The organism is Microcoleus sp. S13_C5 (genome assembly GCF_036700845.1).
In the GTDB taxonomy this organism is placed as follows: domain Bacteria; phylum Cyanobacteriota; class Cyanobacteriia; order Cyanobacteriales; family Microcoleaceae; genus Microcoleus.
On the sequence record NZ_JAUBPR010000001.1, the window covers coordinates 57672 to 115342 of the forward strand.

General features: G+C 45.7%; 47 protein-coding genes and 1 pseudogene (2 of these 48 cut by a window edge). 28 read left to right on the forward strand and 20 right to left on the reverse strand.

The window, feature by feature from the left end; translation table 11 throughout:
- The 3 genes from rppB to rpmB form a co-directional block, all read left to right on the forward strand.
- Positions 1-450 carry the 3' portion of a two-component system sensor histidine kinase RppB gene (rppB, locus tag QUA04_RS00265; protein WP_333252665.1) on the forward strand. It extends 882 nt beyond the left edge of the window, so the window shows 450 of its 1332 coding nt (coding positions 883-1332); its start codon lies off the left edge, out of view; its stop codon occupies positions 448-450.
- Between the two features lie 266 nt (positions 451-716).
- On the forward strand, positions 717-2705 hold the full coding sequence (gene htpG, locus QUA04_RS00270; RefSeq protein ID WP_333252667.1) for a molecular chaperone HtpG: 1989 nt from the start codon (positions 717-719) through the stop codon (positions 2703-2705).
- A gap of 172 nt (positions 2706-2877) precedes the next feature.
- Complete coding sequence (rpmB, locus tag QUA04_RS00275; RefSeq protein WP_015177569.1) at positions 2878-3114, forward strand: 50S ribosomal protein L28; 237 nt, start codon at positions 2878-2880, stop codon at positions 3112-3114.
- A gap of 78 nt (positions 3115-3192) precedes the next feature.
- On the opposite strand, the gene QUA04_RS00280 is transcribed toward rpmB, so the two are convergent.
- The 3 genes from QUA04_RS00280 to proS form a co-directional block, all read right to left on the reverse strand.
- Positions 3193-5259, reverse strand: a complete 2067-nt coding sequence (locus tag QUA04_RS00280) for an adenylate/guanylate cyclase domain-containing protein (RefSeq protein ID WP_333252670.1) — start codon at positions 5257-5259, stop codon at positions 3193-3195.
- A gap of 113 nt (positions 5260-5372) precedes the next feature.
- Entirely contained in the window at positions 5373-8351 is a 2979-nt protein-coding gene (locus QUA04_RS00285; RefSeq protein WP_333252673.1) for an adenylate/guanylate cyclase domain-containing protein, read from the reverse strand.
- Between the two features lie 205 nt (positions 8352-8556).
- Positions 8557-10362 (reverse strand): proline--tRNA ligase, encoded by a 1806-nt coding sequence (gene proS, locus QUA04_RS00290; RefSeq protein WP_333252675.1) that lies wholly within the window; start codon positions 10360-10362, stop codon positions 8557-8559.
- Between proS and QUA04_RS00295 the strand changes: the two genes are divergently transcribed.
- Both QUA04_RS00295 and QUA04_RS00300 read left to right on the forward strand, forming a co-directional pair.
- On the forward strand, positions 10361-10753 hold the full coding sequence (locus tag QUA04_RS00295) for a hypothetical protein (protein ID WP_333252677.1): 393 nt from the start codon (positions 10361-10363) through the stop codon (positions 10751-10753). The two genes, proS and QUA04_RS00295, sit on opposite strands and share 2 nt — an antisense overlap.
- A gap of 518 nt (positions 10754-11271) precedes the next feature.
- A complete protein-coding gene (locus tag QUA04_RS00300; RefSeq protein ID WP_333252679.1) occupies positions 11272-14418 on the forward strand; it encodes an MFS transporter in 3147 nt (1048 codons plus the stop codon).
- Between the two features lie 277 nt (positions 14419-14695).
- Here the strand turns inward: QUA04_RS00300 and QUA04_RS00305 are convergent, their stop codons facing one another.
- Positions 14696-15286 carry a Uma2 family endonuclease gene (locus tag QUA04_RS00305; protein ID WP_333252681.1) on the reverse strand — a complete coding sequence of 197 codons (591 nt, stop codon included), beginning with the start codon at positions 15284-15286 and terminating at the stop codon, positions 14696-14698.
- A 288-nt stretch (positions 15287-15574) separates the two neighbouring features.
- Here QUA04_RS00305 and QUA04_RS00310 point away from each other — a divergent pair, with 288 nt between their 5' ends.
- Positions 15575-16054 (forward strand): orange carotenoid protein N-terminal domain-containing protein, encoded by a 480-nt coding sequence (locus QUA04_RS00310; RefSeq protein WP_333252682.1) that lies wholly within the window; start codon positions 15575-15577, stop codon positions 16052-16054.
- 225 nt (positions 16055-16279) lie between these two features.
- Here the strand turns inward: QUA04_RS00310 and QUA04_RS00315 are convergent, their stop codons facing one another.
- The 4 genes from QUA04_RS00315 to QUA04_RS00330 form a co-directional block, all read right to left on the reverse strand.
- Positions 16280-16954 (reverse strand): acetoacetate decarboxylase family protein, encoded by a 675-nt coding sequence (locus QUA04_RS00315; protein ID WP_333252684.1) that lies wholly within the window; start codon positions 16952-16954, stop codon positions 16280-16282.
- Between the two features lie 279 nt (positions 16955-17233).
- Positions 17234-18715: an S-layer homology domain-containing protein gene (locus tag QUA04_RS00320; protein ID WP_333252686.1), complete on the reverse strand. Its 1482-nt coding sequence runs from the start codon at positions 18713-18715 to the stop codon at positions 17234-17236.
- 185 nt (positions 18716-18900) lie between these two features.
- Complete coding sequence (locus QUA04_RS00325; protein WP_333252688.1) at positions 18901-21006, reverse strand: M10 family metallopeptidase C-terminal domain-containing protein; 2106 nt, start codon at positions 21004-21006, stop codon at positions 18901-18903.
- Between the two features lie 133 nt (positions 21007-21139).
- Positions 21140-21814, reverse strand: coding sequence for a polysaccharide deacetylase family protein (locus QUA04_RS00330; RefSeq protein ID WP_333252690.1), 675 nt, complete (start codon positions 21812-21814; stop codon positions 21140-21142).
- Between the two features lie 589 nt (positions 21815-22403).
- Between QUA04_RS00330 and QUA04_RS00335 the strand changes: the two genes are divergently transcribed.
- The 5 genes from QUA04_RS00335 (at position 22404) to QUA04_RS00355 (ending at position 26624) form a co-directional block, all read left to right on the forward strand.
- Entirely contained in the window at positions 22404-23171 is a 768-nt protein-coding gene (locus QUA04_RS00335) for a ChaB family protein (protein WP_333252692.1), read from the forward strand.
- Positions 23172-23437: 266 nt separating this feature from the next.
- The gene (gene rd / locus QUA04_RS00340; protein ID WP_333252694.1) at positions 23438-23596 is read left to right on the forward strand and encodes a rubredoxin; all 159 of its coding nucleotides are present in this window, start codon (positions 23438-23440) and stop codon (positions 23594-23596) included.
- A 24-nt stretch (positions 23597-23620) separates the two neighbouring features.
- Positions 23621-24886 carry an NAD(P)/FAD-dependent oxidoreductase gene (locus QUA04_RS00345; protein ID WP_333252696.1) on the forward strand — a complete coding sequence of 422 codons (1266 nt, stop codon included), beginning with the start codon at positions 23621-23623 and terminating at the stop codon, positions 24884-24886.
- Positions 24887-25065: 179 nt separating this feature from the next.
- Complete coding sequence (locus QUA04_RS00350; RefSeq protein ID WP_333252698.1) at positions 25066-25734, forward strand: hypothetical protein; 669 nt, start codon at positions 25066-25068, stop codon at positions 25732-25734.
- Positions 25735-25850: 116 nt separating this feature from the next.
- The gene (locus tag QUA04_RS00355) at positions 25851-26624 is read left to right on the forward strand and encodes a class II aldolase/adducin family protein (RefSeq protein ID WP_333252700.1); all 774 of its coding nucleotides are present in this window, start codon (positions 25851-25853) and stop codon (positions 26622-26624) included.
- Positions 26625-26735: 111 nt separating this feature from the next.
- On the opposite strand, the gene QUA04_RS00360 is transcribed toward QUA04_RS00355, so the two are convergent.
- From QUA04_RS00360 to QUA04_RS00375, 4 genes are all read right to left on the reverse strand, one after another.
- Positions 26736-27638 carry an Rpn family recombination-promoting nuclease/putative transposase gene (locus QUA04_RS00360; protein WP_445242270.1) on the reverse strand — a complete coding sequence of 301 codons (903 nt, stop codon included), beginning with the start codon at positions 27636-27638 and terminating at the stop codon, positions 26736-26738.
- A gap of 37 nt (positions 27639-27675) precedes the next feature.
- A complete protein-coding gene (locus QUA04_RS00365; RefSeq protein WP_333252704.1) occupies positions 27676-28422 on the reverse strand; it encodes a HEAT repeat domain-containing protein in 747 nt (248 codons plus the stop codon).
- 454 nt (positions 28423-28876) lie between these two features.
- Positions 28877-29413 (reverse strand): GNAT family N-acetyltransferase, encoded by a 537-nt coding sequence (locus QUA04_RS00370; protein ID WP_333252706.1) that lies wholly within the window; start codon positions 29411-29413, stop codon positions 28877-28879.
- 4 nt (positions 29414-29417) lie between these two features.
- Positions 29418-29621 (reverse strand): hypothetical protein, encoded by a 204-nt coding sequence (locus QUA04_RS00375; RefSeq protein WP_333252709.1) that lies wholly within the window; start codon positions 29619-29621, stop codon positions 29418-29420.
- Between the two features lie 133 nt (positions 29622-29754).
- On the opposite strand from QUA04_RS00375, the gene QUA04_RS00380 reads away from it, so the two are divergent.
- Together QUA04_RS00380 and QUA04_RS00385 are read left to right on the forward strand one after the other, a co-directional pair.
- Complete coding sequence (locus QUA04_RS00380; RefSeq protein WP_333252711.1) at positions 29755-31116, forward strand: calcium-binding protein; 1362 nt, start codon at positions 29755-29757, stop codon at positions 31114-31116.
- A gap of 216 nt (positions 31117-31332) precedes the next feature.
- Positions 31333-32691 carry a calcium-binding protein gene (locus QUA04_RS00385; RefSeq protein ID WP_333252713.1) on the forward strand — a complete coding sequence of 453 codons (1359 nt, stop codon included), beginning with the start codon at positions 31333-31335 and terminating at the stop codon, positions 32689-32691.
- Positions 32692-33034: 343 nt separating this feature from the next.
- On the opposite strand, the gene QUA04_RS00390 is transcribed toward QUA04_RS00385, so the two are convergent.
- The gene (locus tag QUA04_RS00390) at positions 33035-34399 is read right to left on the reverse strand and encodes an MFS transporter (RefSeq protein WP_333252716.1); all 1365 of its coding nucleotides are present in this window, start codon (positions 34397-34399) and stop codon (positions 33035-33037) included.
- A 128-nt stretch (positions 34400-34527) separates the two neighbouring features.
- Positions 34528-36597, reverse strand: a complete 2070-nt coding sequence (locus tag QUA04_RS00395; protein WP_333252718.1) for an Eco57I restriction-modification methylase domain-containing protein — start codon at positions 36595-36597, stop codon at positions 34528-34530.
- A gap of 128 nt (positions 36598-36725) precedes the next feature.
- Between QUA04_RS00395 and QUA04_RS00400 the strand changes: the two genes are divergently transcribed.
- From QUA04_RS00400 to QUA04_RS00430, 7 genes and pseudogenes are all read left to right on the forward strand, one after another.
- On the forward strand, positions 36726-36968 hold the full coding sequence (locus QUA04_RS00400; RefSeq protein WP_333102366.1) for a CopG family transcriptional regulator: 243 nt from the start codon (positions 36726-36728) through the stop codon (positions 36966-36968).
- The gene (locus QUA04_RS00405) at positions 36958-37239 is read left to right on the forward strand and encodes a type II toxin-antitoxin system RelE/ParE family toxin (protein WP_333252720.1); all 282 of its coding nucleotides are present in this window, start codon (positions 36958-36960) and stop codon (positions 37237-37239) included. Before QUA04_RS00400 ends, QUA04_RS00405 begins: the two co-directional genes overlap by 11 nt.
- 340 nt (positions 37240-37579) lie before the next feature.
- Positions 37580-38944, forward strand: a complete 1365-nt coding sequence (locus QUA04_RS00410; protein WP_333252722.1) for an AAA family ATPase — start codon at positions 37580-37582, stop codon at positions 38942-38944.
- Positions 38941-39741 carry a hypothetical protein gene (locus QUA04_RS00415; RefSeq protein WP_333252724.1) on the forward strand — a complete coding sequence of 267 codons (801 nt, stop codon included), beginning with the start codon at positions 38941-38943 and terminating at the stop codon, positions 39739-39741. Before QUA04_RS00410 ends, QUA04_RS00415 begins: the two co-directional genes overlap by 4 nt.
- Before the next feature lie 4 nt (positions 39742-39745).
- A pseudogene (locus QUA04_RS00420) lies at positions 39746-39886 on the forward strand (alpha-E domain-containing protein); the annotation flags it as partial.
- Between the two features lie 92 nt (positions 39887-39978).
- Complete coding sequence (locus QUA04_RS00425) at positions 39979-41592, forward strand: family 10 glycosylhydrolase (RefSeq protein WP_333252726.1); 1614 nt, start codon at positions 39979-39981, stop codon at positions 41590-41592.
- 185 nt (positions 41593-41777) lie between these two features.
- On the forward strand, positions 41778-42362 hold the full coding sequence (locus QUA04_RS00430; RefSeq protein ID WP_333252729.1) for a Uma2 family endonuclease: 585 nt from the start codon (positions 41778-41780) through the stop codon (positions 42360-42362).
- Positions 42363-42486: 124 nt separating this feature from the next.
- On the opposite strand, the gene argF is transcribed toward QUA04_RS00430, so the two are convergent.
- Together argF and dusB are read right to left on the reverse strand one after the other, a co-directional pair.
- Positions 42487-43407, reverse strand: a complete 921-nt coding sequence (argF, locus tag QUA04_RS00435; RefSeq protein ID WP_333252731.1) for an ornithine carbamoyltransferase — start codon at positions 43405-43407, stop codon at positions 42487-42489.
- A gap of 99 nt (positions 43408-43506) precedes the next feature.
- Positions 43507-44517, reverse strand: coding sequence for a tRNA dihydrouridine synthase DusB (gene dusB, locus QUA04_RS00440; RefSeq protein ID WP_333252733.1), 1011 nt, complete (start codon positions 44515-44517; stop codon positions 43507-43509).
- Between the two features lie 463 nt (positions 44518-44980).
- On the opposite strand from dusB, the gene QUA04_RS00445 reads away from it, so the two are divergent.
- From QUA04_RS00445 to QUA04_RS00455, 3 genes are all read left to right on the forward strand, one after another.
- Positions 44981-46573 carry a glucose-6-phosphate isomerase gene (locus tag QUA04_RS00445; protein ID WP_333252735.1) on the forward strand — a complete coding sequence of 531 codons (1593 nt, stop codon included), beginning with the start codon at positions 44981-44983 and terminating at the stop codon, positions 46571-46573.
- A gap of 63 nt (positions 46574-46636) precedes the next feature.
- Positions 46637-47371 (forward strand): response regulator transcription factor, encoded by a 735-nt coding sequence (locus QUA04_RS00450; protein WP_333252737.1) that lies wholly within the window; start codon positions 46637-46639, stop codon positions 47369-47371.
- A 58-nt stretch (positions 47372-47429) separates the two neighbouring features.
- Positions 47430-48830, forward strand: coding sequence for a hypothetical protein (locus QUA04_RS00455; protein ID WP_333252739.1), 1401 nt, complete (start codon positions 47430-47432; stop codon positions 48828-48830).
- Position 48831: 1 nt separating this feature from the next.
- Here the strand turns inward: QUA04_RS00455 and QUA04_RS00460 are convergent, their stop codons facing one another.
- From QUA04_RS00460 to murC, 4 genes are all read right to left on the reverse strand, one after another.
- Positions 48832-49332 (reverse strand): low molecular weight protein-tyrosine-phosphatase, encoded by a 501-nt coding sequence (locus QUA04_RS00460; RefSeq protein ID WP_333252741.1) that lies wholly within the window; start codon positions 49330-49332, stop codon positions 48832-48834.
- Between the two features lie 200 nt (positions 49333-49532).
- The gene (locus QUA04_RS00465) at positions 49533-49883 is read right to left on the reverse strand and encodes a YbaB/EbfC family nucleoid-associated protein (protein ID WP_006634273.1); all 351 of its coding nucleotides are present in this window, start codon (positions 49881-49883) and stop codon (positions 49533-49535) included.
- A gap of 62 nt (positions 49884-49945) precedes the next feature.
- Positions 49946-50902 carry a UDP-N-acetylmuramate dehydrogenase gene (gene murB / locus QUA04_RS00470; RefSeq protein ID WP_333252743.1) on the reverse strand — a complete coding sequence of 319 codons (957 nt, stop codon included), beginning with the start codon at positions 50900-50902 and terminating at the stop codon, positions 49946-49948.
- Between the two features lie 152 nt (positions 50903-51054).
- Positions 51055-52611, reverse strand: a complete 1557-nt coding sequence (gene murC / locus QUA04_RS00475) for a UDP-N-acetylmuramate--L-alanine ligase (RefSeq protein WP_333252745.1) — start codon at positions 52609-52611, stop codon at positions 51055-51057.
- Between the two features lie 963 nt (positions 52612-53574).
- Between murC and nadD the strand changes: the two genes are divergently transcribed.
- The 5 genes from nadD to QUA04_RS00500 all read left to right on the forward strand — a co-directional run.
- Positions 53575-54291 carry a nicotinate (nicotinamide) nucleotide adenylyltransferase gene (gene nadD, locus QUA04_RS00480; protein WP_333252747.1) on the forward strand — a complete coding sequence of 239 codons (717 nt, stop codon included), beginning with the start codon at positions 53575-53577 and terminating at the stop codon, positions 54289-54291.
- Between the two features lie 191 nt (positions 54292-54482).
- A complete protein-coding gene (locus tag QUA04_RS00485; protein ID WP_333102385.1) occupies positions 54483-55502 on the forward strand; it encodes a type I glyceraldehyde-3-phosphate dehydrogenase in 1020 nt (339 codons plus the stop codon).
- A gap of 422 nt (positions 55503-55924) precedes the next feature.
- On the forward strand, positions 55925-56878 hold the full coding sequence (locus tag QUA04_RS00490) for a GDP-mannose 4,6-dehydratase (RefSeq protein WP_333252749.1): 954 nt from the start codon (positions 55925-55927) through the stop codon (positions 56876-56878).
- Between the two features lie 22 nt (positions 56879-56900).
- Positions 56901-57140, forward strand: a complete 240-nt coding sequence (locus tag QUA04_RS00495) for a DUF5678 domain-containing protein (RefSeq protein ID WP_333252751.1) — start codon at positions 56901-56903, stop codon at positions 57138-57140.
- 58 nt (positions 57141-57198) lie between these two features.
- Positions 57199-57671, forward strand: the start of a protein-coding gene (locus tag QUA04_RS00500) for an FkbM family methyltransferase (RefSeq protein WP_333252753.1). Its footprint extends 5404 nt past the window's final position; only the first 473 of its 5877 coding nucleotides appear in the window; it begins with the start codon at positions 57199-57201; its stop codon lies off the right edge, out of view.

Here is a 57671-nt window from a genome sequence, read left to right on the forward strand (position 1 = left end):
TGTTGTTTGAATGACCTTGTTAGCGATTTAGTCGAGGAATTGGCAGCTTTGGCGATCGCTTCTAATGTAGCCCTAACCTCGTCCGTGCGGGTGCAACAGCAATTAAATGTTGTCGGCAATTCTGACCAACTTTATCGCTTAGTTGCTAATTTAATTGTTAATGCCATTCAATACACTCCGGCGGGCGGGAAAGTAACAGTTATTTTAGATTGCAATCACATCGAGGCGATCGTTCAGGTTCAAGATACCGGTATTGGGATCGTCGCGGCAGATTTAGAGCGAATATTCGATCGATTTTACCGAGTCAACAGCGATCGATCCCGCCATACTGGCGGTTCTGGACTGGGATTGGCGATCGCCCAAACCATCGCCCGGGCACACCGCGGCAGCCTCAGCGCCCGCAGCGAATTGGGTTCCGGCAGCACCTTTCTCCTGCAGTTGCCTTTGTGAGCTACTATGTGAGGGAAACTGACATCTTGCACCATGTTCGCTTAACAGGCCCGAAAGGCCTGTTCCACAAAAAGTGAATTATCTTGTGGGGAGTAGGAGTTGGCATTTTCTAGCCTGCCGGTGAAAGGCTGATTGAGAATTATCCAAGATGTGGGGAAAACCGAATCATCTTTTTGTGGTAATCCCTTTTGCAGAAGAGAACACGATCGCCGAAAATCATTAAATAGCTATTTCTCAGCAATTAGCAGTCATCACAGAGAAAAATTATGACAGTTTTAGAACAGGGAACAATCTCAATCCATACCGAAAATATTTTCCCGATTATCAAGAAGTCGCTATACACTGACCACGAAGTCTTCTTGCGGGAACTAATTTCTAACGCCGTCGATGCCATTGCTAAACTCAAAATGGTTTCCCGTTCCGGCGAATACAGCGGCGACATTGGCGAAGCGCAAATCAACATAGCCATAGACAAAGAAAACAAAACCCTCTCAATTTCCGATAACGGGATCGGCATGACCGCCGACGAGGTAAAAAAATACATCAACCAAGTCGCTTTCTCCAGCGCTGAAGAATTTATTGAAAAATACCAAGGCAGCGGCGAAGACGCAATTATTGGTCACTTCGGCCTCGGTTTCTACTCTTCTTTCATGGTCGCTCAGAAAGTAGATATTGATACTCTTTCTTACCAAGAAGGCTCCCAAGCGGTACACTGGTCTTGCGACGGTTCTCCCGCTTTTGAACTATCAGAATCTTCCCGCACGGAACGCGGCACTACTATTACTCTTACCCTCCAAGACGAAGAACAAGAATATGTAGAACCCAGTCGCATTAAGCAGTTAATCAAAACTTACTGCGATTTCATGCCAGTTCCAATCAAATTTGAGGGAGAGGAACTCAACAAGCACAAAGCAATTTGGCGGGACTCCGCCAGCAATTTGCAAAAAGAAGATTACTTGGAACTCTACCGCTACCTTTACCCGTTCCAAGACGAGCCGCTGCTGTGGGTACACCTGAATACAGATTATCCTTTCATTGTCAACGGAATTCTTTACTTTCCCAAACTGCGCCCGGATGTCGATGTTACCCAAGGCAATATTAAGCTATTCTGCAACCAGGTTTTTGTCAGCGACCACTGCGAAGAAATTATCCCGAAATTCTTGATGCCGCTGCGGGGCGTTATTGACAGTACCGACATTCCGCTGAACGTTTCTCGCAGTTCTTTGCAAAGCAATCGCACTGTGCGGAGAATTGCTGATTATATTGCGAAAAAAGTGGGCGATCGCCTGAAAGAACTCTACCGCGACGACCGTGACGAATACATCCGCTGCTGGCAAGATATCGGCACTTTTGTCAAGTTTGGAACTCTCAACGATGACAAGTTCAAAAAGCAAGTCGAAGATATCTTAATCTACCGCAGCACCTACGAACCAACAGCCGAGAAGCCAGAAACTGTAACGCCAGAAGTTCAGGTGCAAACTGAGGAAGGAGATTTGTGGCAAGATGTAACTCCGAAGTCTGAAACTTCTACTTCGACGCAACCTTACACGACGCTGAAAGAGTATTTGGAACGCAATCAAAAACGCCACGAAAATCGCGTGTTTTATTGTACCGATCCCGCCTCTCAAGCAACTTACGTGGCAATGCATAAAAGCCAAGGTTTAGAAGTGCTGTTTATGGATTCTTTCATCGACACGCACTTTATCAGCTTCTTGGAAAGAGAATACTCAGATGTTAAATTCTCCCGGGTTGATTCCGACATCGACGAAACGCTAATTGACAAAGAGAAAGAAGCGGAAATTGTCGATCCGGCGACGAATAAGACTCGCAGCGAACAAGTTAAAGAAATGTTCCAAAAAGCTCTCAATAAGCCGAAAGTGAACATTCGCACAGAAGCTTTGAAGTCTGACTCTGCGGAGGCGACGCCACCTGCGATCGTACTTTTGCCGGAAGCTTTGCGCCGGATGCGCGACATGACGGCGCTTTTGCAGCAGCAAGCCGCCGAATTCCCCGAAGAACACGTTTTGCTGGTGAATACCTCTCACCCGCTGATTCAAAATCTGGCGAGTTTGAGTCAAGGTGCGATTATTCAAGGCGGCGGGGAGTCTCCGTCAAGTCAGTTGGCGAGTATGATTTGTCACCACGTTTATGACTTGGCTTTGATGGCCCAGAAGGGTTTCGATGCTGAAGGGATGAAGGATTTTGTCGAGCGATCGAATCAAGTGTTGACAAAATTGACTGAACGTGCAATGTAATTACCCCCCCCAACCCCCCCTTGCTAAGGGGGGGAGCAAGAGTTTATTTCTATTGCTGAGCGGGCGATCGGGTGTTTTTTGCCCCCCCTTTAACAAGGGGGGCTAGGGGGGTTCTGCGCTGTTGCTATATAATAAAAGGCTGCACGCAAAAAACGGTAATCTGGAGCGCAATATGTCACGGAAATGTCAGCTAACGGGGAAGAAGGCGAATAACGGTTTTGCAGTTTCTCACTCGCACCACCGCACTCACAAATTGCAAGACGCCAATTTGCAGTGGAAGCGGGTTTGGTGGCCGCAGGAGAAGCGCTGGGTAAGATTGCACCTTTCTACAAAGGCAATTAAAACCTTGCAAAACAAGGGTTTGGAAATCATGGCGAAGGAAGCTGGAATTAACCTGTACAAGCTTTAAAAAACTTGGCTAAATTAAAATGAGGGCGATCGCACACTTAAGAGTGTGATCGCCCTTACTTTTAGAGAAAAACCTTTACTAGAGCAATTTTCGGCATTGCAGTAAATAAGTAGTCATCTGGCCTTTGCCTTTAACTTCGATCGCCCCGCGGTTTTCAAAGAAATACTTTTCTCGCAATTGCTGATAAGTTGTTTCTGTTACCTGAATACTCCCTGGCTTGCCGTGAGATTCCATGCGGGAAGCAGTGTTAACGGTGTCTCCCCACAAATCGTAAATAAATTTTTTAATACCGATGACTCCGGCGACAACTGGGCCGCTGTTGATGCCGATTCTGATGCTGAAAGCTTGGCTGTGGGTATTGCTAAAGTCAGTAATTGCCTGCTGCATATCGATCGCCATTTCTGCGATCGCTTCTGCGTGATCCGGGCGAGGAATTGGCAGCCCTCCAACTACCATGTAAGCGTCGCCAATCGTCTTAATTTTTTCCAAACCGTGCCTTTCTGCTAGGTTGTCAAATGTCGAAAAGATGTCATTCAGCAAGCCTACTAATTGCGTTGGAGAAACTCGCGAACTCAATTGAGTAAACCCTACTATGTCTGCAAATAAGACAGTAACGTCAGCAAAAGTATCTGCGATCGTACTGTCTCCCCGCTTCAACCGATTTGCTATTTGTTCAGGCAAAATATTCAACAACAAGCGTTCTGATTGTTCCTGTTGAACTCGCAGTGCACTTAAAGTATCATTCAGAGCATTAGTTCGTTCTTTCACTCTAAATTCTAGCTCTTCATTCAGCTTGTAAAGCGCCATTTCAGCCCGCCTGCGGTCTGTGATATCCGTACCGATTGCCAGCATTCCCACGAACTTTCCTACCGTGTCAAACAGGGGTTTATTTGCCCATGATACCCAAACCCGATCGCCACTACGCCGTATACTTTCATTTTCATTTCGCGTGTATTTTTCTGGGTTTTGCAAAATATCTCTCAATTTTACGGCCAGGTCATTTCCTGTCGTATCTGTCTGGGGAATAATTGTTCCCACTGCGTTTTTGCCAATTATCTCTTTTTCATCGTAACCAAAAAAATTCTGGGCAAATTCGTTAAAGAAAGTAATAATTCCTTCCGTATCTAGTTTTAAAATAATGCTGTTAGCATTTTCCACTAATTCCCGATACTTAATTTCGCTTTGCCGCAGCGAATCTTCTGCTGAGGCGCGTTCGGCTACTGTCGCCGCCAACAGCAGCGATGTAACTACAATTACGCTCATAAAAGCCTGCAAAAATAAGATTGCCTGATTGATATTTTCCGCTTTGGCAATAAAAGGACCACCTCCCTGAGAACCGCCCCAAATGGCGATACTGGATACAATTAAAGATGCTAAAACCGCCCCTACTTGACCGAATTGAATGGTTGCCCAAATTACTAAGGGAAATGGCAAGTATTCAAGGGGATAACCCGAGAGATGACCTTCACTTTTTGAGTTGTAGACTAGCCAACTGACTGTTACTAATAAGAGCAGGCATATTCCGACACTTATGCGATTTACAATTGTTTTATAAGCTGTATTTTTTGCAGGGTTGGGCGCTGGTTTATGGTTGTATATAATCAACAGCAGGGGAGTAAAAATTAAAACTCCTAATGTATCTCCGAGATACCAATTCCATCTAACGTTCCAATATTCGCTCCAGTCCACTAAACCAGTTACACAGAGGCGAAGTGTGCCGAGAGTGCAGTTGATTTGAGTGGCAACTACAGCCCCGCAGAAAATTAAATTGACTACATCGATCAGCCGATCTAGTGAGGGGCGAAACTTGAGTTTCTGCAACAAAGTAAATACGCACAAAGCTTGCAAACAAGCGCAAAAGGCACTAATCGTTGCAAGTGTTAAAGATACCTTAAGGTTAATAGTCTCGTAAAAAAATACGCCTAAAGCTATTCCAGGCCAAATGCGCCGACCCAATAATAACATTGCAGCTTGTGCAATTCCTGCGGGTGGCCAGACGCAGGTAGCTAATTTATTTACCCCTGGGATTGAAACTGCTATTTTTGCTGCTAAAGCGTAAGCAAAAGCCAGGGCAGCTACTCGTGCTAAGTATTGCCAATTTCTAGATTGAGCAAATCGCAGAAACGGATTTTTTTTAGGGTTCATACTGAGTGTTATATTTTTAACTAACTATAGCAACCGCGCCCGAAAGTTAGGAAATTATTAATTCGGAAACATGACTTCTTATATTGCTTCTTCCTTCTTCATTCTTCCTGATGCTATAACTTGATGCCTGTAAGAAAATAAGTGTTCATCTCGCCTTTGCCTTTAACTTCGATCGCGCCGCGACTTTCAAATACATACTTGTCCTGCAATATATCATAAATTGCAGATGTGACTTGAATACACCCCGGCTTGCCGTGAGATTCCATGCGGGAAGCGGTATTAACGGTGTCTCCCCATAAATCGTAAATAAATTTTTTAATACCGATTACTCCGGCGACAACTGGGCCGCTGTTTATGCCGATTCTGATGCTAAAATCTTGATTCTGGATATTGCTGAAGTCAGTAATTGCCTGCTGCATATCGATCGCCATTTGGGCGATCGCCTCTGCATGATCGCTGCGGGGCATCGGCAGCCCTCCTACTACCATGTAAGCGTCGCCAATCGTCTTAATTTTTTCCAATCCGTGCTTTTCTGCTAGGCGATCGAATGTGGAAAAAATGTCGTTTAGCAAGGAAACTAATTCCTGCGGAGAAATTTGGGAACTAATTTGGGTAAAACCGACTATATCTGCAAACAATACGGTTACTTCGGCAAAAGTATCGGCAATGATGCTTTGGTCTTGTTTTAATCTGTCGGCGATCGGTTGCGGTAAAACGTTGAGTAGGAGACGGTCAGATTTTTCTTGTTCTAAGCGCAAAGCTGCCTCAGCTTGTTTACGAGTTGTGATATCTTGAACAGTACCTTCGTAATAAAGCAAATTTCCGTAGGAATCGCGCACGGTATAAGTATTTTCTGAAATCCAAATTATGCTGCCATCTCGGCGGTAAACTTGAGATTCAAAATCCGATACTTTGCCTTGTTCTTCTATTAAGCGGACAACTTCGGCGCGGCGATGGGGGTCAACATAAAGTTGTTGGCTAATATCAGTTAATGTGCCGACCAATTCCTCGCGCGAACTGTAACCGTAAATGCGAAGCAAAGCAGGATTGGCGCTGAGATATTGCCCATCTGGGGTAGTTTGAAAAATGCCGACTATTGCATTTTCAAAGATGCTGCGGTATTTTTCTTCAGCTTGCCGCAGTGCTTCTTCAGCCCGCTGACGTTCTCGCGCTTCCATTGCGAAAGTTACAGAGTCTGCTAGAGAAACAGCAAAACTTTGTTCTTCAATCGTCCAATAGCGGAGCCTTCCTACGTGTTCTAAACAGAGAACTCCTGCTGTTTCTCCGCCTATTTGAATCGGCGTATCTAGCATAGAAGTGATGCCCAACGGAATTAGGTAAGATTCCGCAAATTCTCTAGTTCTAAAATCTTTTTGTGCGTCAAAGGCAGCAATTGCGCGTTCTTCTCGCAGTGCTTGAAAATAGGCAGGATAGTCTGCTGCTGCTAATTCCAAGCCGTGTGAGTGCTGGTTGAGAGTGCGATCGAACAAATCTAGACACTCGATCTTGGATTTAGTGCGATCGTACAGCCAGACGCTCGATCGGGCAACTTCCAGAGTACGGCTAGCAGTTTGAGTTATTTCTTGAAGCGCTTTTGTTAAGTCGCCTTGATTCAGCGCTTTATTTTTGGCTAAATCAATTAATGCCGATTTCTGTTTCTGTAGCTGAAGTTCGCTTTGTTTCAGGGCATTTGTCCGCTCTTCAACTCTGATTTCCAGCTTTTCATTCAGCTTTTGCAGCGCTATTTCAGCTTTTCGGCGATCGGTGATATCTGTTCCGATGCAAAGGATGCCCAAAAGTTTGCCCGCTGAATCAACCAGCGGTTTATTTGCCCAAGATACCCAAACGCGATCGCCACTGCGCCGGATATTTTCATTTTCATAGCTGGTAAAGCGATCGGGATTTTGTAAAATTTGACTATAAACCAACTCTAAGTTATTTCCTTCAATATCCGTCGGTGGAATAATGGTTCCCAAGGCATTTTTTCCCAGAATTTGTTCCTCCTTGTAACCAAAGAAATTTTCTGCAAATTCGTTAAAAAAAGTAATATGGCCGTCTCCGTCCAATTTCAGAATAATGCTGTTAGCATTTTCCACCAATTCTCGATATTTAATTTCGCTCTCTCGTAAAGAATACTCCGCTGATGTCCGTTCAGCTACTGTCGCGGCTAATAACAGCGAGGTAATTGTAACTACAGCCAAAAAAGCTTGTAAAAATAAGATAGCCTGATTGATATTTTCGGCTTTGGCTATGAAAGGCCCCCCTCCATGAGAACTGCCGAAAATTGCGATGATTGAGACAACAAACGATGCCAGGACAGCGGCTCGCTGACCTAATTCGAGCGCCGCCCAAATTATCAAAGGAAATGGCAAATATTCCAGGGGATAACGAGCAATATAAGCTTCATGTTTCGACTCAAAGACCAGCCAGCTCACCCCAATTAATAATATTAACCATACTCCCCGCGCCATTAAATATTTTTTTTGGTTTGGGATCTCTGTTGGTATTTTTAAACGCTGGACGGTTACTTTAGGGCGCATAAATATTAGGATTAAGGGAGTAAAAATTAAAACTCCCATTGTGTCTCCCAAGCACCAATTCCACCGAAGCGACCAATATTCTGCCCAATCTACTCTTCCGGCTAAATATATAGAAAACGCGCCAATAGTGCAACTGATTTGAGTAGAAATTAGACCCCCAAACAATATTAAATTAACTACATCTTTCAAGCGAGCCAGAGACGGACGAAACCGGAACCAGCTCAGGGCAGTTACTGCAAAAACCGCTTGCAGAATTGCCCCGGCGTTTCCTCCCAGCCAAAGTGCAAATATCTGTTCACTTGGGTTAACCAAATTGAGGAAAAATGTGCCCAAAACTATGGCAGGCCAGACTTTACTTCCAAACAATAAAAGCCCGGCTTGTGCAATTCCTGCGGGTGGCCACACCGAGGCAGCAAAGGGACTAACACCTTGGATTGAAATTGCTAGCCTCCCGCCCACGGCGTAAGCGACAGCAACGACAGTTACTTGAACTAAGTACCGCCCAATTCGGGATTGAGGGAATCGAAGAAACTGATTTAGGTTCAGATTCATACCGAGTTTTAAGTTTTAGGGAATTTCACATCTCAAGGAAGAGGGAAGTTAGGCAACGAGCAGTGTACGGGATGTAACGGATGTAACGGATGTCAGGAAGAGAGAAGAGGGAAGAGAAAGAGGGGAGCTAATGTAGGTGTACACCGCGCACATTGCGAGCCTAAATGTAGGTGCGCGGTGCGCGCACCTTACCAATTATAAAGGCTTAGTTGATGGCGGCTTCAATCCACTGTTTTAAAGTAGAATTTACTTCATCAATGAGAATTTCCTGTGATTTGTGAGTTGCTCTTTCCACAACTTCAACTTTGCCGGCTTTCAGCGAACGACCCGGAACAATGCGATAGGGAATGCCGATTAAATCAGCATCTTTGAATTTAACTCCGGCTCGTTCGTCGCGGTCATCTAGTAGGGTTTCAATGCCAGATTGGTTGAGTTCTGCATAGAGTTTTTCGGCGACTTCTACTTGTTGGGCGTCGGAAATATTGGGGATGCTAATTATGGCGTGATACGGGGCGATCGCCACTGGCCAAATTATCCCGTCTTTGTCGTAGGATTGTTCTACAGCCGATTGAGCTAGCCGCGACACGCCGACGCCGTAGCAGCCCATCACAAAGGGCATTTCTTCGCCTTGTTCGCTGGTGTAGGTGGCGCCCATTGCTTGGGAGTATTTTGTGCCTAATTGGAAGATGTGGCCGACTTCGATGCCTCTGGCGCTTTGCAAGGTTTGTTCGGGGTTGTGCACTGCCCGATCGCCCTTTTTGGCTGTTCTGACACCCACAACCATTGCTGGTAGCGGAAATTCTTTGTTCCAATTAGCCCCGACAACGTGGTATCCTGATTCGTTTGAACCAGTGACAAAGTTTGTCAGGTCAACTGCGGTGCGATCGACTAAACGCAAAAACTTAGAGTTTACCTCCTTGCTCCCAGCGATATAATCATCAGCAAGATCGGGAGCCATATAACCGAGAGGTAAAGATTTAGCCGCCCATTTCCGCTGAGCTTCCGCATCGGGAACAGTCAAAAATAAAACAGTTTTAGCTTGATAATTGCCCGCTAACTTCGTCAACTCATTCAGCAACTTTACCTGATTTACATCTTGGTCGCCGCGAATGCTTACCAATACCAAGACTGTGATGCCATTATCGTAAACAGCCTGGTAAAGCACATTTTTCACAACTTGCGTCGGAGAACATTTCAAAAACTTGCAAAGTTTATCAATTGTTTCAGTTCCCGGCGTTTCCCGCTTTTCACAAGTTGCAAAGGGCGACGGTTCGGCATCAGCAGGCATCGATACAGCCTTTTCCACATTAGCGGCATACTGACCGTCTTCAGTATAAAGAACTTCATCCTCGCCCGCTTCCGCCAGCACCATAAACTCTTGAGAACCAGAGCCGCCAATTGCTCCCGAATCGGCATCTACTGCTCGGAATTGCAAGCCCGATCGGCGCAGCATATTGCTATAAGCTTGAGCCATATCCTGATAAGTTTTTTTCAGACTTTCTTCGTTTGTATGGAAAGAATAGCCATCTTTCATAATGAATTCGCGACCGCGCATCAACCCAAAACGCGGGCGAATTTCATCGCGAAACTTAGTTTGAATTTGATAAAAATGTAAAGGCAATTGCCGATAGGAACGAATCATATCTTTAGCAATTGTAGTAATTACTTCTTCGTGCGTTGGGCCCAGTCCCAATTCTCGCTGCTGCCTATCTGTCATGGCAAACATAATACCTTCAGCTTGAGTGTATGTGTCCCAGCGGCCGGATTCCCGCCACAAATCGGCCGGTTGCAATTGCGGGAGGAGGCATTCTTGAGCGCCGGTAGCGTCCATTTCTTCGCGCACAATTTGAGATACTTTTTTGAGAACTCGCCACATTAAAGGTAGATAAGCGTAAATTCCGCTACCGATGCGCCGGATGTATCCGGCACGGAGTAATAGTTTGTGGCTGGGAATTTCTGCTTCTGCCGGGTCTTCGCGCAGGGTAACAAAAAGCATTTGAGAGAGTCGCATGGCTGATTTCCTTAAAATACCGGATGATTGTAATTTTAGATCAACTTCTGATATTATCAGAACTAAGCCCGATTTGATTAAATATATGAATAAAATTTGGCAAAACTATGAAAAAGGTATGGCAGTCTTTGATAATTGTCACTCTCCTACTGTGCAATCTCAATGGGTTGCCTTAAAAGATGAAATAGGAGAATTTGTTCGAGAACCTAGTTTAAGTGAAATTTGGGATATTGTTCATGCTGCTGGTCGATTGCTTTACAAACTAACCGGAATTCCTTTCAATTTACTGGCCTATCCTACTGTTCGCAAACACAGTCAACGTTTCGAGGAGTACGGCTGTATTCGCAGCATTCGGAACTGTGAAGGTAAATGCTGCGGCAAAAAATCATAGGGTACGCTGCGGCGCACCCGATATCATGTTTGTTGAATTGCCTGCAATTAGATTTAGAAACCCTGGAGGATCGCAACCGACTGCTTATGCAGATCCCTCCCTCGGAATTACTAGATCGCTTTGAGCCTAAAAATCAAACGGAATCCTCAACTAGGTAGCGCACTCTACGATATCTAGAGTACATCACATCGCACTTTACTACTATTGATAATTGGTGGGGATTGCCCCCGCCTCAAACTTGCCAGTTTTATGCGATCTCTGCTGCTACCAATCCCTTAAAAAGTAATTTCTGACTTTAGACGGATTTATTTTTTAGCTTCCAGAGCCATAATAAGCAGTAAGGATGAGATCACTATAGAACTGATTTACTACTCATCCCAATTTCACTAATAAGGCGTTCCGTAAGATAAAGCCGAACCAAAACAAACCATCATCTAAAGATTACAAAATCCCCTATAAAAAATTGGGGGACTCTTTTCGCTATGCCGAGTTAGGCATAAAAACTTAGGAGGTCAATTATGTTTGAAAGCGAGTTATTAATGTCGCTGTACACTGCCCAACTCAATAGGGGCCAAATGCCAGTAGAAATGCCAGTAGAAATAGATGTGCCATTTGACCACCCCGATCTCGGAGGGCTGATGTTTTTAAGCCCGCAGTTTTTCGTAGCCTTAATAGCCGGAGTCATTATGGCTTTCGGCTTCCAATTCCTGTTAACAAATTTCTCTATCGCTGCCAAAATATCAAATTGGGACGAGGCTTTACCCGACGATGACGATGATGATGAGTCCGAAAGTTTAGGCAAAAAAGTTCGGAAAATCGAAGGTTTAGTCGGGGGTTGGATTTTAGTCACCGTTAACCTGGCTTTATTTTTGGCTTGTTTTCTGGCAGTCAAACTAACTTCAATTGCCAGCGTAGACGGAGCGGCAATTATTGGTGTGGTTATCTGGGCTGCGTACTTTTTAACCCTGGTGTGGCTCGGTTCTAGCGCCGTCGGTTCTATGATCGGTTCCTTGATAAAAACTGCTTTTTCTGGCATTCAAGGCGTCATGGGTACTGCTGGTGCTGCGATCGGCGGCAAGATGGCTAGCGACCAAATGGTCAATACTGTAGAGGCATCTGTGGCCGCTGTCCGCCGCGAATTGAGTTCGGCAGTAGACCCGGATAGCATTCGCGAAACACTGCAAGATTATGTGGGTTCTTTGCAGTTACCCAAACTAGATGTTAAGGAAATTCGCGGTCAATTTGAAAAGTTGCTGGGCGATGCAGATATCAAATCTCTTGCGGGAAGCGACGTTCTGAAGAATGTTAACCGCCAGACTTTTGTGGATTTGATTAAGAGTCGCACAGACTTTTCTCAAGAGGAAATAACTCAAGTTGCCGACCAACTCGAAGGCGTTTGGAAGCAAACTTTCGGCAAGCAGCAAGAGCAGAAAGACCCGAATTTAGAGTTGGTTGATTTTCTCAAGTTTGCGGCTCCCGATTTGCTGAAGTCTGACGAACTCAACGCCAAGCTGTCTCAAATTCTGGAAAGTAGGGAAAACAAATCGGAATCCGGCTCAGGCGGCATGAAGCGAGCGATGCAGTTGGGTGTGGAAGCTCTTGTGGGCACTGTTTTGTCGCGGACGGATTTGTCTGATTTGGATGTTGAAAAAATCTCTGGTCAGTTGCAGCAACTGACAGCCAAAGGGACGGAACAAGCTAAATCTTTGGCTTCTAAGGTGGGCGACAAAGTGCCTGCGCTGCCTTTCAATACAGCTAAGGCTGATGTGGAAAACTACTTGATGAATGCCCAACCTTGGCATCTCAACCGGGAGACAATCAAGCAGGAATTTAGGGATGTGATTTACGACCCGGAAGCTTCTCCGGGGGCAGTTTTGCGCCAGTTAGAGCTGTTTAATCCCGATTATTTTGTAGGGATTCTCAGCCGCCGCGAGGGGTTTGCTCCGGAACAGGTGACGGAAATTGCCGAACAGCTTGAAGGTGTCCGACAAGAAGTGTTGGAAATTGTGCAAGCTGCTGCTGGTGAAGAACAGTCTCAAGATTTGCGGAGTCGGATTGAGAATTATTTGCGATCGACCGGCAAGGAGGAATTGAATCCTGAAGGTATCGAGCGGGATTTCCAAGCGCTTTTGGAAGATCGGGATGCTGGTTTTGAGGCTTTGCGCGATCGCCTGTCTCAGTTTAACCGCGATACTTTGGTGCAGTTGCTCGGTCAGCGGGAAGATTTCAGTCCAGAGGAAGCCGATCAGTTAATCGGGCGGCTCGAAAGTTCGCGCGATCGCGTGATTTCTAGAGCTCAAGAATTGCAAGAGCAAGCGAAGTCGAAAGCGCAAGAATTGCGGCAAAAGGTAGAAGACTATCTCCGCAATACTAATAAGGAAGAACTCAATCCTGAAGCGATCGAGCGCGAGTTTCAAACGCTGTTAAACGACCCGGAAGCCGGATTTAAAGCGCTGAGAGAACGCTTATCTCAATTCGACCGCGATACGCTGGTGCAGTTGCTGTCACAGCGGCAAGACCTCAGCGAAGAACAGATCAATCAGACGATCGACCGGATCGAATCTGTGCGCGACAACATTATCCACGCGCCGCAAATAGTTGCAGATAGAGCTAAGCAACAGTACGAGGAAGTTACTGCAAAAATTGGCGATTACCTGCGGAATACTAACCTGGAAGAACTCGATCCAGAAGCCATCAATCGGGATTTGACTAAATTGTTTGAAAATCCGAAAGAGGGTGCTTTGGCACTTCGGGACAGACTTTCTCAGGTCGATCGCGAAACTTTAGTCAAGTTGCTGTCGCAGCGGGAAGATTTGAGCGAAGAACAGATCAATCGGACGATCGATCGCGTGCAAGATTCGATTCGCAGCATCGTGAAATCGCCCCGCCGCTTGGCATCTCGCGCTCAAAAAACAGTCCGGGATTTCCAAGGCAGTTTGGAAAATTACTTGCGGAATACGGACAAGGAAGAACTCAATCCTGAAAGCATCAAACGCGATTTGCAGTTGCTGTTTAGCGAGCCGGGAATGGGGATGCAAAGTTTGGGCGATCGCCTGAAGCACTTCGATCGATCGACTCTGGTAGCATTGCTCTCGCAGCGGGAAGACATCTCGGAAGAGGAAGCCAACAAAATTGCCGACCAAATTGAATCTGTCCGCAACCAAATTGTCGAACAAGTTCAAATGGTTCAGGACAAGTTTCAGTCAGCAATGGATGGTATTTTCGGGAAAATCCGGGATTACCTCAATTCGCTCGATCGACCAGAGCTCAACTACGAAGGCATCAAGCGGGACTTGCGTAAAGTGTTTGATGACCCGCAGGCCGGATTTGACGCGATTAAAGAGCGTTTAGGTGAGTTCGATCGCGGTACTTTAGTTGCCCTGCTGAGTTCTCGTTCCGATATTTCCGAGACTGACGCTCACCGAATTGTTGACCAAATGGAAGGAGCCAGGGACAGCGTTTTATTGCGATCGGAACGCCTGCAACATGAAGCCAAAAAACGCATTAAACAGCTCAAAAAGAAGACCAAGCAGCAAGCAGAAGATGCGCGCGAAGCGGCAGCAGCCGCAGCTTGGTGGCTGTTCGGTACGGCTCTGACTTCTGTGGTTGTTTCCGCTTTGGCTGGAGCAATAGCAGTCGGCGGGATTTCGGGTTTGTTTAGCTAGATTTTCAACGAGTTTGAAATAAAGTTCTCCTGATTCTAGGCTGGCTGTTTGCCAGCCTATTTTCTTTGACTAACACCCCATTTGTTTGGTGTGGCATAATTGCAGAATAATTTTAATTGTTTTGTGGGATGGGCGGGACGCCCGTCCGGTGTATTGTCAAAGTAGGCGGGACACCCCATAATAATTATCCTCCAATTGTGCAACGCCGTTTTTTTAGTCCGCCCGACCCTACGTCCTGCCACGTAAACTGCGGCGGCTTTTGTTGATGTAGCGCATTCTATTCCCCGATAAAATTAGGAGGAAATACTTTAGATAAGTCGAGGGACAAATCCCCAAAATTAGGGATGCCAACCGTCTCATTAGGCAGAAAAATTCTCTTGACGCGATAACCAAATTTGCCTTGCGAATTCTGATAAGGTTCGCTGTAACATTCCAAACAAATTTCTAATAAATTAAATATCCAATAATCAGAGATACCCGCTTCAGCATAAAGGGGCAACTTGACTTGTTTGTCGTAATTCAAAGAAGAATCCGCAATCTCAATCAGTAACAATATATCCGCTGTTGTGGGGTGACAGGATAAATAGTCATCAGGGCGATTTTGCACGATCGCGCGATCGGGTTCTGGTTCGCTGTCATCCGGCAGAATAATCGGTTGTTGCCCTCGCAGTGTCGCCCTTTCTCCCAGCAGCTTAAATAACTCGCGTTCCAAGCGTGTCTCGCAAACAGAATGAGCCGTACCTTTAGCAGCCATGTTTACAAGTTCTCCCTTGATTAACTCAACTCGATCGTCCTCACTAAAGAACCCCAGTTCTGTCAGGCGGTGATATTCCGCTATGGTGAAGCGTTTTGCAGTTGCGATCGACATAACAGCCACCTCAATACAGGTATGTTGCGATTATAGGCGATCGTCGATAGGCTAAACAATGCTAATCATGAGCTCCGCTAACAGCAATTTTGTCAAATTTGCCTCATCCTTTGGTTGCAAATTTTCCCAATTTTGGTTAATTTACTCCCCAAACTTATGTCCGGGATCATATCTGCCTTAAGCAAGATTCTAGCATCACTATTTATTAGGTACTTTAACTTAAGTAGCAAACAAAAGTTTTCTCACAAATAAGAAAACTGAGCAATACATATTATTTTGGAGGCTTGAATGACATTTACTACTACCGGTGCTTACGACCAAGGAAAAGCAGATATTCAGAGCTTGAGTGTAGACGACCAATTAGGTTTGCTGTGGTTTGTTTACACTGAAATGGGCAAGTCAATAACACCAGCGGCTCCCGGTGCTTCCGGTTCCGACATCGCTCAGGGTTTGTTCGATCAAGTCAAAGCGCTGCCCCACGAAGAACAACTACAAGTAATGCGCGACATTGCCTCAAAAGCCAATACTGAAATCAGCCGGATGTACGGCTCGATGAGCCCTGAAACCAAGCTGGCTTTTTGGTATTTCTTAGCAGTAGGAATGGACGAAGGAACTATTATTCCTATGCCTCCCGACTATGAACTTCCAGAAGCAGGAAAAGCTTTATTAGGAAAGGTTCAGGCGATGGACTTTCAGCAGCAAATTGATTTCCTTCGCGGTACAGTTTTAGTAATGGGTGCTGAAGCCGCTCCGGGGGCTGGCATTTAAAAATAGGACTTACGAAAAAAAACCCGGTTTCTCGGAGAATATTGGGTGTGGCAACGACGCATTTAGGAAGAAACCCGGCTTTTAGCCGTTTGATGCGTAAGTCCTCAAAAAGATTAGTAAGTAGCTCAAACTAATACGTCGCACCAGAAACCCGGCTTCTTCAAGAAACCGGGTTTCTGGCTGTTGTATTTTTTTAGGTTTACGACGAAGAGGCGCACTTTACAGCTAATAACTGAATTCAACGGCTCTGTTTCCCACAACTTCCGGCGCAGCGACTGTTAAACGCAGATTTTCGCAGGCAACTGTTAGCAAGGGCTGACCTAAGTTTAAAGTCGCAAAAGGACTTTCTTCTGCCACTTCTAATTCGCCTTTAATCAAACCGATGCGAGACTCTAATCCTCCTTTAAACAACAGCAAATTGCTGCGGTCAGCGCTGAAAACATTTCCGCTAAAAGGCAGCGGTAAGGCTAAGCTTTGCTGGCTGTAATTGAGGCTGCACAGTTGACGGTTTTCTTGGCGAACTGTGACGCGGTAGCCTAGCGGTGCTGCCTTTACCGAATCGCTGCCTTCCCAACTAAATTGAGCTAATTCTTTAGGAAGTCCCCAAATTTCGCGCCCACCGGCTACCGAGTTAGGGTTGTCTACGTAAATATGGGAAATCCAAGCGCCCCATTTTCCTGCATAATTGGCGATCGCGCTAACTACAATTAACTCATTGTACTCCATCACCGAACCCAACCCGTAGGAGGATATATAAATGCCACCTAGGGTTTTTCCGGGCAATAAAGAGACTATTTCTAACTCAGAGGGAACCAAGGGGCGCACTCGTGCCACATCTACCAATTGTAAAGTCTGAACAGCATAACCTTGCAGATTCCAAGGTGCAGGTGGATATACCATTTTCAGTGATTAAATATCTGAGATTTTATCTTTATTTTAGCTTAGGGTCTAAAAAGCGACAGCCCTTTGCATTTCTTCACACCTTGTGAGGAAATTTAGTTTATTTAAACAAATTAATATGTGACGAGAAATTTGATGAATAATTGACGTGGGTTATCTGTTGTAGGGGGGCGGGTTTAGTAATATTGTTAGTAGGAATTAGATATTATTATTCAAACCCGCCCCTACAGATATTATCAGCGTTTATCCGGGTTCATCTGCCGTTAAAAACCTCGAAGTCTACTTACTAGCATAACCCGTACTCACCAAAAACTCCCGCAACTTCCCAAAGAATTCAGTGCGATCGCGCCCTTGATAAACCCTGTCCAACAACTGCCAACCTTCCGCCTCCTGGTCCATGACATACTTGTTCGCCATGAAGGCCGCCAAAACCCCTTTTACCTCCCCATTTTCACTCAAACGCTTGTTAGATTCTAGCCAAAGCTCAGCAGAATTCGTGTATACTTCCACCGGATACTGTTTGCTAACATCTTGCATTTTACCTTGGCGGTACTGCCAAATTTGCAGCGGAAAGCGAGAATCAGCATAATTGGTAAAAGCCTCGGAAAATCTTCCGTCCTGACTCTTAAACTCTGGGATATCATTTTTGCCAAAATCGACTATTTCGTAACTCACATTGCCCCAGAAATGCTTGATATAAGTGTATTTGTTAGCTGCCGACTCGTAGCGGTAAATAAACGAATAATTGCAGCAGCGGACGCCGCTTTTGATTGACACTAAATCTGCCAGCACTTCCGGTTCCTTGTCGCCGTCCAAATCACGGATTCGTAACGATAAAAAACGTCCTTCAGATATTTCTTCGCTGGCTCTTTTGTCGGGATTATCTACTAGAGAGCGAGTCGGAATCAGCACTGGTTCTTCTAATAAAGTTTTACCGTCGCGGATAATTCTGATGCGGAGATTTTTAGCATTTTCTGCTTCTTTTACGAAAGAAACTTCCGCCCGAACTTTCCCCGCTTCCGAGATTTCTGTTGTTCTCGGCGGGCCGATATTCGCTGGAACTTGGGCGATATATTCGGCAGGAACTAAGGCAGTTTGGCCGGGTTTGGCGATCGCCTGACAGAAAAAAGTTGCGACTTCGGCGCGAGTAGCATTCCGAGTAGGTTCTAGCTGTTTGACGGCGGGATAATTGACCACAAGTTGTTTTTCTGTGGCGGCGGCGATCGCATTTCTTGCCAGTTCGGGAATGTCCGGCGCATCTTCAAAAGTCGCATCCAAAATCTCAGCCGCCGGCCCCGTAGGTGTATATTTCAAGCCGCTGCTTAAAGCTACCAAAGCCTGCCAGCGGGTAATATTCAAAGTTGGGTTAAAGATACTGCCACTGTATCCAGACATAAAACCCGTCTGATAAGCTTCTCGAATTGCTTTAAAACCCCAGTAATTCGTGGGAATATCTGCAAAGTCGATCGGAGTTCGGACGGTTTTGGCATCGGGAAAAGCCATGCGAACCATCGCCGCAAACTCAGCGCGGCTGACGGGGCGATTCGGGCGAAAAGTGCCGTCTTCGTAGTAGCCACTGATGATTTTTTTCTGTGCTAACTCCTCTATGCAAGCTTGCGCCCAATGGTCGTTAACATCCTTAAATTTGGCTTGAGCAAATGCCGGCGCTACATTCATGCCCGGAAACAGTACATTGGTAATGATGATACCCAAGGCAACGACTAAAGCAATGACAGCTTGAGATTTGCGCGATCGAACCATATAACAGCCTCCTCATAATTCGCAAATATACCAAAACCTACAGGACTTATGCACTCATATTAAAGAAACCGGCTTTTTTTACGAAAATCTTTGGCTGTAGCCCTCAAATTAGGTGAAAAACCCGGTTTATTTGGTGGGAATGCGTAAGTCCTATTTTAAAAAACCCTCGTTTCTGACTATCTCTGCTAAAACAAAGCAGCAGTAGCGCCTGATACACGGAAGCGTGGAATAGAATAGCTGATAGCAACTTTGTCACCTGGGATCGCGATGTTATCCCCAAAGGAACTAACTGATGGAACTTTACCCAAAACGGAACCAAAGTCTGTACTTAAATAAGTCTCGATCAGGTTTCCTGTTGTACTGTTAAAGCGATATACAGCGCCTTGAGACTCGTAGGAGCTGGCTCCAATCAGAATCTCATTGCCTGTAACTGCCAAGCTACCTCCGAAACCATCGTTTGTGTATAAGTTGGAATCGGGTTGGTTTGGGTTGGAAAACTTTCGGATCAATGAGCCTGTATTGCCGTCAAACAGGTACGCTGCACCCCTACCGCGATCGGCAAATGGCGCTCCTATGAGAATATCGTTACCAACTGCTGCGATCGCCTTGCCGAAAGTAGCACTATTGTCGGCAGGATCTGGGCTTGGAAAAGTTTGGAGGAGTTGACCTGTTATGCTATCGAACAGATAAACTGCTGAATTAATGGATGTTTCCAACGGTTGTTTTGATGAGGCTGCGATCGCAACTTTGTTTCCGACAGCAGTTGCATATTCAACCGGAAAAAGATTTCTAGGGATGGGACTGAAAAAGCTTTGCAGTAGCGCGCCTGTATTGGAGTCAAACACGTATGCAGGAGCCACTGTTTGATAACTCAAAGGTAAGTCTGGAGTAGGAGAAATCAGGACGTTGTTACCCACAAAGGCGACTTTTCTAGCAGTTCCGGAGCTAAAAGGTTGGGCATCCCCAGTGCTGAAGCTTTGCAGTAGTGCACCTGTATTAGTATCAAACAGGTATGATTTGTTGTTGCCTGATGAAATCAGGGCTTTGTTATCAGCTATAGCGACGTTGTTACCAAAGAAAACAGATTGTGTAGGCGGCCCAAAATTCTGGAGGTACTTCCCCGTATTGGTGTCAAACAAGCGAGCAGATCCTGGAGCTTTGTTGTCAATGCTTATGCTCCCGAGGAGCAGTCGATTGCCGTCGGCTGCGATCGCATTGACGAAATCGAAGGTTTGAATCGGAGAGGGTGGGTTGCTATCGTCTAGAACTTTTAATGTAGCTGTATTCTGCGTGCTAATATTCGTGATGCCTGTGGGTTCGGTCAACGTCAGCAAAGCCGATCGAGGATAATGACGAATTGCATCATCGACTAAAGGAATATTAATAGTTTTAGGTGTAGTGTCTCCAGCGGCAAAATTGACCGTACCTAACTTGACTGGAAAAAAGGCAGCATTTAAGTTTGATGGCCGCAAGCTGGCCTCCACAAATGGATTGGGATAATCCAGCGTTACTGTGGCGCTGACAGCAGCGTCGCTGCCGTCCGTGCGAGTCACGATGACAGTTTTGGAAACACTGCTCTCATTGGTTATGAAATCATTGGTGCTAAAGGCTAACGTGCCGGGAACAATAAAGTCCGATCGCTCTAAACTGCTACTGCTAACATTTTGTAAAACTGCCAAAAACTCCCCTGTATCTTGCTGAATTACAGTATCGTTTGGATTTTGAGAGTCCGGCAAAATTATGATATTTTCAAACAGAAGCCCATCTGCTAAGGCAATTTTATCCTTGCCTTTGTCAAAATCAGTAATGGTATCTGCTAGAGCAACAGTAGAACCGCCGAGTTTATTTGTGAGTACAAATACGTCATTACCTTCGTCTCCGGTGAGAGTATCTACACCAATATCGCCGTTGAGAGTATCGTTGCCAAGGCCCCCAAACAGTGCATCGTTACCTTTGCCTCCCCGCAAAATGTCGTTGTCGGCTAAACCGATAAGAGTATCGTTATCTACTTCGCCTTTGAGTAAGTCATCACCCTTTTCTCCTAACAGCAAATCGTCGCCTTTACCGCCGTAAAGTGAATCGTTGCCGTCATTGCCAAAAATGCGATCGTCACCGGCATTCCCCAGAATCAATTCTGCATCTGAGGAACCCGTTACAGTATCCTCTGGGCCCAACAACCAGGCTCCACCAGGAAAATTAGCAAGCTGTCCCACGGAAAGCGTAAGATTTTCCGATGTGTCGTCTCCTACCAAGCGCGGCGGGTTATAAAAATTGTCTGCTTTTAGTGCCATCTTCGCGTCCTCTTTGCTAAATTGAACTTTTGGCAAGAAACCGGAGTTTTTAATCACAATACTTGCTGAAACCCCTTAATCTCGGTTAAAAAACCCGGTTTCTTTGTTCGGAGTAGCGATCGCACTGACACAATTAGGCAGAAATTTGTTGCCACAGGCGATCTACTGTCACGAATTTGTAACCTTTATACAATAGCAATGGAATTATTTTATCGGCCGAAGCTGCAACATCTTCGCCGCCGCAATAGCCGTCGTGCAGTACAATAATTGATCCGTTTTCTGTTTGCTGCACGATGCGACTAATAACTTTCCTCACCCCCGGCCGCACCCAATCTTCCGGGACAACACTCCACATTACAGGGCGATATTCCCACTGTTGCAATAACTCTAATGTTCGCGGCGTAAAAATGCCGTTGGGTGGCCGCACGTCTAGGATTAATTTTGGGTCTAAATCGCAAGCTTTGGCAATTGCTTTTTGGGTGTCTTCTAAACTTTGTTTGAGTTCGTGGGTTTTGAGTTTGGGAAACGATATATGCTGGTAGCCGTGGAGACCGATCCAGTGTCCGCGATCGTACACTTCTTTAGCCGTTTCTGGATGCCTGTCCACGCAAAATCCCAGCCAGAAAAAACTAGCTTTGATGTCGTATTTATCTAAAATTTTTAACAGTTGAGGTGTGTGCTGACGGTGCGGCCCGTCATCAAATGTGAGGGCAATTTCTCGGCTGTTGATATCTCCCGTCCACAGACATCCGGGAAAAGCCGATTTGAGAATGGGATGAACGACAGGAAACAGGGGTGCTAATGGCATTGATTAACCTTGATAAATGCGATCGGGTAGAAATGAAGCTGCGTTACAATAGAGTAAAGTTAACTCAATCTAGGTAAATATGACAACTACCGTTGAGATTGGAACGCTAATTGTCACCACGCCGGAAGCGGCGGCCGCCCCCGCCTCGCCAAAACCTGAATTACCCTAGAAAATATTGCTATTGATTTTAATGCTGGGCTGACTCCAGAACAAATCAGTGATGAAAAACCGCACTTGACTTTAGCACAAATTTATGGTTTCCCAGCGTACTCTTATGCAAACAAAGATAAATTTGACGCGGATATAGGAGCCAGAAACGCTGAGTGGGAGCGCTTGGAATCTGCATATACGACCAAACTTAAGCCGTTACAATAGAAGAGGATAGGAATAGTTTGTAGCTTATAGTAGAGCTGAATAACTGTTAGTAAAAGATGAGCTATCTCCAATACAAAAATTATTAACTCTTTTGATAGAGCCTCAAACTATATCCGATAATCGACCTCTATCTCAAGGTCGATGCGATCGCCCTCCAGCGTCCTCCTATACTGAAAACCAGCATAACTAATCGACCAACCATCAAGGAGGTAAAATGACCGAGGAATATTTAGCCGAACGAACAGTTTCAGCCGTATTTAAGGAAGAAGAACAATTAGACGGTGTAATTCGGCGGTTGCTCGATCGCGGAGTTTCCCGCGACCACATCTCAGTCATGGGAAAAAACTTTCAGTCTAAAACTAGAATTGCCGGCTTTCTTACTAAAAAAGATGTGATTTTAGGGGGTCTGCGAAGTGGGGCGATTTTTGGTTCCTTATTCGGTTCTTTTTTGGGTTTGCTAACAGGCGTCGGCGTGCTGTTTATTCCCTTTGTCGGTGCAGTAGTCTCGGCGGGTCCGCTGGGTGCTGTACTGTTGGGTGCAGCTAGTGGCGCGATCGCAGGTTCGGCCGGTGCTGGTCTAGTTTCCGCTTTAGTCGCTTTGGGAATGCCCGAAGACAAAGCAACTATCTATCAAACCCGCGTTGAAGCAGGCGAATTTCTCGTGATGGCAGAAGTTCCCGCAGATAAATCGGGCGAATTTCAACTCTTGCTAGAAAGTGCAGGTGGCGAAGAAGTTTCAGTTAGCGAAATGACGCTGCCGCGCGCCGTCAAAGGTCGCTGCAATAGTCCGGCAGACTTGTCTCCAGAAGTGCGATCGCACCTGTCGGAAGCTGCTCAAAAAACCTTTATGGAATCATACAACGCCGCATTTGATGAAAGCAACGACTCGATACAAGCCGAACACACCGCTTGGGACGCCATTCACCAGCAGTATGAAGAAGATGAAAACGGCGTTTGGACCAAGCCTTTAGCGAAAGTCTAGTCTGGCAATCGCACTAAACTAATAAAAAATACAATCAAGCCTCTAGAACGGCGGTTCTGGAGGCTTTGACGATTTTAGATTTTAGATTTTAGATTTTAGAATTGTGCAAGACTTAATTAAGTTTTAGAATTGAGAATTATTAAAAACTTAATTTTTAATAATTTGGGAATTGCCGAAAGTCGCATTACGATTTGAAATTGGTATTGCACTAGGTTGCGTTCTCAAGTACAATCTATAGGCTTACAATATAAAATTGAGTTAAGCAAATGCAAAAATACGTTTGTACAGTTTGCAATTACGTCTACGATCCAGAAGTAGGCGACCCCGACGGAGGCATAGATCCCGGTACACCCTTTGAAAATATCCCCGACGATTGGGTTTGTCCCACTTGCGGGGCGGCAAAATCCGATTTTGAACCAGAATAAGCGAGAAAAAATTTGTCCGATCGAATGCTCAAAATTACAGTCATCGGCGGCGGTGCTGCTGGTTTTTTTAGTGCAATTACCTGTGCCAAAACCTACCCGCAGGCCCGCGTCACTTTACTAGAAGCTGGCCGACAACTCTTGGCAAAAGTTCGCATCTCTGGCGGCGGGCGCTGCAATGTGACTCACGCTTGTTTTGACCCCGGTGTTTTAGTGCAGAATTACCCCAGAGGAGGGAAAGCTTTGCGCGGTGCTTTTACTCGATTTCAACCCCGCGATACTGTAGAATGGTTTGCAGGTCACGGTGTGAAGTTGAAAACAGAAGAAGACGGGCGAATGTTTCCGACCACAGACGATTCGGGAACAATTGTTAACTGTTTGATTCGGGCTGCTGAGGATGCAGGCGTGAAAATTCGCACCGGCGATGCAGTAGTTTCAGTAAAGAAATTAACGAGCAACACCGCACAGGGCGAACAGGGGGACACCGCCCCTAGGTTTGAAATTGAGTTGAAGTCGGGGGAGAGTTTTAAGTGCGATCGCATTCTTCTCGCTACAGGCAGCAATCCGTCGGGTTATAAGTGGGCAAAAGAGTTAGGTAATACTGTAGAACTGCCCGTTCCTTCTCTATTTACTTTTAATATTTCCGACAGCAGAATCAAAGATTTAGCCGGAATTTCTGTTCCTAATGCTAAGGTGAAGTTGCCGGGAGCTAAATTAGAACAAAGCGGGCCTTTGCTAATTACTCACTGGGGTTTAAGCGGACCTGCTGTACTCAAACTTTCGGCTTGGGGTGCGAGATTTTTGCACGATCGCCATTATAAGACTTCTGTGCTGATTAATTGGCTTCCCCAGTACAATGCGGAAGTTTTGCGGCAGCAACTGCTAGCGGTTAAGTCGCAGTTGTCGCACCGATTGATTGTTTCTAGCTGTCCGTTTCCGGTGCCGCGCCGCCTCTGGGAACGCTTGACAAGTTCGATCGGCATTGATGAGCAAAAACGCTGGGCCGACTTATCTAACAAAACCCTCGATCGCCTCCTGCAAGAACTCGTTCAAGGCGAATATCAGGTTGCCGGAAAAGGCGCATTTAAAGAAGAGTTCGTCACCTGCGGCGGTGTCAACCTCAAAGAAGTCGATTTTAAGACAATGGAAAGCCGCCGCTGTCCCGGACTTTTCTTTGCGGGCGAAATCTTGGATATCGACGGCGTGACGGGCGGTTTCAACTTCCAAAGTGCCTGGACTACAGCGTGGTTGGCCGGAAACGCGATCGGCAAACCATCCGATTGTAGATTGTAGATTTTAGATTTTAGATTGCGGGGTATTTGCTATATAAAGGTTTGAGAGTTGCGAGCGCGCGATCGGCTTGCCTGTATTAAATTTTGTGTTATTTTTGAATTAAGGCGCACCAAATGTGTGTCCACTTCAGCTTGTAGACCAAATTCGCAGTTTTGCGGAGTTAACCTCGGGTGAGATACATGAAAAACTTGAATCTAAAAACCCTAAAGTTCGATCGCAACCTTGACAGCCATTTTGACTCACCTTTCATCGAAAAAAATGGCTTGCTGGAATTCAACCCCAAATTTATCGAACCCGAATTTTTAACAACCTGGACGTTTGAGACGCACCTGTACGACGAACAAGTTGCGATCGACCACTTTGTCCTCACATTCCCTAGCCGCACCGAACTCGAAAACTACGCCGAATCTTTTTACCCCTTCGGCGCCAAAACAGTTGAAGGCCCCGACTTGTTCCCGCTCAACTTTTGTGCGGAAAACATTAATGTTCCCTCCGACTTGTGGCTGCATTTAATGACCTTATTAATGCCAGCAGGCGGCTTAGTAGTATTAGATGCGCCCCACGCAGCCGGCGACCAAACAGACCGCTTCCAGCAAGAAAGAGGATTAGAAGCAGTTCACCACGTCGCGATTCGAGTCGAAAACGTGCAGAATGCTGCTATAATATGGCAAAACAAAAACTTTAAACCGCTATCAGAGCGTCCTTTAAACTCCGGCTCATTAACCCAGTGGTTTCTACAAAACCCCGCCGGACAAATCATCGAATTAATAGAACGTCTCCCCGGCAACAACGCTACCTTTGACTGCAAAAACATCGCAGGTTTGCGTCTCAGTGAAATCGCAGTTTAGTAAGGCAGCCAAGATGCCGGGCCCACAATTGGCAAGTCCAGTTATCTCGTTCCCAGTCTCTGACTGGGAATGCCGATTCCGAGAATATGCCTCCAGTCTTTTTACTAATAAAATATATGGTTGCATTAAAAATTCCAAAAGTCACTTTTCAACCCCCAACATTCAACTCACTTGAAGAAGAACGCCGCCACCGCAAACAGCGTTTAGCCGCCGCATTCCGATTATTTGCCCGCTTCGGATTCAGCGAAGGAATTGCCGGACACATCACCGTCCGCGACCCCGAACACCTAGACCATTTCTGGGTCAATTCTTTTGGAATGCACTTTAGTTTAATTCGAGTCAGCGACCTAATTTTAGTCAACCACAAAGGCGAAGTTGTTGAAGGAAATAAACCCGTAAACGAAGCAGCATTTGCCATTCATTCCCAAGTGCACAGCGCCCGCCCCGACGTAATTGCAGCAGCCCACGCTCATTCTCCCTACGGCAAAAGTTGGTCGAGTTTGGGTCGCCTGCTTGACCCCCTGACGCAAGATGCTTGTTCTTTTTATGAAGACCAAGCTTTATTTGACGATTACACCGGAGTTGTTTTGGAAATAGAAGAAGCTAAACGCATCGCCAAAACTTTAGGTGATAAAAAAGCCATTATCTTACAAAATCACGGACTGTTAACAGTAGGTCAAACAGTAGATGAAGCAGCTTGGTGGTTTATTGCAATGGAACGTTCTTGTCAAGCGCAGTTAATGGCCGAAGCTGCGGGAAAACCAATTCTCATCAAGCCAGAATGTGCGCGTTTAACACAGCAGCAAGTAGGGTCTCACCGCATGGGATGGTTTAGCTTTCAACCGCTTTATGACATGATTGTGCGCCGGGAACCCGACCTATTAGATTAGAAATTCGGCGGTTGAAACCGCTATTACACAAACAAATTCCGCCTGCTGCGGCTAAAGAATAAAGGGGGTATTAAAGCCGGATTTACTATCAGGAGTGCAAAGTTTATAAATTCATGCTGAAGCCGATTCAAGCCAAGCTATCAAATCCTGTTGACTGGTAAAATCGAGCAAGATTTCTCCTAAATTATCCAAGAGTTCGGGAGATAGCTGCTGGATGCGAGTTTGAATTTCCGGCGAAATTTCACCAGTGCGCCGCACGAGTAGACGCAGGATTAATGCTGTTTGCCCCTCAATTATGCCTTCTTGGCGACTTTTAATAATAGCACCGCGCTGATCTTCAAAAAACATTTCCCGCTTTTCCAATTCCTCTAATTCCTTAAGGGTTAAATTAGTTCTGCTGGCGATGGAAAAAGCTGTTTGAATTTCGGGAATTGATGCGAATTTTTCCGGAATTTCATCGAATAGGGGAGCATTTTTGATAAAATAAATCCAGCTTTGAATTATGTTTTCGACTTGTTCTAGTTCTTTGTTAAACTTGGGCAGTTCGACAAACACTAATTCGATTTCTCTGTTATAATACTCGAAGTTTTCTTCGAGTTCTTTAAAGACAAAATGGGTAAGAAATTTTTCGGTATTGTCAAATAGAATAAAATCTGTAATTGTTAAAGCAATCAGAGGATTTAATTTAGAGTATCCTTCCCTGGGTCGGAGTTGAGTTGCGTAGGTTTTGGTGGCATTGTACACTACCCGTTTAGTAAAAGCTTCTACATTTATTACCTGCATTTCGATAATCACAGTTTTGTTGCCTGTAATTTTGGCTTTAACATCCAGGTAAGTGTCTTTTAATCCAGTAACGCTCGGCGCGGCGTAAGGGTCAATAATTTCTAAGTCTTCAATGGTTGGCTGTGCGTCATAGAGCATGGCATTGAGGAAGCTAATCAAAATGTCTTTGCTCTGGGGCGACCCAAAAATTTTTTTGAAACCAAAATCTGTTTTAGCACTGATGAAAGGCATAATTAATAGTGGGTAATTGGTCATGGGGGCGCTTAAATCACAAAAGTCCTTCCATTTCTAAGTCTTCAATTATCTGCAATCCGCGCGGGTCGCCAACTCGCAAAAGTGAAGATTTAGCATCTTCCCGCACGCCCATATCTTCATCTTCTTCTAAAGCTTCAATCAAACCGTCCATCGCCCCAGCGTACACTATATTATTCGGCAATTCGCGAGCCAGTTGCCCGATCGCCCAAGCGCAGTTGCTCCGCACCGCAGATACAGAATCTCCCCGCAGCGCTTGAATTAGCGGCGGAATCGCAGTAATCACCACATAGTAACCAACCTTTGCCATTTGACCTAGAGAACTCGCCGCCCACAAACGCACCGCCGAAATATCAGTTTTCAGAGCATCAATTAAAGATGGTAAAGCGCGGTGGTCCCTGCAATTTCCCAAGGCCCAAACTACCCCTTTGCGAACGTAACCGTTCCAATCGCGGTTGAGCTGAAGAATCAGCGGTTCCACAGCATCGGGACTCGGATTTCGCCCCAACGCATAAGCCGCGCTCACCCGCACCAAGGGGCAACCGTCTCTCAATAAATTAATTAAATGCGAAATTGCTCGATCGTCCTGCAGTTCGCAAAAAGCCCGCGCCGCAATCATCCGGTGCTGAGGTTCCGGGGATTCCAGCAAAGGCAGCATTTCCTCGGGATCTGGCAGCGGGGGTTCGGATTCGTCAAATTGATCCAAAGGGCTTTCCAGTTCCGTGTCAGTATCAAGGGCGTTGGAGTAGTCGTTATTGTTCATAAAAAAACTTTACCGCACAGAGGATGCTCCTAAGCAACTCAGTCAGCAGTCAATAATTGTAGGGTGCGCGCGCAGTAGCTTACTACTGATATCTAGCACCCTTGTCAGCAACAGGCTTTTCGGCCTGTTCCACAAGAAAATTTATCTGTTGTGGAACAGGCCGAAAAGCCTGTTCATAAAATGCTAATTGAGAATGGTGCAACATATGACTTACTACAAACAAATACCTCTGCTGTCACCTAAGTTGGTAGCGAGGACTAAAGTCCTCATAGTTGCTGTCATCTAAGTTTGTAGTGAGGACTGAAGTCCTCATAATTTAGATGAATCAGGACTAAAATCCTTACTACAAACGAATATCTCTGCTGTTACTTAAGTTTGTAGTGAGGACGGAAGTCCTCATAATTGGGATGAATCAGGACTTTAGCCCTGATTCCAAACCAGTATAATTTATATTTCAAAGGGATTTGAGCATCGAGAGGGAATGACTTTGATAGCCTAATTTTTGATAGAGATTCACCGCAGGCTGATTGCTCAGAAATACTTGCAAACCAATTTGCCGATCGCCCCTTTCCCGCGCCCAATTTTCAGCATGAATAACTAAAGCTGCACCGAGTCCTAGACGGCGATGTTCCGGTGCTACGTACAGCAAAAAAATGTGAGCGTAGCGTTCTCCGGTGGTTTGGTCGATCGCATTTCCCAACCACAAACATCCAACAACCGATGTCAGATTTTGGGCTTGAGATTGGGGATTGAGATACTGCGAGGGAAGCCCCGGCAAAATTTCTGCCTCTTCCTGGCTGTTTTTCTGGCACTCTACCCACCAAACCGGCGTCTGGTTAGAAAAATACTGCTCGACAGTTTGAGCCAAATGTCCCAATTCCCCATCCGGGTAAAGCTCTCGGTAAGTCCGGTGCATAAACTTTACCAGTTTTGCCCGATCGAGTCCCGATCCTGAGCGCAGCCCGTAACCCGGTATTAGTTGACCAGACATCAGCTCAGCGGACACGGAAAGCGGAATAATTTAGCCCCAAGAAAATTGGATTCACTACTGCCGCTTGCTTTTGGGGGATCGCTTCCTCAATCGGTGCGGGGGCCGCCATGTCAGCCGGCAAAAAGATGCGAGCGCTGACTGCTACCAGAGCCAGGAAAAATACTAATATCGCTATTAATGGAGCAATGTATTGACGAATGATTGCCATAACCGCAAAAACTTGATTATTGAGTTGATATTATCAAGTGTACCATACAAATCTTGTCAGCTATAATGGTTGATTGGACACTTAGCTCAAGCTTGAGCGATCGCAAATACCAACAAACACAAAATATAATATTATGAGTGCCTCGCCTGCTGTTTATGAAGCTCTGGCTAAGTCAATTGTTTTTTTGAATCAAAAGCCTAGCGCGCAAAATGAAGTTTCGAGTTTCCTGGATACTAATGGCTACTATATCGATCGCATATTCGACGACCCAGAAACCAACTTTTATGCGATCGGGTTCGGTTCATCGAATCCCGAAAACCCGCCCGCCCTCGTATTTAAAGGTACAGACTTCATCGACGGCGACGCTATCTTTTCCGACTCGCGGGACATTGGTTTACCTGAATTTGAAAAAAACAAAGATAATATCAAAAATTGGCTCACCGAAATCGGTCAAAATACTGGTAAAAACCCCAACAAATTATTGCCCGATGTCATCGGGCACAGTTGGGGCGGAGCAGTCGCTCAAATTGTAGCAACCGAATACACATCTCTGACCGGCGATATCTTTACTTTCAACTCTCCGGGAGTATCAGCGAGTACATTCAACACTTTTCGGAGAAATCTCAGCAGGGCAGGCAACAAAAATGTCACTCACTACATTGTCAGCGGAGATGTAGTCAGCTTGTTTGGCGAAGCATTTATCCCGGGTAAAGTATTTATCCAAAGTTTTACAGACCCGAGTATTAATCCCTTAACTGTTTTGGCGAAACATCGAACTGAAAAGTTGTTAACTACTCCGCCCGTGGGTTTTTTGCAGAGGCAAATTTCCGTAGAACAATTAAACAGTCCCGAATTTACTTATAACAACGATTCAGATTTTAACGAGTTTATCGCTGCGATGAATTTCGCCCTGCCCAATGTGTCAGTCGCCATCAGAAGCAGAGGCGGTGCAGAGAGTGTGAGAACAGCACCCGAATTTTCTTTTGTGCAGTTTATCAGAGAAATGCAATACGGTTTAGCTCCCTTGCAACCGAATTATTTATTAGGGGACGCTCGCAACAATACTGCTACGGGGGGCCCTGGAGAGGATACAGTTATCGGCAACGGCGGTAACGATACTCTCAGAGGCAATCGAGGTAATGACAGCATCATCGGGGGTGATGGCGACGATTTCTTGTACGGCGGCAGAGATAACGATTATTTGGAGGGTGGCGACGGCAATGATTTGATTTCCGGTGAGTTTGGCAACGATTTTTTAATTGGTGGTGCGGGGCGCGATCGCTTTGTATTGGAACCCGGCGGCGGAGCAGATGTGATTTTAGATTTTCAAGATGGTGAAGATTTAATTGTACTGTCGCGGGGTCTAACTTTTCCTCAAATTAGAGTAACCCAAGCGGATGACGGAGCTTTAATTAGTATCCCGATTACTGGGGAAATTATTGCTACTCTCAGAGGCGTAGTGGCAAGCAATATTACGCGGGTAGATTTTGTATAGCTTGAGGGCGAGAAAAATTTGTAGTTTTGGTGGCGCGAAACCGGGGTGGGTTTTGTAGCAAAATTCTTTGTATTCACAAAAAAAAATCTGCTAAATCTGCCCATAAAAAGCAACGAAATATGACCAATTAATATGGTTAATAACCGGAGTTTACAGTAAACTTAATTAAGTAGCTTAAACACTAATTCCCAATCTAACGACAGGAAATAAAAAAATATGCCCTCCTCTCCCGCCGCTTACGAAACTATAGCCAAGCAACTTGTTTACATAGATAACAACCCCCAGTCTCAAACTTTAGTTCAAACAGGTTTGAGCGCTGCTGGCTACCAAATCGATCGCACCTTTGACGATCCCGGAACTGGATTTCACGCGATCGGCTTAATTTCCACCACCCCAGACAAACCCCCTGTTTTGGTATTTCGTGGAACTGACTCGCCCACAGACGATCTTGCCAACGCAGACCCGCGCGGCGCCGGTTTCAACCAATTTGAAGCCAACAAACAAGCCTTAGGAAATTGGCTGACACAAATCAGTCAAGATACAGCCAAAAACCCCCGCCGCTTGCCACCAGACCTTCTCGGACACAGCTTGGGCGGCGCCATAACGCAACTAGCCGCCACTGAATTTACCTCTACTATCGGAGATGTTGTCACGTTCAATTCTCCGGGAGTTGCTCAGAGTACAGTCAATTCATTTAAGCAGAAAGCCGGTGCCGGAAAAAAGGTAACTCACTACATAGTTAGCGGCGATTTTGTTAGTTTGGGAGGAGAAGCTTTTCTCCCCGGAAAAGTAGTTCTTCAAACATTTACTAACCCGATTATCAACCCGCTACTTGTCTTGGACAAGCACACCCAAAGCGGTTTATTAACTTCTCCCCCTCCCGGCTTGACTCAGACAGAAATCTCTGTAGACCAGTTAAACCGCCCTGATTTCACTTTTACAGATTCAGATTATGTAGAACTGTTAGCTGGCTTAGACTTTACACTGCCCGCCTTGGGAAAATCGCTGGAATCGCGCAGTAGTTTAGAGAAATTAAGAACCACTCCGGGAACCTCATTTTTAGCAAACGTTGTGGCAATGAAAACTGCTCTCGATCTCTCCCAAATTAATAATTTAGTAGGCGACGATGCTAACAATACAGCATTTGGTTTGGCAGGGGACGATATTATCACTGGCAATGGGGGAAACGACACTCTCAACGGCAACAAAGGCAACGATATTATCAGCGGTGGCAGCGGCAACGACCTGCTATTAGGTGGCAAAGGGGATGACAATTTGAGCGGTGGAGAAGGAGACGATACACTCATTGGCGCAGCGGGTGCGGATCTCTTAATTGGTGGCGCTGGACGCGACGTATTTGTGTTAGGAGCAGGTGCCGGTACCGATACACTTGTAGACTTTCAAAAGGGTCAAGATTTAATCGGTTTGAGCGGAGGTTTGAGCTTCAACCAATTGAGAGTTACTCCAGGCGATTTTATAACGACGATTGAACTGGCCCGTAATGGCGAAGTTCTTGCCAGTATTCCGGGCATTCCAAGTAGTCCGCTAACAGCTAGTGATTTTATTGCGATTTAATTGGCGGCTGGCAATACTGATATTCGGTAGGGACACAACAATGTTGTGTCCTTATTTTATTTTAGGAAAACAAACACCGACAATTTATACTCATTCCCTGATTAAAAACATCAATATTCCTGTAGGGAGGGGTTGACCGAAATCTCCAAAAGTAGTGCAGACATTTGTAAACCGGCGTGGCATAATTGCGGGATGATTTTGATTGTTTTGTGGGATGGGCGTCCCGCCCGTCCAGTGTATTTTCACAGCAGGCGGGACACCCCACAAGAATCATCCTCAAATTGTGCAACGCGGGTAAACCCGCCCCACCCGGCTCTGATAATTATAGCGATCGGACTTGATATTAATCGAAATCGTCCAGTCCAGGCCTGGGCATAGATGCTAATTTTTTCTCATCTTCTAAGGGCAGAAAGAAAATCGTCAGCATACCGGGAATCACAGCCAGCGCGCTCATCAAAAAATAATTCTGATAGCCGAGATTCGCCTGCAAGTAGCCGCTAAAAACGCCCGGAATCAGCACTCCTGCCGCCATAAAAGCCGTTGTAATTGCATAGTGAGATGCTTCGTATTCAGGGCGGACAGTCCGCATCAAGAACACTGTATAGGCAGCTACGCCCAGTCCGTAAGTAAATTGCTCGATCGAATTTACGGCATAAGCCCATTCAATCCCCGGCTGATGGATTGCCAACAGCCAATACAGCACGTTAGTTGAATTTTGCAGAATTGCCGTCGGCCACATCCATTTTTTCAATCCTTGTTTAGCAATCAAATAGCCGCCCAGCAACCCTCCAATTAACAGAAACATTACCCCGATCGTACCCGATAACAGACCCATGTCCGATGTAGAAACTGCTAATCCTCCTTTCTCCACTTTATCCATTAAAAATGGCGGAGCCATTTTAAACGTCAAGGCATCGCCCAACCTAAAAATTAAGACATAAGTAACAATCCAACCAATTTTATCTTGCTTAAAATATGTTTTAAATGCTTCGATAAAGCTTGTTGTTTGTTGGGGGGCGCCGGATTCCAAAGCGTAATTTCTCGGATAGGGAAGATACCACCGCTGAAAGAGATATATCAGCACAAACATAATGGCACAAATGCCAAAGGCTGTCGCCCATCCGTAGTTAAGCGCAGACACGCTAAAATCCGAACCGAAAAGTGACAGCGGAATGTCTTGATATATTTTGGTGTCGCCTGTATTTCCGGTGACTAAATGCTGTTCGGCCAGTTTCCCGGCTAAGAACACCAATACACCGCTACCGGCAATGACAGCACCTCTATAAGCTGTGTTGCGAACCCCGACAAACAAGGCTTGCTGGTCTTTATTGAGAGTGTTTAAATAAAATCCGTCAATGGCGATGTCGTGAGTAGCTGATACAAATGCGATCGCAGTAAAGATAACAAGCGATATAATAATCGGTGCCGGCGTTAATACGCCAAAAGCCAGGAAAGCAAACAGAAAAGCACAAATAATTTCGGTTGTTAAAATCCATTTGCGTTTCGTGGAATACAAATCAACAACTGGCCCCCACAAACCTTTTAAAACCCAAGGAAAAGACAAAAGACTTGTCAATCCGATCAATTCGTTGCTGGTTCCCATACCTTTCAAAAAAATCACCGACATTAAATTAACGACGGTGTAAGGGAGACCTTGAGCGAAGTATAATACTGATACCCACAATCCAGCGTTATGCTTTTTTTCCATTGCAGAGATATTTTACCTAGTTACTTATTTGATTTACTGAGTGCGATCGACAATTCCGGTCAACTAAACCGCTTGCATCACAGTATATGCCATTTCGATGCCAGCGGCTGCCATATAAATAGTGCATTTTAGCATCCTTGGGACTCACAAATATTTTCATTTTTGGAATAAGCCTGCAATAATTTTTCTCCCTTAAAATGAACGAGGTAAGCGCGAACATTTTTTTCCCAGTCAGAAGAGTCATAAGTTCGCAGCAGTTCGAGAGCACTTTCTTCTATCTGATATGCCGTTTTTGGACTATTCACCGGACGTTCGGGACTGTTAAGATTAACAACAATTAAACCTGCATCTAGAAACTGATGCACAGTCTGGTGGCGCACTGTTTCCAGCGTATTTGGCGCATACTTTTTACCGTATTGCTGCTCCATAAATTCCATAATTGGTGTGATTCCCCGAAGTGGAGATTTTGCCAATTCCCAAGCCTCCTTTGGCTTGAGGTCAAGCAAAGCCAGAAGGGTTAAGGCGGAACGTTCGTTAAGCTGACCTTTTGGAAAACCCAGCGCTGCAAGTATTTCTAGAGATTCATCAATACGGTTCTTGATTGTCATTGGACTATTTTCTAACGGATTGGTCGCGTTAAGCAGTTGTCTCTCGACAAGTCGATCGAGCTCCCGCTGTGTAGGAAATATTTCTCCTATTTGAGCGCCAAGTAAAAGTAATTGCTCTAGATTAGGATACTTCAAATTGCGTAAATCCGTAGCATTAACTTGAGTGTGTCCGTTGAACAGTCGGAAAAACGCATCTACCAAACTCGAATTTAAATAAACGGCTAATCCCCGCGCCAGGGTGAGGTCTAATCCGCGTCCCTGTTGGTGAAAGTAATTCAAATGGTTCTCAAAACCAACGCGAGAACTATTAATTTTATTGGCATCCCAGACAACTGCAACAATCCGCTTTTTCTCTTCCTTTGACGAGAAGCGCTTGCTCAAAACATAATGTTCGTTAGGTACGAGGAGTGCAGCAGTTTTTTCCGTGACAGCTAAAGCTTGATGCTTTCTCGTTGCTGTGGGATATTCAACACCGCCAGCCCAGAAGTGTGCGGGATAAATCAGCGGAACTGTACCGTTTTCAGGTTTTAGTCGCAAGTCAGAGCGAACACGAAAATCTACAACTTTTCCGGTAGAAACTATTAAGCCTAATTCCTCTAGGGTGCAAGTAAATTGAGCCATTTGCTCGGCTACTTTCTGGCTGACAGAATCAGGTAAAATCCGAATAAATTGCTCGTAATCATTGGGATTAATTAGGGCGGTATAGGGCAGTTGGTGAGACAAAACCAGGTCGTCGCCCGCGCTGCTGCTTGAGGTAATTAGTACAGTATCTGGCTGTTCTATTTGTTTGGTGGCGCGCACAATAATAGTTTCTTGCAGCACCGCATCATCGCGAAATGGCAACTGTCGGGATTCAAAGATGTGTACTTGGCGTAAAGCCATCATTTGAAGGAAGACTTTGCGGAAATCTCGAAAGTATAAACCATTGCAAAAGCTGCGGGGAGTAATCGATACTAATTCACCGTTTGGTTTGAGCAGGTGAGCGGCCGCAACTGTGAAGCCAGCGTAGAGATTGCTGGTTTCTAGTCCTATAGAACGCAGCAAGGTTCGGGCTTGGGATTTAGCGTCTATTTTGGCATAGGGAGGATTGATAATTGCATGGGTGAATTCCCGTTTTACTGGTTGTGTAAATAGATTGGGCTGCAACATATCGGCGCTGTCTTGAATAAAATCAATTTCGCGAACCTCAGAGTTAAAAGATATCCCAAAACGCTGACATTCAATACTGCACAATTCTAAGGTTTGCTTGAGGTATTCAATCAAAATAAGGTCAATTTCATAAGCTGTAACGTGCAGGCTGTGCGGTTTGTTTGGGCGCTGGCAAAGCTCGCAAACAACTGCTGCTAACAGGGAACCAATTCCTGCACCGGCATCTAAAAGCGATATATCGGGACAGTTAAATTCAAACATTCCCGCCATCAAACTTGCGACTGAGGAAGGTGTTAAAAATTGTCCTTTTTCTCCTCTCTGGCTTTGCTGCAACTTTCGGGTTGCTTCTTGGCGCCAGCCATCTACTCGATCGAGTAAATTGCTTGCTGTTGAGTAGCTGTTACCCGGAAGGGCTAGGGTTTGAAAGTGGGGTACTATCATTTGTTCAAAAAGTGCGTTAGCGAAGCCCTCGAAGAGGATCGCGAGTTCAGTTTATTTTCGCCAAAATAGGAATCTCTACGCTATCATAGTAGCAGTTTACTCTCTTCCCATAACAGCAAAGGGCAGCCATGAGTCAAGAAAATTTTACATTTCTCCTTGATAGCGAAAAAAAAGAGGCGCTGAAGGCGATCGCTACTGTCACCGATCGCGATTTAACTTATGTTTTGAACGAAGCGATCGCTTCTTACCTAGAAAATTATCAATGGCTGCTCGATGAGATTAACAAAGGTGTTGCCGAGGCCGAAGCTGGAGACTTTGCCAGCGATGATGAAGTCCAAGCAGTTTTTGTCAAATTGACTAATGAAAATTAAGTGGCTGCGACAAGCTTTGCGAAATCTAGAACAGGCTCACGCATATATTGTTAAAGACGATCCCGAGGCAGCAAGGCAATTAATTTTAAGGATTCAGGGTGCTGTAGGTCAACTCGCAGAGTTTCCTTTTATGGGTCGAGTTGGTCGCGTAGAAGCTACTAGAGAACTTGTCATTTCCAATACCTCTTATCTCATCATCTATCGAGTAAAAGAAGAAAACGTAGAAATTCTCCGTATCCTTCACAGTTCAAGAAAGTATCCAGAAAATTAGGTGATGTTGCCGATCGCAATTCTGGGCGCAAGCAATTTACTCGATCGAGTAAATTGCTTGCTGTTGAGTAGCTGTTACCCGGAAGGGCTAGCGTTTGAAAGTGCGGTAGTATCATTTGTTCAAAAAGTGCGTGAAGCGCAGCTATCCCGTAGGGAATCGCCAGTTCAGTTTATTTTCACCCAAAATTGCACCGATGTGCGAAAATGTCAAGCGCACTCGAAAATATATAACTTTTCCAAAAGTATGTTGACTGTTCATATAGCTAGATCGGGAGGTAGCTAACGATGACACAAACTAAAACCAAGCGTTATGATTTTACTTAAGTATCTAGGTCTAAGTTATGACAACTATCAACTGGAACGAAGTTTTAGATGGTATTCCCGACAATGCCAGTGAAGCGATCGTCAACTCTCAATTTGTTTCGGTTCTGATAGAAGCACTTGGATTCACTAAAAATGAAATGCAGTTTCCGCAGTTTCCAACAGGTCGAAGTGCTGATACAGTAGATTTCGCTGCTCGTAAAAATATTGGAACTGATAAGTTTTTGTTTTCTGGTGTCGCTCCCTACTTACTTGTTGAAGGCAAGGGACGGGCAATAGCGACAGGGGCTAAAATTAACTTGGCCGAAGGTACTCCCAAATATAACACTACTAGGGAACAGATTAAAAAATATCTGCTATCTCCTAACTGCGAAATGGCTCAATGGGGCATTATTACTAATGGCATTCATATCCAGTTATTTCGGAGGCATGGGAAAGTTGTAATTCCTGCAACTGCTTGCACTCTGATTAATAAAGGTAATATTAGTGCTATTGTCCAACATATCAAATCTTTGATTGACAACCCGCCCCGAGCATTGACGGTTTGTATCTATAACAATAAAGGAGGAGTGGGCAAAACGACAACAACGCTCAATTTAGCAGCAATTTTGCGAAAACAGAAAAAGAATGTTCTCGTCGTTGATTTTGATTCACAAAGAGATTTAACTAGAACTCTTGGTCTAGACGTAGGAGCTATTACTTTATCTGACTGTCTGACTGATACAAAAGCAGATGTTAACAAAACAGTTGTTAATTTTAATCACAAGGACAAGCGAGGAAAAATTATACATTTTTTTGACGTGATTCCCTCAAGTGATGACATGGAAGAGTTTACAGATCAGCGTCTAGCTGAATCAAAAATTCAAAAAGGTGCAAAAAGATTGCGAGATATCCTTAAACCTTTTGTTTCTCAATATGATTACATATTGATTGATTGCCCTACCCAATGGTTATTTTTCAGCCAAAGCAGTGTTTATGCGTCGGATGTTGTTCTCATCCCTACGAAGCATAATGGATTAGCATCACTACACAATGCAGCTAGGGTGATTACGCAGTTTATTCCTGAAATTAAACAAGTAAGAGGAGATGGTGGGCCAATTGCCTTACCAATCTTTTTCAATGGAGAGAAGATTACAGATTCTGCCCTTCAGACAGCAAATCAGGAAATTGGAAAAATAATCGCTCAAGCTAAAAAAGATGGCTTCGATCTGCTACCATATTATTGGCCTAAATCTACACCTGGAAAAGAAATTAAAACTATCTTCAGTATTTCCAGTTATGCTACTGTCGCCAACGCTGCCTTCTCTCACATTCCCGCTGTCTTTCTCAACAATATCGCTTTAGAACACTATTCTGGTCTAATTAAGGAGTATTTCTTGAAATGAGTAAGTATGATGACATCGGTAAGCTGATGCACCTGCCATTAGCGGATATTGAACCAGGGGAACCATGCTCTGAATCTGAGTTTATCATCACCGCCGCAGCCGAGGCAGTTCTGCAAGGTGGTGGACACAATTGGATTCCTGTGATTGTTAAAGAAACAGGTGATTATCAATATCAAGTAGTCAGCAATTCCTTTATTTATGCAGTCGCTCAACAAGCTGAACTAGAGCGAGTCTGGTGCATAATCATTGAACCAGAATCTAAAAACATTGAGCAAGCTAAAATTTTGGCAAGGGAAGTAATACCCAAAGTTAACCTTAGCACAGCATCAAGAGATACTATTCTTGCTGCACTTAGATATTTGGTTGCAGAACCAGGAAGTGCATTGAAGGGATTGGATGTCATTGTAGCGACTAATCGCATTTCAGCAGCCGATCGAGAAACCTGGTCAAACTTTAACCCTGTTACCAGCTTAAAATGTTCCATTACTAAGGGTAAAAAGTTAGATGCTTTAGCAAAAGTATTCTATCTCTCGCCGCCTGCTCCACTCGCGCCACCGCCGCCACCGCCTGAAGCAGTTAGCGTGAAACGTGCATCAAGAGATGAAATTTTCGATCGTCTCAATTACTTATACACTAATAAAATAGGAGGATTTGAAAATATTGATGCCGAAAAAACAGCCGATGCTATCTTCACCGCGAGTAAAGGCAAGTGGAAAAGCCTAACTCCAATTTCCAAACTTGAATGCGGCATTGATACAGCCAAAATAAAAATCATTAAAACCCTATTTAGCCTGTAAAACTATGTTAAGTGGTGTAGCGGATTCAATTTACTGGCTCAACCGCTATATTGAAAGATCGGAAAATATCGCCCATTTTGCCGAGGTCAATTTTAATCTCATCCTCGACTCTCCCAGCGGTATTACTCAACTATTTACCGATCTGCCCAATTAATGTACCCTTGTGCGAAAATGTCAAGCGGACGCTCAAACCAAAAGTCCGTAAAGGACTGTTAAACGCTCTCTCACACATTTCTGATGCGAAATACCAAAACATTCTTTTTGTCAAGCTTGTTCCTGATTGGCTTAACAATTAGTTTTCTGCTGACTCCTGGTTGGTTCTCCAACTTCCCATCCCGTGCTAACGCAACTATGCCCCCGCAAACCCAAACCGCCGAATTTCGGGCCTTCTGGGTGGACGCCTTCAACCCCGGCTTCAAAACCCCTCAAGAAGTCACAAAATTGATCGCAGACGCGCAGCGGGCAAATGCCAACGCGATCGTCGCCCAAGTCCGCCGCCGTGGCGATGCTTTTTACACGAGTGCGATCGAACCCCGCACCCTCGATCCCAACGTTCCGGCCGGTTTCGATCCACTGCAAGATGTAATTGACAAAGCCCACGCCGCAGGCATTGAAGTATACGCTTGGATGGTGACGCTGCCAGTGGTCTCGGGCAGCAAACTTCCCGCCGGTCACGTTTGGCAACAACACGGGCCTTCGGCCGCGGGCCGCGACAATTGGGCAATGCTGACTTACGGGGGGGAATCACCCGGTTTCCTCGATCCCGGCCATCCAGACGCCGTAGATTATACTGTTTCCGTCTATTTGGACTTGCTGAAGCGCTACGATGTGGACGGCGTACAGTTGGATTATGTGCGCTACGGCGGGCCGACTTGGGGCTACAATCCGACTGCGATCGCCCGTTTCAATCAGCAAACAGGTCGATCGGGCAAACCCGCACCCACCGATCCCGCGTGGATGCAGTGGCGGCGCGATCAGGTAACAAATTTAGTGCGGAAGCTTTATGTAGAAAGCCTTGCAATCAAACCGCGTGTTAAAATTACCGCCGCCACGATCGCCTGGGGAGACGGCCCGCAAAACGAGGCAGGGTGGTATCAAACGCAGCCTTACAAAGAAGTATTGCAGGATTGGCGCGCTTGGCTGGAAGAAGGGATCTTAGACATGGCGATGCCGATGACTTACCAGCGCGAGTACAAACCATCGCAAAAAGTCGCTTATGACCACTGGATCGAGTTCGCCAAAGACCACCAGTACAACCGCCAAATTGCGATCGGCCCCGGCAATTACCTCAACTACATCGAAGACACCCTAGCGCAGGTTCGCCGCGCCGAAGGGCCGTCTGCGAAAGGAAATTACGTCGCAGGTACAGTGCTCTATTCCTACGCTAGCAGCAACGTGTACACGAATGTGGAACTGCGATCGGGCGGTAGCGGTGATTTGCCCCGCCAGCCTTGGAAATACGTTCCCCAAAGCAACGATTTGTTTTACACCGCGCTTTCGCAGCCGAGTCAATACGTTGACGCTGCGACGGGCAAAACCTATGAAACTCAGCCTGTGTGGGCGACAGCAGCAGCGGTTCCCGATATGCCTTGGAAGTCGCGGCCGACTACAGGTGCGATCGCCGGCAATTTGCAGCGGTGCGATCGAACTTGCGACGCTGCGAACTTGACATTGCAGTCGATCGATGCTGCTGGCCAGGTCCGTCAACTGCGCGCGGATGGTAAAGGATGGTTTGGGGCGATCGAGCTTTCTCCGGGAACTTATCAGTTGAAAGTTGACGGTAGTCAAATTCAACAAACAGTTAATGTTGTCGCCGGTGAAGTAACAAAAATCAATTTCGGAGCATCTTAACTGCTTTACTCGTTACCAGGCTCTGCCTGGTAACGCATATCCGGAGGCTCTGCCTCCAATTTCCATAAAAACTTGCGAGGCTGAGCCTCTAGATATCGGTTTCCAGGCAGAGCCTGGGAACCAGTTAATATCATAAGCTAAAATAAAATTATCCCACATCAAATTATAAATTTATCAATCGAAATATGCTAATCACAGAATCTGCTTTCACGCTCCGTAAATGGACAGTTAAAGAGTATCATAAATTGGGAGAGTTGGGATTCTTTCACCCAGAGGAACGAGTCGAATTACTTTCAGGAAATATCATCAAAATGAGTGCAAAAGGAACTGCTCACACCTCGGCTTTAGGGCGTACAGATAGATTGCTGCAATACATTTTTAGAAATCTGGCTTGGGTACGTATGCAAGATCCGATCGCCCTTGATGACAATTCTGAACCCGAACCAGATATCGCCGTAGTCAGAATCGATCCTTTTGACTATGCGACTCACCATCCCACTCCCTCAGAGGTATATCTCATTATCGAAGTGGCAGATAGCAGCTTAACTTTCGATCGCGAAATTAAAGCCAAAGCTTATGCGCGATCGGGAATTGCCGATTATTGGGTGCTAAATGTGGGCGACCGACAACTGCACCTTTTTCGAGAACCTACTGAAAATGGCTATCAAAGCGAAGTAATTCTTGGGGAAACTGCGAGCATTTCACCGCTGCAATTTCCCACTGTCAATATCGCTATTCAAGAAATGTTGCCACCAATTATATCAAATTGAAAACCCCATTAAGAACGGGCAAGATGCCCGTCCCACAAAAATTAAATTTCTTGTGGGGTGGGCTTCTAGCCCGCCCTAAAGGGAATATTAAAAACCGCTTGAAAGATTAATTTTTAGCTACTTCCTAATCGCTTTCTAGAATGCTTGCCAGCAAAGCTTGCTGAGCGTGCATCCGATTTTCTGCCTGATCCCAAACGTGCGATTGACTGCCTTCAATCACTGCATCAGTAATCTCTTCATCGCGGTGTGCGGGCAAACAGTGCAGTACAATTGCATTCTTATCTGCTAACTTCAGCAATTGTTCATTTACCTGATAGGGTTCAAACAAAGGAATCCTGATTTTGGCTTCCTCTTCCTGTCCCATACTCGCCCAAACATCAGTATAAATCACTTGAGAATTCTTCACTGCAGCTTCTGCGTCCGCCGTCACAGTAACTTCTGTTTTTCCATTAGCAATATTCTTAGCTTTTTCTACTATCTCAGCATTCGGCTGGAAATCGTGAGGGCAAGCAATTCTTACATTCATTCCCGTCATTGCACAGCCCAACATCAGCGAATTTGCCATGTTGTTACCGTCGCCTAAATAAGTCAGCGTCAATCCTTCTAGCTTGCCAAAACACTCTTTAACTGTCATTAAATCCGCCAGCACTTGACATGGGTGTTCGTCATCTGTCAGTGCATTAATTACAGGAATTTTCGCATAGTTGGCAAAAGTTACTAAATCCTTTTGCTCGAAAGTCCGAATCGCCAAAATGTCTAAATATCTGTCTAAAACCCTAGCTGTATCTACCAAAGGTTCGCCGCGGCTGACTTGTGTAACGTTGGGATTAAGGTCAATCACTTGCCCTCCCAATTTATACATTGCTACCGTAAAACTTACCCGCGTTCGCGTTGAAGCTTTGGAAAATAACAAGCCGAGAACTTTATTGCGTTTGAGCTTGACCATTCCCGATTTTAAACTGGTTGCTAGATCCAGCAAATAATTTAATTCGTCAATGCTTAAATCTGCCAGACTTAATAAATCTCGCCCTTTTAAGGAATCCATGCTTTCCCCCACACACAAATTTTTAACTTTGTCTTAAATCTTAGCCCGCAGAGGCAGGTTTTGTTTCTCTAATCCCTAGTTGACATCTGCGGGTAAGGTTTATGCGGGCAATTGCTCGATCGTGCGATCGATCGAATCGCAACCTTGTTCCACCGTTTCTACCACAGCCAACACGCCCCGCAATTCCCCAGCGCCCGGGAAACCCTTAGCATACCAGGTTAAGTGCTTGCGCGCTTGGCAAACACCGCTTTCACCTTTATATTCCCACAAAGCCCGCAAATGTTCCTTAGCACATTCGAGACGTTCAATTGGTGTCGGAGCTATCTTTTCCACACCAGTTTTCAAGAAATAATCAACTTCTCCGACCAAAAAAGGATAGCCCAAAGTTCCCCGCGAACACATCACTCCATCGGCGCCGGTTTCTTCCAGACATCGCATCGCTGCTTCCACTGAAAAAATATCCCCGTTGGCAATAACTGGAATCGATAAAACTTCTTTAACTCGACGAATCCACTCCCATTTTGCCGGGCCTGTGTAACCTTGCGATCGAGTGCGGCCGTGCACGGTAATCATTTTTGCTCCCGCATCTTCCATCCGCTTCGCAAATTCCAAAATATTAATTTCTTTGTCTGTCCAACCGATTCTAGTTTTAACGGTGACAGGAACATCTACCGCTTCCACAACAGCTCGCACAATTGCCTCGGCCGTTTCCGGGTCTCGCAGCAGGGAAGAACCGCCGCCGTTTTTAGTAATTTTGTTAACCGGACAGCCCATATTAATATCAACAGTATCCGCTCCTTCTGCCACTGCTTTCTGGGCCGCTTCTGCCAAGAAATCCGGCCGGCAGTCAAACAATTGAATGCTAATCGGGCGCTCGTTCGGGTCAACTTCCATAATTCTCGGCAGTTGCTTCACGTAGTGCAAACCCGTAGCGTTCACCATTTCCGTGTACATCATCGAATCCGGCGCGTAGCGTCGCACCAGGCGGCGAAATACCAAATCGGTAACCCCGGATAATGGCGATTGCAGGACACGGCTTTTAACTTCAAAATCGCCGATTTTGAGCGGAGTTGCTAACCTTTCTTTTAATTCTGGAGATAGAGCAAGCATAGTCGATCGCACTTTAATTCTAATATCTGTATATTATACTACACTTCAGATAGTTGACCGTTGTTAAATATACTTTTAGCCGATTATTGAGTGACAGCTAAAAGTATATTTAACCTGACCGCAAAGCCTATTTTACCGAGTCCGATCGCCCGCATTTGAATATTGTTAAACCAGGGCCCAAACGCCAACACCGACTACACTTAAATCTCTTTGCCTCTTCGATCTATCTATGGGCTGTGACCATTAATGAGCTATCTACCTACTAAGAGTGTTGCGCCAGTCCTATTTTTCTTGTTTAATTCTGCCGAATGCTCTGGCTGGCTTCGGCTCCGGCTGCCTTCAGACGACTAATGCTTAAATTTATTGGGATTCTGCAAAAGCCGTACATCAGATCGTTTTAAACTACAATTGGTGGATTCCTGACGACGCCAATCGAACATTAAAAAAATTGTAGAGAATTCCTATGGACGCCGCAGCACTCTGGCAACGCTATCAAGACTGGCTTTACTATCACGAGGGATTGGGACTTTACCTCGATATCAGCCGCATGGGATTCGACGACGCTTTCGCAGCAGCATTGAAGCCCAAATTTGACAAAGCTTTCAAAGACATGGCAGCTTTAGAAGCAGGTGCGATCGCCAATCCCGACGAAAACCGCATGGTGGGCCACTACTGGTTGCGAAACCCCGATTTAGCTCCCACTCCAGAATTAAAACAAGAAATAGTCGAAGGCCTAGCACAAGTCGAAACATTTGTCAAAAAAGTTCAAAACCGCGATATTAAACCGCCATTTGCTCCGCAATTTACCGACATAATTTCGATCGGCATCGGTGGTTCCGCCCTAGGCCCCCAATTTGTCTCCGAAGCTTTATCCCCGGACATTCCGCCCCTAGCAATTCATTTTATCGACAACACAGATCCCGCTGGGATCGATCGAATCCTCAACAAAATCAAAGACAAACTCGCCAGCACATTAGTAATTACTATCTCCAAATCCGGCGGCACCCCCGAGCCCCGCAACGGCATGATTGAAGTTCAAAAAGCCTTCGCCGCCCAAAAACTCGACTTCGCCAAACAGGCAGTTGCGATCACTGGAACAGACAGCAAACTAGACAACTTAGCCAAATCCGAAGGCTGGATTGGCAGCTTCCCGATGGCCGACTGGGTGGGAGGGCGCACTTCGGAACTGTCAGCAGTAGGACTTTTGCCAGCAGCTTTGCAAGGCATCGACATTCAGGCGATGCTCGACGGCGCTAAGGTTATGGACGAAGCTACCAGAACCACCGAAATAAAAAACAATCCCGCCGCCTTGTTAGCAATGTCCTGGTATTTTGCTTGCAACGGACGTGGCGAAAAAGATATGGTAGTTTTGCCCTATAAAGATTCACTGCTATTGTTCAGCCGCTACTTGCAGCAATTAGTCATGGAATCGATCGGCAAACAGCAAGATTTAGACGGCAACACAGTTCATCAAGGCATCGCAGTTTACGGCAACAAAGGCAGCACCGACCAACACGCCTACGTCCAGCAACTGCGAGACGGCGTGCCGAATTTCTTTCTAACATTTATCGAAGTTTTACAAGACAGGCAAGGCATTTCCCCAGAAGTAGAAACCGGCGTCACCTCGGGAGATTATTTGTCTGGTTTGTTGCAAGGAACTCGACAAGCTTTGTACGAAAACCACCGAGATTCGATTACTCTGACAATACCGCAAGTAAACCCTCGGACGGTAGGAGCATTAATCGCCCTCTACGAAAGAGCAGTAGGTTTTTACGGTTCCTTAGTGAATGTCAATGCCTATCACCAACCGGGTGTGGAAGCCGGCAAAAAAGCTGCCGCTGCTGTGTTGGACTTGCAGCAACGGGTACTGCAAGTGCTCAAAGACGCCCAAAAACCTCTGTCTGTCGCAGAAATAGCCAAAAAAGCAGGAAAGCCAGAGCAAATCGAGACAATTTACAAAACTCTGCGGCATTTGGCAGCCAACGGGCGCGGCGTAGCTTTGGAGGGCAAATTAGGACAACCGGCTACTTTAACTGCAAGTTATCAAGAGAATTAAACAGTAGAATTAAACATTAAAAGTGAAATTAGTCACTTTTAATGTTTAATTTTTAATTCCCCCATGCCATTAACGATTCTGGTTGCTGACGACGATTTCGCGACTCGCTTGTCAATTACTGATTATCTAGAAATTACCGGATACTCTGTAATCGCTGCTGAGAACGGCAAAGAAGCTTTAGGCCTGGTAGATGAATTTCAGCCCCACTTGATTGTTACCGACATTACAATGCCCGAGATGGATGGCTACGAATTCGTGCGACGAGTTCGGACTCGTCCCGCTTTCCGCTTGCTGCCGGTGATTTTTTTGACGGAACGCACGAGCACGCAGGAACGGATTCGGGGCTATCAGATGGGGTGCGACAATTATCTGGCTAAGCCTTTTGAACTCCAAGAATTGGGGGCGGTTATTCGCTCTTTGCTCGATCGCTACGCTCTAATCGCTCAGGCCCCCTCTCGTTCCCCGGAAGCCGAACCAACGCCAACAGAGGCACGCAGCAGAGCCAATGGCCAGCCAGAAGCAGATTTTTTAACTCAAAAGTCAAACACAGGCGATTCCCTACGGGATAGCTCCGCTTCACGGGCATCTCCAACCCAAAATGCTCCGACTTTGACGCAGCGAGAGCGAGAAGTGCTAGATTTGCTGACAGAAGGTCTTTCTAATATTCAAATAGGCGATCGGCTCCACCTCAGCCCCCGCACTGTCGAAAAGCACGTCAGCAGCTTGTTCAGAAAAACTGAAAGCAACAACCGAGCAGAACTCGTTCGCTTTGCGATGGAACACCATTTAGTCAGATAACAGTCAACGCTATGGGCAAGAAAATTACCTGCACTTACCACGCTGAATAAATAACATCATGGCCAACAATTACTTAAAAAATCAGAAAATTCTATATGCTGCAGCATTAGCAGCTTCGATAATTTTCTGTATTGCCATGACCTCAATGGGAATCACCAAGTATTACAGCGTTTTACAGGGTGGAGACAACTATAACGATTACCCTACCAGCGGTTTCAGCCTCATCCGAGTTCTAATTAATGGTTCCTACTTGATAGCAACAGTTACATATATTATCTGGTTAACTAAAAAACAACAGACAAGTTACAGCTTTCTAGACATTTGCAAGTATGCAATCCCCTTCCTGGCACTTGCCCTCATAGCTTATCCCCAAAGCAGTGACATTTATTTGTACTTGCACTACGGAACGATGAGCTTACATAAAATCAATCCTTATCTTAATAGTTCCGATAGCTTCGTTTCTAACTTATCTCCGTTCCTCCACTGGCGGCAAACTTCTACCTACGGCCCAGTTTCTTTATTCTTTTTTGCTCTATCAGCACTTGGTGTACCCATTAGCCCTTTACTAGCAGTTTATATTTTTAAAATAATCTGCGTGTTGGTACACACACTCAACGCCTACTTAATTTGGCGCTTGCTAACAAATTACGAACACCGCAACTTCATAACAATGGCCTATTTAGTCAACCCCATGCTATTGAACGAGCAAATAGCTAATGCTCACCTTGACGTTTTAGTAGCTAATACATTGATTGTTTTAATAGGATGTATTTATTACCAACGTTATGTTTTTGCAATTTTAGCAATTTTGGTGGGTTTTTTAATAAAAACCTTACCTATAATTTGGTTCCCCTTAGTTTTTGCTTTCCTGTGCAAGCAGCGTCGGTGGAGAGATTTAGCAGCATCAGTCTTGCTTTCTTTATTAATTATCGCGGTGATAACTTATACATTTATGCCCACAGTTTCAGCTTGGAGAAGTGTTTTAAATCCGGCAACCTCCGGGGCGACAGCTCGCTCGTTTCACCAGGCGCTCAATTTATTTATGAATTTTTTGCCCAATGTAAGTGTTGAAACTAGGGAAAATATTCTATCATTCCTCAAATATTTTGCGTATTTAAGCTGGATTGTTTACTATGCAGGGACGTTAATTAAATCATTATTCCGCCAAAAAGATTCAGAAATTAATTTGGTATCAGATATTGGATGGACGACTCTCACTTTGTTTTTGTTTGCTACACCTTGGCTAATGCCTTGGTATCCATCTATTTTGCTGCCAATTGCTGCTTTGAGTATCAATTCTTCCCATTTTGTATTGACCAGTTTAACTTTTTCTTTGTCACCCAGTATCATTTTGGGAGCGGGATCGGGAACAACTGTGATATCCCTAGCTACGAGTTTGGTTAGCGTTGTCCCCGCTACAGCATTGGTAATATTCGGGCGGAAAAAACCACTGTTTTAATTTAAATTGATTGCTGATCGCCAACTGTTAATTTTTTCAGACTGACAACGTAGTTTAACAAACCCTCGGAAGCATCGTGCAGCAAATCAATTACTCGATCGAATCCCTCTGGGCCACCGTAGTAAGGATCTGGCACTTCTTTAATATCGTATTTCTGACAAAAATCGCACATCAGCCGCACTTTATCTTTATACTTTCCAGCAGAGTCCAGGGAAAGAATATTGCGATAATTTTCCCGATCCATAGCCAGAATCAAATCAAAATTTTCAAAATCTTGCCTGGCAAATTGGCGGGCTTCGCCTAGCAATTCAATGTCTCGCTTCCTCGCCGCCAATGCCATCCGCCTGTCAGGGGGGCTGCCAATGTGATAGCTAGCAGTTCCGGCCGAATCGCAGGTGATGCGATCTCTCAAACCAGCTTGTTCAATTAAGTGATTCATAATATTTTCTGCTGAGGGCGATCGGCAGATATTTCCGAGGCAGACAAACAATAATTTAGTCATTAGTTAGTAGTTATTAGTTATTAGTTATTAGTTATTAGTCAGTCAACAGTCAACAGTGCTAATTTGTAGGGTGCGTCGCTTTCAGAGTCAATCTGCAAGTTCCATCGAACCTGGAGCAGCGACGCACCTTACTATAGCGGTTTTCCAGAAAGTTTAATCAGTCAACAGTCAACAGTCAACAATTGACTGATGACTAATGACTAACCGAAACCGGGGAGATTTAGTCCACCGGTAAGTTCTTCCATTTTCTCCCGCATCGTCATCGTAGACTTAGCGTAAGCATCCTGCATCGCCACCGTGACGAGTTCAGAAACCACATCCGCACCTTCACCGAGGGCATCCGGTGAGATTTCCACGCGGCGGGGTTCTTGGTTGCCGCTGAGAAAAACCTTGACCAAGCCACCGCCGGCAGTTCCCTCAATTTCCATTACATCCAACTCTTCTTGGAGCTTTTTAGCTCCTTCTTGAACCTGCTGAGCTTTTTTGAAAGCTTCAGTCAGTTCTTTCATTTTTCCCAGGCCGAAGCCAAATCCTTGTCCTGATTTTGTCATAACTACTTTGTGATGGTGTGTGGGCTGGCAGTCTGCCGTTTCCGTATTACTTCAATGATGCCTTAGAAGGGAAACTCTCCCAGTATTCTAACTTCTGGCTCCAACAACAGCGACCACCGCTGCTCGACTTGCTGTTGAACGTGGCGGATCACTTGAAAAATATCATTGGCCGTTGCCGACCCGCAGTTAAGAATAAAATTAGCATGGCGCTGAGCTACTTGTGCGCCGCCGATCTGATATCCCTTCAGTCCCGCTTGTTCGATGAACCAACCTGCCGTCTTGGGGCCGGGGTTGCGGAAGACTGAGCCACAGCTCGGTAAGTGGTAAGGTTGAGTTGTCCGTCGCTGGCTGAAATGGTCATTAGTTTCTGCCATGACTTGCGATCGGTCGAATCCCGGCTGTAACTGGAAAGTCGCTTCTGTTACTAGCCGATCGCCCCCTTGCAGCACCGAAGTCCGGTAGCGGTACTCCAACTCTTGGGGAGTCAGAATTTCCACCTTGCCACCAGGGGATAGGACGCGAGCGTTGACTAGAATATCAGCAGTACAGCCTCTGTGAGCGCCTGCATTCATCACCACAGCCCCTCCCACTGTACCCGGTATGCCGACTGCCCATTCTAGACCTTTCCAGCCCCGTTTAGCCGCCAACCAAGCGAGGCGGGGAATTGACTCCCCCGCCCCCGCTGTAACTTGACCTGTTTCTGGATTAAAATTCACCTGTTTGAGGTAGCGAGTGCCAACGACCAAACCGGACAAACCCCGATCGCTCACCAACAAATTAGAACCTGCACCCAGCAGAGTCACGGGCATCCCTTCAGAGTCAGCCCAGGCAAAACTCGCTTGCAAAGCCTCCATACTGCGGGGAGCAACGTACCACTCGGCCGGGCCACCGACTCGGAAGGAAGTCAGGCCCGCCAACGAAACTTGGGAGTTAATCTTGCAATCAGTTCCCCGCAAAGAAATAGGAGAATACACTCGCCGATTGTCCTTAACAGAGGAGTCATTCGAGATAGTCACCATCTTGAAAATCCTTAAAAATACCTGCGCTCAAAGACGTGGTTGAAAATTCATTTACCTAACTTATGCCGCCCCTTTGAGCGAGCCTTTCAGCAGTGTCGGTATAACCTGCACCGCCCTAGCTGTGGCTCAACTCTTCTGGACGGATGATTGAGCTAATCCGGGCGATCGGCTTGTTGATAAAAAGCCATAACCTCTGGAATAATCTGATTCAGATTACCAGCGCCCAAAAACAGAGCCAAATCCCCCGGTTGCAGATTTTTGGTTAAAAACTTAGTGACTGACTCCAGGGAAGGCGCAAACTCAACCTCTCGACCTTCTTTAGCAATCAAATCAGCAACCTGCTGCCCGCTAATCTCTCCTAAATTCGGTTCCCCAGCACTATAAATATCGCAAGCCACAACCAAATCAGCATCCCCAAAAGATTGAGCAAATTCTGGCAAAAATGTCAGAGTCCGGCTGTACCGATGGGGTTGAAAAATTGCAACCACTCTTCGGGATTTGGGATTTTTTTCGCTACCTTCGATCCGCAAGCGAGCCGCCGCCAAGGTAACGCGAATTTCGCTAGGATGGTGGGCGTAGTCGTCCACAAACAGGATGTCATTGTGAAAACCCCTCACCTCAAAACGGCGGCGAGCTCCTTCAAAGCCAGCAATCGCTTTGGCAATCGCCGAGAACTCTAACCCCAACAATCGGCCTACTGCTACCGCAGCTAGTGCATTGCTGAGATTGTGTTTGCCTAGCAACTTCAACTCCATTTCCCCCAGGAAAGCTCCTCGCTCCCAAATGCCAGCCTTGGTGCTTGCGGCTCCGTACTCCACGCCCGAAGCCGTGTAGTCAGCACCGCTTTCCGGCTGCAAGCTATAACTGACATGAGGCCCAAGACAGTCTTTGACGATTTGGTCATCAATGCAGCCCACCAAGGTTTGACAGTTTTGGGCAAACACCTTAAATGTGTCTATTACCTGGTCAAGGGTATCGTAATGGTCTGGATGATCCAGTTCCACATTCGTCACTATGCCAATTTTGGCTACCAGCTTGACGAGAGAACCGTCGGATTCATCAGCCTCGGCAACTAAGTAAGGCCCTTCCCCCAAACGGGCATTGCCTTCCCAAGCATTTACCTCGCCTCCTACCACGATCGTCGGGTCTAGACCCGCAGCCATCAGCATGAAGCCGATTAAGCTGCTAGTAGTAGTTTTGCCATGAGTCCCGGCTACGGCTATGCTTTGGTAATCTTGAATTAACGCTGCCAACACATCCGATCGATGAAAAATCGGATAGCCCAAATCTAAAGCAGCTCGATATTCGGCATTGGCTGGGTGAATAGCCGTCGAACATACTACTTGAGGCAATCCCCGAATTGCTTGGGTGCTTGAACCGTTGCCGTTCAATTGGAGAGCTTCGGCTGTCGCGACAGAAGTCCCTACCGTACCGGCGACTATCGAGGATACTGCCCTTTCCTGTTGCCCGCAGTCGGGACTGCTACCGTTAAGGGCCGTTTGAAATAATTCAAAATTGCTGGCGTCTTGACTCCAAAAAATATGAGCTCCCATTCCTTGCAAGCGCTCGGTTATGTGACTCGATTTAATGTCGGAGCCGTACACAGGCAACTTACGTTTAGCTAGAATGTAGGCAAGGGCTGACATCCCAATCCCACCAATGCCGATGAAATGAAATGGTTTACCGCTAAAATCAACAGAACTCGGCATCTTTGCTCCTCACACACCACACCACGCCAATAACACGCGATATCATATCAAGAATTGTTTTTTCAGGATACAGTTCGCTAGAGATTTTGTACCAAATTCTCTGCGCCTCCCTAGATTTGAGGGACTTGTAGAGATGTTTGTCTTGTATCCTATATGACTTAGTACCGAGTAGTTTTCCGGAACAGTCACAGCTCGAAAATTGCAGGTAAGAGAAAACGGGGTCTGGGGTCGGGGCTAATAGATTAATTTTGGGTGGTTGCATACTCCTGCATTCTTTCTATTTCGATCCGCCTGCTGTGCTGGCATACGGCAGCAAAAGCCCCACAACCTTTCTACCAAGATTGAGGGTAAAACCCATAAGGATTTACAAACACTACCACGAACAACAAAATTTCGCTCCTTTTATAGTCATTTATCTACTCGTACGGTCATTTTTTCTTGAAAGTCAGAGATTGACACGATCGCAGCTATAGTATATATTATTATTTTATTGTATATATACAAGTTATGTAGTTAGTCGAAATAGTCGCAAAGACATAGATCAAACGAAATCATGGGTTTTGATCGAGAAGCCGATCGACGCTCTTGGCAGCCCTTAAAATTTTTACCAGTGCGCTAAGCATATCTACCCTCAAAACTTTTTCGGTCGCCCACAAACGAATGCTCAGGCGGTCGATCGCGCACTCAAAACAAGTTGGGATTAATCTTGGCAAGATTAATCATCCAGTCCCGCACCCACTCCGACGCTCAGAACCGGGTTTTTTAAGTATTATTGAAGGTTTGAACGAATTAAGGGGGTTGAAAAAACCGGTTTCAGCATCCAGGACGATCGTCGAAACTAGGGTCGTCCAGGGGTTTGTCTCCGATGTAAAGCCAGGGTTTTCTAATAAACGAGCTTATGGTTAAAAGTGTATAAACATAAAATTGGCGCGATGTCTGTATTAATCCTGATCTTGGGGAAATATGGGGAAAATAGCGATTTTGGGGGGGACTTTCGATCCGGTTCACTGGGGTCACGTGTTGGTAGCCGAGACGGCTGCGAGTCAATTTGCTCTCGATCGAGTCATTTGGGTACCGGATCGCTCTCCTCCTCACAAAGAGCGCCCGGATTTGGCAAGTTTTGAGCAGCGGCGGGAAATGCTCGCTCTGGCGATCGGCGATCGCCCCGACTTCCTAATTTCGCCGCGGTCGGCAAATCCCTCCGACAGTTCTTTTGCGATCGACACCCTGCTGTATTTGCAAAAATTGTATCCAGGCGATCATCGCTGGTACTGGATTATTGGTAGTGACGCACTCATTACTCTCCCCAAATGGCATCGGTGCTGCGAAATTGCCGGGTTGTGCGACTGGTTGGTGGCCCCACGTCCGACTCAGGGAGATCGAGAGACTGCAGAAAGCGGGGAGGTTGGGGAACTGTCCGAGTGGGGAGATTGTCCTGGTGGAAAACCCCTCGCTTCTGCAGGGGACAGGATGCAGGTTCAGGCAAATGCTGTGGGCCGACGAGTTGCCGAACAAATGGCTCTTTTGGACGTGGAAATTCGCTGGCAGGTGCTGTCCATGCCTGCGATCGAGATTTCGTCGAGCCACATCCGCCGCTGCTGCGCCGAAAGGATCGACCTCCGCTACTTAGTCCCGGAAGTTGTCGGGACTTATATTGCAGCCCATCAGCTTTACCAGTAACCAGCGGCAGAAAGCCTAATGCCTTCTGCCTTGCAATTTCAGCCTTCTAGAAAAGTTCAAGCTTTTTTGATCGACACAAAAAGTTATAAAGGATCGACCTTTGCGATATGATCTTGTGTCATAAGTCAATTCTTAAATTTTTCCAAAATTTAAGCCTGAGCTAGGGGCTGCCATCGTTAGGAGGTACTAAAGTGATTCGAGTCGCGATCAATGGTTTTGGACGTATCGGGCGCAGTTTTGCGCGCTGCTGGCTGGGCCGAGAAAACAGCCAGCTAGAGTTGGTAGCTATTAATGACACTTCCGATCCCAGAAGTAATGCTCACTTGCTCAGATACGATTCCATGATGGGAACGTTGAAGAATGTGGACATCAGTGCGGATGAAAATTCCATTACTCTCAACGGCAAGACAGTTAAATGCGTGAGCGATCGCAACCCGCTAAACTTGCCTTGGAAAGATTGGGGTATTGATCTGATTATTGAAGCGACCGGCGTCTTCGTTGACCAAGCTGGTGCATCGAAGCATATCACTGCCGGCGCTAAAAAAGTGCTAATTACCGCTCCCGGCAAGGGTTCTGAAGTTGGCACTTATGTGATGGGAGTCAACCACCACAACTACAAGCACAGTGACTACACTGTCATCAGCAATGCTAGCTGTACTACTAACTGTCTAGCTCCTGTACTGAAAGTGCTTCACGAAAATTTTGGCATCGTCAAAGGCATGATGACCACTACCCACAGCTATACTGGCGACCAGCGCTTGCTGGATGCCAGCCACCGCGACTTGCGGCGGGCCCGGGCAGCCGCAATGAATATTGTGCCGACTTCTACCGGAGCGGCCCAAGCTGTGGCTTTGGTGATTCCAGAATTGAAGGGCAAGTTAAACGGTATTGCCATGCGCGTGCCGACTCCCAATGTGTCGGTAGTTGATTTTGTGGCTCAGGTAGAGAAAAAGACTTTTACCGAGCAAGTAAATCAAGTGTTCAAAGAAGCTGCCTCTGGCTCCATGAAAGGGATTTTAGAGTACAACGATTTGCCTTTAGTTTCATGCGACTATCGCGGAAGTGATGCTTCTTCGATTCTGGATTCCAGCTTAACGCTGGTGATGGATGGCGACATGGTAAAGGTTTTGGCTTGGTACGACAATGAGTGGGGCTACAGTCAGCGGGTGGTTGACTTGGCTGAATTAGTCGCCCAAAGATGGGAAGCCTAGTACCCGAAGGCAGAAGGCATTAGTCATTCGGCAGAAGGTAAAAAATCCTGATATTTTGTACTTTTGAGTCGATTTCTAGCTAAGTGGTTATTTCTGTTTTCGAGGGGTAGACACTTTTGGCAGTCGATAGTTGGCGAGTACAAAAGGAAATATAGTAGGGACATGGCAGTGCCCTGCCCCTACTATATGCTTATGCTGCTACTCCCAGCTATCGATCAAACTTTTTGCAATAATACTTCGCTCGGGCTTTCGGGCCTGCTTGATAATAAATTTGTTTTTTTTTTGTAGTAATCGCTTAAAATTGCTTTGGTTAAGTTCTCGGAAAATCCCAAATATTAAAAAAATAAAAATTCCGGCTATAAAAGTTAAAAAGCTGAAAAAATAGCAACAGCTACGGTACAGTGTTGAAAACAAAATGTGATATGAAAAAAGCGTTAATTAGTGGTATATCAGGTCAGGATGGAGCTTATTTAGCTAAACTGTTACTTGATCGAGGTTATGAAGTTTGCGGCACATCCAGGGACGCCCAAATTTCTAGTTTCGGAAACCTGGCTCGTTTGGGCATCCGAGACAGAGTGAAACTAGAATCCATGTCTCTCAACGATTTTCGCAGCGTCTTGCAGGTACTAGCGAAAATTCAGCCCGACGAAGTGTACAATCTAGCAGGCCAAAGTTCTGTCGGCTTGTCTTTTGAACAACCCGTAGAAACCCTCGAAAGCATTGCCACAGGCACCTTAAATCTATTAGAGGCAATTCGCTTTACAGGCGGCAAAATTAAACTTTACAACGCCAGTTCCAGCGAATGTTTTGGGGATACCCGAGGCAATCCAGCCGATGAAAATACGCCTTTTCGCCCCAGAAGTCCTTACGCAGTGGCGAAAGCAACGGCATTTTGGGAAGTAGCAAATTATCGGGAAGCTTACAATTTGTTTGCGTGTTCTGGTATTTTGTTCAATCACGAGTCGTCGCTGCGACCGGAGAGATTTGTTACCCAAAAAATTGTATCTGTGGTGTGCCGAATTGCTGCGGGCAGTTCCGAAAAACTGCATTTGGGAAATATTTCAGTGCAGCGGGACTGGGGTTGGGCACCGGAATATGTGGAGGCGATGTATTTGATGTTGCAGCAGGAAGAACCGGACGATTATGTAATTGCCACGGGTGTAAGCTATCCTTTGGAGGAGTTTGTGCAGACAGCGTTTGTTTCAGCGGGTTTGGATTGGCAGGAACATTTAGTAACCGATGCGAGTCTTTACAGACCGACGGAGATTGCAGTTGGGAGGGGAAATCCGGGTAAGGCAAAAGAAAAATTGGGCTGGGAGGCAAAATATAAAATGCCCGATGTGGTGCGGATGATGGTGGAGGCGAGGATGATTTGAGGGAAAATTAGGAGGTGAAAATATGGCCGCAGAATATCCAACGGCGAATGAGTGGTACAAAGCTAATCGCCGAGGGTTGAAAAAATATCGAGGTGAATGGATTGCCTATACTAATAATCCGGTAATTAGTCACGATCGCGATTATGACAAAATGAAGGAGGGGATAGAGCCAAGTTGGTCAAGTTTAGGTTATGTGTTCGAGCGCATATTTGAGAGCGAATTTCTAGATACTGTCCGGTTCTCAAGATTCCATTGTAACTAGAGATTAGTTGATGACGTTAAAACTGTTATATAAGAACTACAAGAGGAAAACAAGTCAAATGCAAACTAGCGAACTGGTTGAACAAAAGAAGTCACTTCACGAAGAAAGTTGGAAGCCTGCCTACAAATTTATACCAGAGCTGATACAGAAATTCAATTTAAAAGTAGGTGCAGAGATCGGTGTGGCGTTTGGAGGTCATTCCGAAGCTATACTCAGCAATACAAATCTTGAACTACTGTACGGGATTGACAGCTATCAACACAGTGACTCTTACGACGACCCCATGAACCTCCCGCAGGCAGATTTTGACATACTCTGTCAAACAACGAAAAATCGCCTAGCTGTCTTTGGAGATAGATTTAGGCTGATTCGTTCAAATTCACAGCAGGCTATTGGGCAAATTGATGGCTTGCTTGATTTTGTCTACATAGATGCAGAGCATTCCTACCAAGGGGTTTGGCAAGACCTCTGCACTTGGTATAGCAAAATTAGAGTAGGGGGTTTGATTAGCGGTCATGATTATGGACACAT

Excerpts from the sequence above, each read along its gene's own strand:
- htpG (WP_333252667.1), top strand. The coding sequence starts at position 717 with ATGACAGTTTTAGAACAGGGAACAATCTCAATCCATACCGAAAATATT.
- rpmB (WP_015177569.1), top strand. The coding sequence starts at position 2,878 with ATGTCACGGAAATGTCAGCTAACGGGGAAGAAGGCGAATAACGGTTTT.
- QUA04_RS00280 (WP_333252670.1), bottom strand. The coding sequence starts at position 5,259 with ATGAACCCTAAAAAAAATCCGTTTCTGCGATTTGCTCAATCTAGAAAT.
- QUA04_RS00285 (WP_333252673.1), bottom strand. The coding sequence starts at position 8,351 with ATGAATCTGAACCTAAATCAGTTTCTTCGATTCCCTCAATCCCGAATT.
- QUA04_RS00295 (WP_333252677.1), top strand. The coding sequence starts at position 10,361 with ATGGCTGATTTCCTTAAAATACCGGATGATTGTAATTTTAGATCAACT.
- proS (WP_333252675.1), bottom strand. The coding sequence starts at position 10,362 with ATGCGACTCTCTCAAATGCTTTTTGTTACCCTGCGCGAAGACCCGGCA.
- QUA04_RS00300 (WP_333252679.1), top strand. The coding sequence starts at position 11,272 with ATGTTTGAAAGCGAGTTATTAATGTCGCTGTACACTGCCCAACTCAAT.
- QUA04_RS00305 (WP_333252681.1), bottom strand. The coding sequence starts at position 15,286 with ATGTCGATCGCAACTGCAAAACGCTTCACCATAGCGGAATATCACCGC.
- QUA04_RS00310 (WP_333252682.1), top strand. The coding sequence starts at position 15,575 with ATGACATTTACTACTACCGGTGCTTACGACCAAGGAAAAGCAGATATT.
- QUA04_RS00315 (WP_333252684.1), bottom strand. The coding sequence starts at position 16,954 with ATGGTATATCCACCTGCACCTTGGAATCTGCAAGGTTATGCTGTTCAG.
- QUA04_RS00320 (WP_333252686.1), bottom strand. The coding sequence starts at position 18,715 with ATGGTTCGATCGCGCAAATCTCAAGCTGTCATTGCTTTAGTCGTTGCC.
- QUA04_RS00325 (WP_333252688.1), bottom strand. The coding sequence starts at position 21,006 with ATGGCACTAAAAGCAGACAATTTTTATAACCCGCCGCGCTTGGTAGGA.
- QUA04_RS00330 (WP_333252690.1), bottom strand. The coding sequence starts at position 21,814 with ATGCCATTAGCACCCCTGTTTCCTGTCGTTCATCCCATTCTCAAATCG.
- QUA04_RS00335 (WP_333252692.1), top strand. The coding sequence starts at position 22,404 with ATGACCGAGGAATATTTAGCCGAACGAACAGTTTCAGCCGTATTTAAG.
- rd (WP_333252694.1), top strand. The coding sequence starts at position 23,438 with ATGCAAAAATACGTTTGTACAGTTTGCAATTACGTCTACGATCCAGAA.
- QUA04_RS00345 (WP_333252696.1), top strand. The coding sequence starts at position 23,621 with ATGCTCAAAATTACAGTCATCGGCGGCGGTGCTGCTGGTTTTTTTAGT.
- QUA04_RS00350 (WP_333252698.1), top strand. The coding sequence starts at position 25,066 with ATGAAAAACTTGAATCTAAAAACCCTAAAGTTCGATCGCAACCTTGAC.
- QUA04_RS00355 (WP_333252700.1), top strand. The coding sequence starts at position 25,851 with ATGGTTGCATTAAAAATTCCAAAAGTCACTTTTCAACCCCCAACATTC.
- QUA04_RS00360 (WP_445242270.1), bottom strand. The coding sequence starts at position 27,638 with ATGCCTTTCATCAGTGCTAAAACAGATTTTGGTTTCAAAAAAATTTTT.
- QUA04_RS00365 (WP_333252704.1), bottom strand. The coding sequence starts at position 28,422 with ATGAACAATAACGACTACTCCAACGCCCTTGATACTGACACGGAACTG.
- QUA04_RS00370 (WP_333252706.1), bottom strand. The coding sequence starts at position 29,413 with ATGTCTGGTCAACTAATACCGGGTTACGGGCTGCGCTCAGGATCGGGA.
- QUA04_RS00375 (WP_333252709.1), bottom strand. The coding sequence starts at position 29,621 with ATGGCAATCATTCGTCAATACATTGCTCCATTAATAGCGATATTAGTA.
- QUA04_RS00380 (WP_333252711.1), top strand. The coding sequence starts at position 29,755 with ATGAGTGCCTCGCCTGCTGTTTATGAAGCTCTGGCTAAGTCAATTGTT.
- QUA04_RS00385 (WP_333252713.1), top strand. The coding sequence starts at position 31,333 with ATGCCCTCCTCTCCCGCCGCTTACGAAACTATAGCCAAGCAACTTGTT.
- QUA04_RS00390 (WP_333252716.1), bottom strand. The coding sequence starts at position 34,399 with ATGGAAAAAAAGCATAACGCTGGATTGTGGGTATCAGTATTATACTTC.
- QUA04_RS00395 (WP_333252718.1), bottom strand. The coding sequence starts at position 36,597 with ATGATAGTACCCCACTTTCAAACCCTAGCCCTTCCGGGTAACAGCTAC.
- QUA04_RS00400 (WP_333102366.1), top strand. The coding sequence starts at position 36,726 with ATGAGTCAAGAAAATTTTACATTTCTCCTTGATAGCGAAAAAAAAGAG.
- QUA04_RS00405 (WP_333252720.1), top strand. The coding sequence starts at position 36,958 with ATGAAAATTAAGTGGCTGCGACAAGCTTTGCGAAATCTAGAACAGGCT.
- QUA04_RS00410 (WP_333252722.1), top strand. The coding sequence starts at position 37,580 with ATGACAACTATCAACTGGAACGAAGTTTTAGATGGTATTCCCGACAAT.
- QUA04_RS00415 (WP_333252724.1), top strand. The coding sequence starts at position 38,941 with ATGAGTAAGTATGATGACATCGGTAAGCTGATGCACCTGCCATTAGCG.
- QUA04_RS00425 (WP_333252726.1), top strand. The coding sequence starts at position 39,979 with ATGCGAAATACCAAAACATTCTTTTTGTCAAGCTTGTTCCTGATTGGC.
- QUA04_RS00430 (WP_333252729.1), top strand. The coding sequence starts at position 41,778 with ATGCTAATCACAGAATCTGCTTTCACGCTCCGTAAATGGACAGTTAAA.
- argF (WP_333252731.1), bottom strand. The coding sequence starts at position 43,407 with ATGGATTCCTTAAAAGGGCGAGATTTATTAAGTCTGGCAGATTTAAGC.
- dusB (WP_333252733.1), bottom strand. The coding sequence starts at position 44,517 with ATGCTTGCTCTATCTCCAGAATTAAAAGAAAGGTTAGCAACTCCGCTC.
- QUA04_RS00445 (WP_333252735.1), top strand. The coding sequence starts at position 44,981 with ATGGACGCCGCAGCACTCTGGCAACGCTATCAAGACTGGCTTTACTAT.
- QUA04_RS00450 (WP_333252737.1), top strand. The coding sequence starts at position 46,637 with ATGCCATTAACGATTCTGGTTGCTGACGACGATTTCGCGACTCGCTTG.
- QUA04_RS00455 (WP_333252739.1), top strand. The coding sequence starts at position 47,430 with ATGGCCAACAATTACTTAAAAAATCAGAAAATTCTATATGCTGCAGCA.
- QUA04_RS00460 (WP_333252741.1), bottom strand. The coding sequence starts at position 49,332 with ATGACTAAATTATTGTTTGTCTGCCTCGGAAATATCTGCCGATCGCCC.
- QUA04_RS00465 (WP_006634273.1), bottom strand. The coding sequence starts at position 49,883 with ATGACAAAATCAGGACAAGGATTTGGCTTCGGCCTGGGAAAAATGAAA.
- murB (WP_333252743.1), bottom strand. The coding sequence starts at position 50,902 with ATGGTGACTATCTCGAATGACTCCTCTGTTAAGGACAATCGGCGAGTG.
- murC (WP_333252745.1), bottom strand. The coding sequence starts at position 52,611 with ATGCCGAGTTCTGTTGATTTTAGCGGTAAACCATTTCATTTCATCGGC.
- nadD (WP_333252747.1), top strand. The coding sequence starts at position 53,575 with ATGGGGAAAATAGCGATTTTGGGGGGGACTTTCGATCCGGTTCACTGG.
- QUA04_RS00490 (WP_333252749.1), top strand. The coding sequence starts at position 55,925 with ATGAAAAAAGCGTTAATTAGTGGTATATCAGGTCAGGATGGAGCTTAT.
- QUA04_RS00495 (WP_333252751.1), top strand. The coding sequence starts at position 56,901 with ATGGCCGCAGAATATCCAACGGCGAATGAGTGGTACAAAGCTAATCGC.